Source organism: Phyllobacterium sp. CCNWLW109 (assembly GCF_037203905.1).
GTDB lineage: Bacteria > Pseudomonadota > Alphaproteobacteria > Rhizobiales > Rhizobiaceae > Phyllobacterium > Phyllobacterium ifriqiyense.
Genome location: NZ_JBBCBK010000006.1, coordinates 1 through 57,671, shown reverse-complemented (window position 1 = coordinate 57,671; position 57,671 = coordinate 1). Strand labels below are relative to the sequence as shown.

Here is a 57,671-nt window from a genome sequence, read left to right as displayed (position 1 = left end):
CCGGTGCAGTGTCCGGCATGATGGGCGCTGCAGCGCGTTTTGGATTTCGTCGCTCAACATCGCGCAACTCGGCAGCCTTTGTTGGTGACATATTGCCGATTGCCGTTGCACTGCGCATGCGCACAGTGCTGACGTTTCTTGGAGTCTGGTTTGTCACCAATATTGCGGCCGGGCTTTTATCATTGGGAGTAGAGGAATCTGCGTCGATCGCCTGGGAGGCGCATATAGGCGGATTTGTGGTCGGTTTCTTCGGAATATCGCTGTTTGACCGGCACCGCGCCTGATAAGTGCAATCAATTTTTGAATGCAAAAGATGTTTTATAATCAATAGATTGGATTGCGTTTATCAAATCGATCTGAGCCAAGTGTTCTTGTGTAAAGATAACTATGGAGGCGACATGCGCAATTGCAATGCACTTGCAATGGGTGCAACATATAAGCACGATGAGTTAGGTTGCTAAAAGCATCGGGGGAGATGCAGCAATCAAACATGTAAGGAGGATGCGCATGACAGTCAGATCGATTCTTGAACGCAAGGGCTATGACGTTTTCAGCATTACGCCTGATGTGTCGCTAGCGGATGCAATTACGGTTTTGGCTAAGCACAAAATCGGCGCACTTGTCGTTTGCGATCAGAACAAGGCTATCAAAGGTATCTTGTCCGAACGCGATGTGGTTCGCGCCATTTCGGCCGACGGTGCCGATGCTCTATGGAAGCCGATTTCAGAAACAATGACCATAAAGGTCAAGGTCTGCAACGAAAGTCATACGATTAATCAGGTCATGGAAACGATGACGCAAGGCCGTTTCCGCCATTTGCCGGTTGAAAAGGATGGCCAACTTTATGGCATCGTATCGATCGGCGACGTTGTTAAGCTGCGGATCGAGGAAGTGGAACGCGAGTCACAAGAGATTCGGAGCTATATCGCGACGGCTTAGTTCTAGATTTATCGACGTAGTGAGGTTCATTTTGCTGCAATGAAGCCGACCTAATACCGTAATGGTTCATTACGGGGATTAGGCTTGAATTGGAAAAGACGGCAAAGATAATCTTTATCCACGGGGCATCAAGCAGCGGGAAGTCTACTCTTGCGCGAGTCCTTCAGGCACAACTGCCAGAACCATTCTGGCATGTTTCTATTGATCATCTCCGTGATTCCGGGATGTTGCCTCTGGACCGTTTTCGGAACGGCGACTTCAATTGGAGGGAGAATCGCACCAAATTCTTTGACGGATTTCATCGTTCGCTCGTGGCTTATGCTTCAGCAGGCAATAATATTTTGCTTGAACATATTCTCGAGGAAGATTGGTGGGTCACCAATCTGGCCCAGCTTTTCAAACCGTTCGATGTTTTCTTCGTCGGGCTTCATTGCGATCTTGATGAACTCGTAAAAAGGGAAACATTGCGAGCAGATCGGCCGATGGGAAGCGCTGCCGATGATTATCATCGGATTCATGTTGGTCAGAGATATGATTTGGAGCTGCCTGCAGGGCAGACTACGCAGGAATACGCGAACCAAGTACTGTCAGCGTGGGCCAATCGACGGATGCCGTCTGTTTTTCAGCAGTTGCTGGAATAGAAATTGTTCAGCCTGTGGAAATTTTTAAGCAAGGCCTACGTTTAGCGCGATGCTATTGTATTGATTGACATCATTTCCGCGAGTGATGCCGATACTAGAAAACAAGCTTTTGCATGCGCTCAAGCTCGCCGAGGCGGGTCATGGTCTCTTCATATCCGCTTCGGATCGCTTCATCGGCGCGATGGAATTCAGCAAGACCGATTTTGCCAACTTTTGGCAATAATGCGATATCCGGCGGATCGCCCGCCATGCGAGCGCGTGAAATCCGGTCCTGAATGATATTGAACGATTCCATCATCACACCTGTAATGCCCAGGCGCTTGGAATAAGCAGGGCGCCGCAAGCCGGAATTTTCAATATCGCCAGTTTGCGGATGAGGTGCCTCGGCGCTATGTTTTATGACCGCTGCACGGCCAAACTGATCGTAATGCAGGTTAACCGCGACGACCAATGGCTGCTCATAGGAGCGGCAGACGGCGACAGGCACAGGGTTGACCAGAGCGCCATCTACAAGGATGCGGCCATTGCACTCGACAGGTTCAAATACGCCGGGCAGGGCGTAGGATGCGCGCATCGAGGTGATGAGGCTGCCACGCGTCAGCCAGATTTCATGACCCGTATTGATTTCTGTACACACCGCGATGAACCGCTTGGGCAGGTCTTCGATGGATAATTCTTCGAGATGGTCACGCAATCGCCGGTCCAGCTTCATACCGCCGAACAACCCATTTCCACCAAATCGCAGATCAAGCAGACTGAAAATGCCACGCTTGGTAAGGCTTCGGGCAAATTCCTCAAGCTGGTCGAGCTTGCCGCCGAGATAGCAGCCGCCAACGAGCGCTCCAATCGAAGTGCCGGCGATCATCGATATCTCTATGCCCGCTTCATCGAGAGCACGAAGCACGCCAATATGCGCCCAACCACGAGCAGCTCCGCCTCCCAGAGCAAGTGCTATGGGTGTTTTGCTTTGAACGGGCCTTTCAGGTGCTGCGATCTTCTCATCAGTGGCATTGCTGATGCCGATAGATTCCGCCGCACGTGTCCGGCGCGATGCCCATTCGAGCATGGCATGAACTCCTAGAGTCGTGGACTTTCATTCAATTTCGATTGTGGTAACCAAAAGCTGAATATTGCGTGAATAACAATTCTTAGCTGACCAATGAAACCTGACTACAAACGCAGAAAACGGCAGATGCGAGGCATTACGCCATCTAAAACTTCATGACCAGCGACGGCTTTCCGTCATGCGCAACGATGTTGCGATAAAAACATGACCTGCGGCCGGTGTGGCATGTCGGTCCGTCTCCTGCTACTCGAACCTTCAGCCAGAGGGCATCCTGATCGCAATCTGTGCCGAGCTCGACAACGCTTTGCAGATTGCCGGAGGTTTCCCCCTTCTTCCACAGTGATTGCCGCGACCGTGACCAATAGTGAGCAATGCCGGTCTCGATGGTCAATTGTAGAGCTTCGGCATTCATATGCGCGACCATGAGAAGTTCACCGTCCCTGGCATCGGTAACAACAGCGGTTATCAACCCCGCAGCGTCAAACCGCGGGGTGAAAACATTGCCTTCTTCAACGTCATGATTATGCGCTGCAGGACGAGGAAAAGACGTTTCTGCCATTTTGTCCTCAACGACCTCGGACCATGGTCATGAAACGAACCTGATCATTGACCTCGTCCTTGAACGATCCGGTAAATGTCGTCGTGGTTGTCAATGAGCCCGATTTGCGGATACCGCGCATGGCCATGCACATATGCTCGGCCTCGATCATGACGGCAACACCGCGCGGACGCAGGGAACTTTGTATCGCGCTGGCAATCTGGGCAGTCATGCTTTCCTGCGTTTGCAAGCGATGCGCGAAAATATCGACAACGCGCGCAATTTTCGAAAGTCCGACAACTTTTTCACCATCAGGCAAATAGGCGACATGGGCCTTGCCGATGATCGGAACCATGTGGTGCTCGCAGTGTGAAAAGAAAGGAATGTCCTGAATGAGGACCATATCCTCATAGCCAGCTATTTCTTCAAAGGTCCGCCCCAGCACATCAGCAGGATCGAGTGCATAGCCGGAGAAGAGTTCCTTGTATGATTTGACGACGCGTTCAGGTGTGTCGAGCAGGCCCTCGCGGTCAGGATTATCGCCAGCCCAAAGAAGCAGGGTGCGTACCGCTGCTTCTGCTTCTTCCTGAGTTGGTCGGCGAATATTATTTTGCTTTGCAGTTATAGGCTGCAAGTTTTTCACTACCGCATCCATCGCGATCTCCCGTAGTCGCCCTCAAAGGAGCGACGAGTTAAACGGCAATACACGATAATCGTTCCTCGCGGGAACGGACGGTGTATTGAAGCATGAGCGGATCAATCATCCACCCCGTAGGCATACATGCCATCGCAAAATTAATCTACGCGACTTTATGAGGGCCTGCTCGCATACTATATAGGTAGTCTGTAGGAAATTCATAGAGCATCAACGGCGAGTTGTGACGCCTTTGAGATGAACACAGTGTCAAGAAGTGGCAAATCATGATCAATGACGTTTACAATACGCGAATTCTGGAATTTGCCGGCAATATTCAACGGCTTGGCCGTTTGGACGCTCCCGATGCGTCTGCAAAGGCGCATTCCAAGCTGTGCGGTTCCACTGTCATCGTCGATCTCAAGGTCGAAAATGGCGTGGTTTCCGATTTTGCTCACGATGTGAAGGCATGCGCGCTCGGTCAGGCTTCGTCTTCAATCATGGCCCGTCATGTGATCGGCGCAACGCCCGAAGAACTTCGCGCATTACGCCTGACGATGTTGCGCATGTTGAAAGAAAATGGTCCACCCCCGGAAGGTCGCTTTGAAGATTTGAAATTTCTGGAACCTGTCCGCGATTACAAAGCCAGGCACAACTCCACAATGTTGACCTTCGATGCAGTTGTGGATTGTCTTGATCAGATCGATAGAAAAAACGCTGAAGCCGCAGCCTGACGGGATGTGCAATGATCCCGCGCATAAGCATCCGGTAAAATATTCCCGCAATTGGGGCGGTCCATGGCGCAAGACACCGGGACGCCTGATCGGAACCGGGCTGGTTCGCTTTTATCAACTCACCCTGTCTGGATTCATCGGGAATTCCTGTCGGCATTTGCCGACCTGCTCGGAATATGCCTATGAGGCAATTGCGCGTCATGGATTTTGGGCGGGCGGGTGGATGGGGTTGTTCAGGTTTGCCCGTTGTGGGCCGGGCGGCACCAGCGGGTTGGACCCGGTGCCCGTAGCGCTTGATAAGCGTTTCGTCTGGTATCGGCCTTGGCGCTACTGGCGTATCGCCGCAAAAGAAAAAGGCCGCTCATGAGCGGCCTTTTGTTTATTCACCCTTTCAGGCCGCTTCCGGCTTGCGCGGGAAGGGCGTGACATTGGCTGTGTCATCATCAAGCTTCAGACCGCCAGCCTTCAGCAGCGAGGTAAAGCGGCCATTCTGACGGGCCAGATCATCAAAGCTGCCGGATTCAACAACTTCACCCTGATCCATGAACAGTACGAGGTCAGCGTCACGGACGGTCGACAGACGGTGCGCAATGATGAACGTTGTACGGTTCTGGCAAAGCTTGTCGACCGCAACTTTAACTCGGGCCTCTGTCTCAACGTCAAGAGCACTCGTTGCCTCATCCAATACCAGGATGGGAGCATCCTTCAGGATCGCACGGGCGATAGCCACACGTTGGCGCTCACCGCCGGACAATTGCGAGCCACGTTCGCCGACAACAGTGTTATAGCCTGCAGACTTCGACAGGATGAAGTCGCTTGCATCGGCAGCTTCCGCAGCAGCAAAGACATCTTCATCAGAAGCTTTGGGGCGACCAACGCGGATATTGTCCTCAATCGTGCGGTTGAACATGCCAGCATCCTGGAACACTGTCGCAATGGCATTACGCAACGAGCGGCGGCTGATTGTCTTCGTGTCGATATCGTCGACAAGAATACGGCCTTCCTTGGGATCATAAACCCTCTGCAACAGATTGATCAGCGTTGTCTTGCCGGCACCTGTCGGTCCAACAATGGCAACAGTCTCACCAGCCTTTGCCTTGAAGCTTACGTTCTTCAAGCCCTGCGTAGAGTTCGGAAATTCAAACGAAACATTTTCGAATTCCACATCACCGGTTACATTGTCGATATCGTGCACAGTCTTCGGCTCGACTGCATAGGCAGCAGATTCTTCCATTGCATAGAAGTCTTCAAGCTTGGCACGAGCCGCGAAAATCTGGTTCACGAAGGCACTCAACTGGTCGAGACGGCCGATCAGCAAACCGGCAAAACCTGTGAACGCAACGACCTGACCTACATTCATCTCGTCACGCATGACGAAATAAGAACCAAGCAGCAAAACGATGATCATGGAGATTGTTGAGGCCATGCGGTTGATACCAGCGGCGAGAGCCCACCAGTTCAAAACCGGATACTGGGAATCCAGCAGGTTCTTTGTATAGGTCTGCAACGCCCGTGTTTCTTCTTCAACACGGTTGTAGCTTTGCAATACCGAGATGTTGCTCATGGAGTCACTGACATGGCTGAAAGCTGTGATGTGATGACGTTCCACCTGAGCCTGACCATCCTTGGTCTTGCTGGTAACGACACGGACAACCATCATATAGACCACGCCGAGCACAACGAGCACTGAGGTCAAACGCCAATCCTGGCTGAGAGCAAGCGGGAACAGCAGCACCAGGCCAACGGCAGTTGCCAGATGGGTGCGCATGAATTCGAGCCACAGGCCGAACAGAGTTTCGATTGCGCGCAGCAATGTATGCAGCGCGTTTGATGTGCCGCGCTGATGATGCCAAGCGAGCGGCATGCTGATCACGCGATTGTAGGATTCGGTAAGTACGGCGAGCTTGCGACGATGGGCCAGCCTGTCGGCTTCACGAGAAACCAGAACATTGGCACCAATATGAAACAAGCCCACAGCAGCCAACTGGCTAAGCGGGGGAATGATGGCGGTTTTTGTTGCGATAGCCTGAATCACCCGGCCAGCAAGCCATGGTTCCACGATCATGCTTGCAGCGAGTGCAATATTGGCGATGCATATAAACATGGTCGCGCGCTTTTCGGCGCCGAGATATTGGAGGGATCTCCAATAGATGTTTAATAATGACACTTTGCCACTCCGATTGCTTGGTCCGCCACTAACGCGTAGAAATGACACTGCATCAGACTCTTGTGCACCGCAATATTCAATGCTCTAAAGTCTTGATCGTTCCCTGTCGTAAGTGGGAACATTTTTCTACGGCTCGTAACGTCCCGTGATGAGTCAACTTACTGAGATCGCAAATTAATCCAGCCGAACTGAATGTAACATGAACGCAATTTTACTGGTCGCATCTGGAGGAGCCATTGGCTCGGTTCTGCGATATCTCACCGGTCTGGCAATGACACGTCTATTTGGTACCGCGTTTCCCTATGGCACGTTGGTGGTCAATGTGGTTGGCGGGCTGATCATGGGCCTGTTTATCGAACTGCTAACGCGGCGATTTGAGGGTTCGGAAGAGCTTCGCCTGTTCGTTGCGGTCGGCATACTGGGCGGTTTCACAACCTTTTCATCGTTTTCGCTCGATGTTGTTATGCTTTGGCAGCGCGGCGAGACGGCAAGCGCCGCTTTTTACGTGCTAATAAGCGTCGTATTGAGCATTTGCGCAGTGTTTTTAGGATTATGGCTCGCAAGAACCGTCGCATAGTGCTAAGCGCTGCCGCAAGACCTATGTAATTCCATAAATAATCATTCGATGCGATTTCCGCGTTTCATACGCTTGAGGACACGCCGAATTTAAAGGTCTGCGATTAAAAGGCTTGAGCTGATGGCAGCGGTAGAACAAAAAACAGTCGATACGGGTGAGGCGGAAATGCGCCTCGACCGTTGGTTCAAAGTACATTATCCGGGCCTCGGTTTCGGGCATTTGCAAAAATTGCTGCGTTCCGGCCAAATAAGAATTGATGGGTCGCGCGCCAAATCCGATACGCGGCTTCAGGCAGGACAGACGGTCCGTATCCCGCCGCTGCCCGTAGATTCCAAAGCTGAAGGCCATCTGACCGGCAAAAGCATACGCGGCCGCGATGATGGCGATGTTCTAAAGCAGATGCTGCTTTATGAAGATCCGAAAGTCTATGTTTTCAACAAACCTGCGGGTCTAGCCGTTCAGGGTGGTTCGGGCGTTAACCGCCACGTGGACGATATGCTGGAAGCATGGCGCAACAAAAGGGGTGAAAAGCCTCGGCTTGTGCACCGGCTTGACCGCGATACTTCAGGCGTTCTGGTCGTAGCCCGCACGCGCGGTGCCGCGCAGGCATTGACCGCCGCATTTCGCGAGCGTGAAACCAAGAAAACCTATTGGGCTCTGGTCAAGGGTATTCCACGCAAGCGGGAAGACAAAATCGCCACCTGGCTTGCCAAGGAAGCAACGGAAGATGGCGACCGAATGCGCGTTGTTCCTCATGGCGAGCCAGATTCCGATCATGCGATTTCCTACTACCGGGTTATTGAATCTGCAGGGCAGGTGCTGACCTGGCTTGAAATGGAGCCTTACACCGGGCGCACACACCAGCTTCGCGTTCATGCAGCCCATATTGGTTGCCCGATCATCGGTGATCCGAAATATTTCGAAGCCGATACAAACTGGTCATTTCCGGGCGGCATCCAAAATCGCCTGCATCTTCATGCAAGGCGCATTCGCATACCAAATCCATCCGGTGGTATCATTGATGTTACAGCACCTCTGCCACCACATATGGTCCAGACATGGAACCTCTTGGGTCTGGACGAAAATGATGCAGACGAAGACAATTGAGGGGGATAACCTCTCAGGCGTAGAAATGGACTTTAACAATGCGCGATGAACTTTTCAGCATGGATGCAAAACAGGAGCTTTCCGATCCGGACCCTGTTCGCCGTGCGCAAATAACCTCAAAACTGCCTCTGCCAAAGCGATTCTACAAAGAGGCCGCTGTTGCAGAGCGCGATGGCGGATTTTCAGTGGAGCTGGATGGGCGTGTGGTTAAAACCCCCGCCCGGCAAAATCTGGTTCTGCCAACACGTGCCGCAGCACAACTCATCGCTGACGAATTTACCGCGCAGGAAAAGGAAATCGATCCGGCGCAGATGCCCGCAACACGACTGGCCAACACAGCAATTGACGGTATCGTCAATGATCCGCAGGCAGTGCTGGAAGATGTTTTGCGTTTTGCCTCGTCGGATATGCTTTGCTATCGCGCCGGTTCTCCGCAACGTCTGGTCCAACGCCAGACTGAGTCCTGGGATCCGATTATCGACTGGGCGGCGGCTGTGCTTAATGCGCGTTTTATCTTGGCCGAAGGTGTGATCCATGTGGAGCAGCCACGCGAAGCGCTTGGCGCTTTTGGTGTTCACCTTGGAGCTTTTACCGATCCCTTTGCGATTGCGGCGCTCCATACGATCACAACCCTAACGGGTTCGGCCATTTTGGCGCTAGCGGTAGCCAAAGGTGAAATCTCCGGCGACGAGGCTTGGGAACTTGCCCATCTGGAGGAGGACTGGACATCAGAGCAGTGGGGCGAAGATGCCGAAGCCGCTATTCGCCGTGATATACGCAAGCGTGAAATGCAGGCCGCCGTGCAAATATTGCAAGCGGTTTCGGTATAGGCATTTTGCCCGATTTGACTCAATAAAAAACCCCGGCGTGAGCCGGGGTTTTTCGTATGCAGAGGTCGCTATCAGACCGAATAGTACATGTCATATTCGACCGGATGCGGGGTCATTTCGTAACGCATCACTTCAGCCATTTTCAGCTCGATGAAGGAGTCGATCTGATCGTCGTCAAATACGCCGCCTGCCTTGAGGAAGGAGCGATCCTTGTCGAGGCTCTGGAGCGCTTCACGCAGCGAACCGCAGACAGTCGGGATCTTTTTGAGTTCCTTTGCTGGAAGATCATAAAGATCCTTGTCCATTGGCTGACCAGGATGAATCTTGTTCTTGATGCCATCCAGACCGGCCATCAGCATGGCAGCAAAACCGAGATATGGATTTGCTGTTGGATCAGGGAAGCGGATCTCAACGCGCTTCGACTTTGGCGAAGAGCCGAATGGAATACGGCATGAAGCCGAGCGGTTGCGCGCAGAATATGCCAGCAGGACCGGAGCTTCATAACCCGGCACCAGACGCTTGTAGGAGTTGGTCGACGGGTTGGTGAAGGCATTGATTGCCTTGGCGTGCTTGATAATGCCGCCAATGAAGAACAGGCAGTTTTCTGACAGGCCCGCATATTCATTGCCAGCGAATGTCGGCTTGCCATCTTTCCAGATCGACATGTGCACGTGCATGCCCGAGCCATTATCGCCGAAGATCGGCTTTGGCATGAAGGTAGCCGTCTTGCCATAGGCATTGGCAACCTGATGAACGACATACTTGTAAATGAGCATCTTGTCGGCATTGCGTGTCAGGTGATCGAACTTGATGCCGAGTTCGTGTTGAGCCGCTGCCACTTCGTGGTGGTGCTTTTCGACGCGCACGCCCATTTCCGTCAAAACCGTAAGCATTTCCGAGCGCATGTCCTGTGCGCTGTCAATCGGAGGAACCGGGAAGTAGCCGCCCTTGACACGCGGACGGTGACCGAGGTTGCCGGTCTCATAGTCTGTGTCATCATTTGACGGCAGTTCCGTTGAATCCAGCTTGAAACCTGTATTATACGGGTCAGCCTTGTACTTCACATCGTCAAAGACGAAGAATTCCGCTTCTGGGCCAACAAAAATTGTATCGCCAACGCCTTCGGCCTTCATATAGGCTTCAGCCTTCTTGGCAGTGCCGCGCGGATCACGATTGTAGGATTCGCCAGAAACCGGATCAAGGATATCACAAAGAATAACCATGGTTGACTGAGCAAAGAACGGATCCATGTGAACCGTTTCGGTATCTGGCATCAGCACCATGTCCGATTCATTGATGGCTTTCCAACCGGCGATGGACGAGCCGTCGAACATAACGCCATCGGCGAACATATCCTCATCAACTTCAGCAACGTCCATTGTCACATGCTGCAGCTTGCCCTTGGGATCTGTGAAGCGAAGATCAAGGAACTTTACGTCGTTGTCTTTGATCTGCTTGAGAATATCATTTGCAGTCGTCATACCAATTTTCCTTATTAAGCACGATGATTGGGTACCGGATTCATCGCCGGCAACAGTTGGATCAGATGGCGTCGATACCGGATTCACCAGTACGAATGCGAACGACTTCCTCGATATTCGAAACGAAGATTTTTCCGTCGCCGATGCGCCCGGTCTGCGCAGCCTTGCGAATTGCCTCTATTGCGGCTTCGACAGATTCATCGCCGAGAACGATTTCCACTTTAACCTTGGGCAAAAAGTCGACGACATATTCCGCGCCACGATACAATTCCGTGTGACCCTTTTGACGGCCAAAGCCCTTGGCTTCGGTGACCGTGATGCCTTGAAGCCCCACTTCCTGCAGTGCTTCTTTCACCTCGTCCAGCTTGAACGGCTTGATGATGGCTTCGATTTTCTTCATCAGAGATCGATCTCCCTATATAACCGGCGGGCCTATGCCCGCTTGCCCATCATAAAAGCATGAAGCGTGCCAATTCCATCGCTTTTGAAGAATATTCTTGAAATGGCAATTTTAATGCCGCTTTGGCAGAGGGAATTTTATTTCCCGTCGATGAATTGAACCATGAATGCACAAATCAGACCGTTGCGCAGCCTAAAAATTAGGCGAATTGCAACATTATTAGGCCGGGCAGGGGCGGCGACTTACTGGATTCGCCTTGTGAGCGCTTGCGCTGCCTGCGGAGCGCGCACTTTGCCTTCGTGGATGAAGTAAACGAACACATCACGAGGATGCTTCTGCGTCTTCTCGTTGGGAGCAGCCAAGGGAAGATCATCCGGCACCCCACCTTTGGCCCATAATTGCGCTCGCTCAGCCCACTTGTCCAATGCGTCAGTTGAATAAGCCGTTTCAATATTATCATCGCCTTTTTGAAGTCGTGCATAGACAAAATCGGACGTCACATCAGCGATCTCCGGATATTCAAAATGCTCGGCATAGACGATGGCCACGTTCTTCTTGCGTGCCAAGGCAATAAAATCAGGATCGATAAAAGATGGATTGCGCACTTCAACCGCGTGCCGCAAATGCAAGCCCGCTTCCTTTCGGGGAAGGAGGTCGAGAAAAGCGCCGAAATCCTCAATATCAAACTTTTTTGTCGGCGCAAACTGCCAGATAAGCGGTCCTAAACGGTCACCAAGTTCTGCAAGTCCCGATTTGATAAATCGCTCCATGGACTCTCCAGCCTCCGCCAGCACCTTTCGATTGGTGACAAAACGATTTCCTTTAACGGAGAAAATGAAACCATCCGGCACCTGGCCAGCCCATTTGGCGAAGGTCTCCGGTTTTTGCGTGCCGTAATAGGTGCTGTTGATTTCTATCGTCTGGAGATGCTGTCCTGCATAATTAAGCTCCTTGGCCTTTGAAAGACCTTCCGGGTAGAAGGTCCCGCGCCAAGGTTCAAATATCCAGCCGCCGATGCCCGCCCGAATAGTTCCTGCAGTCATAGTTTCCTCCCTGACCGTATCCAGACCAACGCCACGACATCTCTGCAAGCAGCTATTCCGCCGCTGCTTGCACCCTATGTCCCGGACGGCGCCGCAAAAGCTCCTTCAGGAATTGACCCGTATAAGAACGCTCGACATCGACAATATCCTCAGGACGACCAACCGCTACGATTTCACCGCCGCCGTCGCCGCCTTCCGGACCAAGATCGATCACCCAATCAGCGGTCTTGATGACTTCGAGATTATGCTCGATCACGACCACCGTATTGCCTTGATCCACAAGCTCATGCAAAACTTCAAGAAGCTTGGCTACATCATGGAAATGCAAGCCTGTTGTCGGCTCATCAAGAATATAAAGCGTTCTGCCAGTTGCCTTGCGGGACAGTTCCTTGGCGAGTTTGATTCGTTGCGCCTCACCGCCGGAAAGCGTGTTTGCCTGTTGCCCGACATGAATATAACCGAGGCCGACCTTCGCCAATGTTTGCAACTTATCGCGAACGGCAGGAACGGCGGCGAAAAACTCCGCGCCCTCTTCAACAGTCATATCGAGCACATCAGCGATTGATTTGCCCTTGAACAGAACTTCCAGCGTTTCGCGATTATAGCGCTTGCCATGGCATACGTCGCACGTGACATAGACATCCGGCAGGAAGTGCATCTCAATCTTGATGACGCCATCGCCCTGACAGGCTTCACAGCGCCCGCCTTTGACGTTGAACGAAAAACGACCCGGCTGATAGCCACGCGCCTTGGCTTCAGGCAAACCCGCAAACCAGTCACGGATTGGAGTAAACGCACCCGTATAAGTTGCCGGATTGGACCGGGGTGTACGTCCGATTGGCGATTGATCGATATCGATGACTTTGTCGAGGAATTCCAGACCATCAATATGGTCGTGCTCCGCAGGATGCTCGCGGGAGCCCATGATCCGGCGTGAGGCGGCCTTGAATAATGTCTCGATAAGGAAGGTGGATTTTCCGCCACCCGACACGCCGGTTACAGCGGTGAAAGTGCCAAGCGGAATTTCTGCCGAGACATTTTTCAGATTATTGCCACGCGCGCCGACAACTTTAATCCGTTTCTTATTGACCTTGCGGCGTTCTGCCGGCACGGCCACCTCGATTTCGCCTGACAAATATTTGCCCGTCAAGGATTTCGGGCTGGCCATAATGTCCGCTGGACTGCCTTCGGCGATTATCTGACCACCGTGAATACCGGCGGCCGGACCGATATCGACGACATAATCTGCGGTCAAAATCGCATCCTCGTCGTGCTCCACAACGATAACCGTATTTCCGAGATCCCGCAGATGACGCAAAGTCTTCAGCAACTGCTCATTGTCGCGTTGATGCAGGCCAATGGATGGCTCGTCCAGAACATAGAGAACACCAGTCAGACCGGAACCGATCTGCGATGCAAGGCGGATACGCTGGCTTTCACCACCGGAAAGAGTGCCCGAATTGCGTGAAAGCGCCAGGTAGTCCAGGCCGACATCATTCAGGAAGCGCAGACGCTCGCGAATTTCCTTAAGAATGCGCGCAGCGATTTCTGTCTGTTTCTCATTGAAGCTTTTATCAATATCGCTGAACCAGGCATCCGCATGACGAATGGATTTTTCAGTAATCTGGCCGATATGCAGACCGCCAATTTTTACCGCGAGAGCCTCGGGTTTCAGGCGGTAACCCTTGCAAGCGGGGCAGGGCGTGCCAGACATGAAACGTTCGATCTCTTCGCGCGACCATGCTGAATCCGTCTCTTTCCAGCGGCGTTCCAAATTGGGAATGACACCCTCGAAAGATTTTGTTGTGCGATATGATCGCAAACCATCATCATAGGAGAAGGCAATTTCACGGCTGCCAGTGCCGTAAAGTATGGCTTCGCGCGCCTCTTCATTCAAATCACGCCAGCGATCTGCGAGCTTGAAACCGTAGGCTTCGCCCAGCGCCTGCAATGTTTGGCTGTAATAAGGAGAACTCGATTTTGCCCAAGGCGCAATTGCACCATTCTTAAGCGTCAGGGCCTCGTCAGGAATGATCATCGTCGGATCAATCGCCTTTTGAGTACCCAGGCCATCGCAGGTCGGGCAGGCACCGAAGGGATTATTGAACGAGAAAAGGCGCGGTTCAATCTCCGAAATGGTGAAGCCCGAAACAGGACAGGCGAATTTTTCCGAAAACATGATGCGTTCATGTGTTTCGTTCTTGGATTTATTGGCTGATTCACTTGAGGTTTCATCAGCAGGCAGCGGCTTATCCGCAAATTCTGCGACAGCGATACCATCTGCAAGCTTCAGGCAGGTCTCGAGGCTATCGGCAAGACGTGCGGAAATATCAGGTCGGACGACGATGCGGTCAACCACAACGTCGATATCATGCTTGTACTTCTTATCGAGTGCCGGAACATCGGCAATTTCATAAAAAATACCATCGACCTTCACGCGCTGAAAACCGCGTTTCTGCAGATCCGCAAGCTCCTTGCGATACTCCCCCTTACGCCCGCGTACTATGGGCGCAAGGATGAATAGACGGGCGCCTTCCTCGAGCGCCATGACACGATCCACCATTTGGCTGACGGTCTGGCTTTCGATAGGCAAGCCTGTTGCCGGTGAATAAGGGACACCGACACGCGCATAAAGCAGGCGCAAATAGTCGTAAATCTCGGTGACTGTACCCACAGTTGAGCGGGGGTTGCGGCTGGTTGTCTTTTGCTCAATCGAAATTGCCGGAGAAAGACCGTCAATTTGATCCACGTCTGGTTTCTGCATCATCTCCAGAAACTGCCGGGCATAGGCCGACAGGCTTTCGACATAGCGTCTTTGGCCTTCTGCATAGATCGTATCGAAGGCGAGCGAAGACTTGCCCGAACCCGAAAGGCCGGTCATGACAATCAGCTTGTCGCGCGGCAAATCAAGATCGATATTTTTCAAATTATGTTCGCGCGCGCCGCGAATGGAAATGTACTTCTGATCGCTCATGTCGGTTCGCCTTTAAGAGGGCATGCTGTTATGGGGAATTGTTCTTTAAGAGAACAGTTCCCTTTATCTAGTGCTTCATGGATAATTTACGAGGCCGGACTTTATCAACCATCCTGAATCACCATAGCCATGTTGACATTATTAGAGCAAGTGTTAGAACAAAGAAAGAACAAATAATATTGACAGCGGCCTTCGCCATATCCGGATGTATACGGCTGCGAATTGATTGTAAAAGGACGCTTTGAGCTGAGATAGTCGGCTGCATGATCAAAAAATGTCTCCTGACAAATCTGGCAGGAGAGTGATCGCAGCAGACGATGCCGATATGAGGTGTATATTGTGGATAGTGGCAATCAATTGCCCGCCACGTCCATGGCTTCTGTATGATAGGCAAAATTTAAAATTGGAATTTGTGGAGTTTTGAACATGGCAGGCAGTGTCAACAAGGTCATTTTGGTAGGAAATCTTGGCGCTGATCCAGAAGTCCGGCGGCTCGGTTCAGGCGATCCCGTCGTGAATCTACGTATTGCGACCTCGGAAAGCTGGCGCGACAAGAATAGCGGCGAACGCAAGGAAAAGACCGAGTGGCACAGCGTCGTCATTTTCAATGACAATCTCGCAAAAGTTGCCGAGCAGTACCTTAAGAAGGGTATGAAGGTTTATCTGGAAGGCGCGCTTCAGACCCGTAAATGGCAGGACCAGACGGGCAATGATCGTTATTCCACCGAAGTCGTACTGCAAAAATTCCGTGGTGAACTACAGATGCTGGATTCACGCGGAGAAGGTGCGGGAGCTGGCGGCGGTCGGTCCTTCGAGAGCAATTCCGGGCGCGGACAGATGAGCGACGATCGTGGCGGCTCCGACTTTGGCCGGTCCAATGCAGGCGGATCCTCAAGCTCGAGCGGCGGTAATTTCTCACGCGATCTCGATGATGAAATCCCGTTCTGAGTTGAGTTCAAAAGACCGGACTTGATCGTATTCTCATTATTATGCAGGCATCGGGTAGTCCAAGACTGCCCGATGTTTGTTTTTAGATGAGAAAACAACTGCTCCTAGTTTCCGGAGCGCTTCACCATTGAAATAATGATTTCATAGAGCTCATCTTTTGCCTGAGCAGGAGCGATATCCTCGTTTACTGCAGCATTTGACAAGCCTTCTGCAGCTCCGAGCATTCCCCACAGCCCAGCCGATGAAACACCTTCTGCGCCGGTAAACGCATTTAACAGATGCCTGCACTTTTCTATGAACACGGCCTCGAAGTCGTGCTTTATCTTATCAAGTTCCGGCGAGCCTTTTAATGCGGCAGTGATGCCGGGAATTTCGCGTCCCTGTGTAAGAACGCAATCAACATAAGACGAGGCGATCACTTTGGCGACGTCGGTAAGATTGGGTGCGGCACGCTCAAGCGCCGCATCCATTATAACGGTCTGACGCGCATCGAACTCTTTGAAAAGGGCCGCGAGAAGTCCTGGCCTTGTGCCGAAATGGTCATAGACAACGGGCTTTGTAACACCTGACAACTCAGCCAGGCGACCAAGCGTCAAAGCTTCCGTACCTTCGTCACGAATTAATTTCCATGAAACATCCAGTAATTGCCGCTGGCGCGCCTCGCGGGAAAGACGCTGGCGGGGAGATGTTTGAGATGAGGAGTTTTTTGAAACTGAGCTTGACATCACTATATACCAAAAGTAACTTACTAAAAGTATATAAGGTTTCGGCCGGTTCCACAATCTCTAATCATGGAGTTATCGACATGCATGCGCTCATTGTTACATCGCACCCAGAATCCAAATCACTGACCAACAGCATCGCGTTAAAGATTGGCGAAGGCCTGTCGCAGAGCGGCTCCCATACATTTGAGATCGCAGACCTTGCTGCAGAGGGTTTTGATCCGCGATTTAGCCAGGCAGATATTGCTTCCCACAAACGACGTGCCAAGACGCCGCCGGATGTAGCGGCCGAGCAAGCACGGATAGACCGGGCAGACAGCTTGGTACTCGTATTTCCGGTCTATTGGTGGTCAATGCCGGGCTTGCTCAAGGGCTGGATCGACCGTGTTTTCTCGAATGGTTGGGCATATGACGACAATTTCGAAGGGAAGCTGTCGAAAAAGCTTGGCGATCTTCAAATCCATCTCGTCGGCATAGGTGGCGCAGACGCGAGGACTTATGAGAAACATGGCTATGATATCGCTATGGAAAGACAGATCGATCACGGGATTTTCGATTATTGCGGGGCTCGTGTCATATCATCGACACGGCTGATGGAGGCAGATTCGCGAGACCCGCTTCAACATTTCAATACTGCTCGCAATATTGGTGCGTCCCTTTTCGATAAGCACATGCAGGTCAAGCCAACAGTGGCAGCCTGAAGCGGCTCACTGGGACCAATACATAACGCATTGCTGTCCGGCGTTTGACGCAATTGTCGTGGAAAGGCTGGTCTGTTAGACCAGTCGCGATAGTGCATCGGAGCCCGGTTATGACACAAGTCGAAACACCAGTTGCATCTCGTCATCGCCTCGTGATCGTCGGCGCAGGTTTTGGTGGTCTGGTCACAGTTCAAAACCTTCGCAATGTCGATATCGATGTGACGCTGATCGATCAGCGCAATCACCACCTGTTTCAGCCGCTGCTTTATCAAGTCGCAACCTCAACGCTGGCGACCTCCGAAATTGCCTGGCCGATCCGGCATCTTTTGCGCAAATTCAAGAATGTGAAGACACTGCTGGGAACAGTCGATGGGGTTGATACCGCCTCAAAAACTGTTTCGACGCTCGACGGCGAGGTGATTGCCTATGACACGCTCGTCTTGGCTACTGGTGCGCGGCACGCATATTTTGGTCACGATGACTGGGAACCCTATGCTCCTGGATTGAAGACGCTCGAAGATGCGACGATGATCCGCCGGCGTATTCTCACGGCATTCGAAAAAGCTGAACGCGAACCTGACCCGGCAAAGCGCCAGGAACTTCTCACGTTCGTAATCATAGGCGGCGGACCAACCGGAGTGGAAATTGCCGGAACCTTGGCTGACTTGTCACGTGATACATTGAAGGGTGATTTTCGCGTAATTGATCCAGCCACAGCCCGCGTGGTGCTTATCGAAGGCGGTCCGCGTGTTCTCGGCGCATTTAACGAGGATCTTTCTGCCTATGCGCAACGGGCGCTCGAGAAGCTCGGCGTTGTCGTGCATGTCGGCAATCCGGTAACCGAATGTCATGCAGACGGCGTCGAATTTGCAGGACATTCCCTGCGCGCAAAAACAATCATCTGGGCAGCAGGCGTTCAGGCGTCGCCAGCCGCCAAATGGTTGAATGCGCAGGCAGACCGGGCAGGGCGCCTTGCCGTTAATCCTGACCTGACCGCACCAGGTCACCCCGAAATTTTTGTCATTGGCGACACCGCAACGGTGGCAAATGGCGATAAGGGCACTGTTCCGGGAATAGCACCTGCGGCTAAGCAACAAGGTGCGCATGTTGCGAAAATCATCAAGGCGCGCCTTGCTGGCGATACTGCGACGAAGCCTTTCCGGTATCGACATTCAGGCGATCTGGCAACGATAGGCAAGCGGGCTGCGGTGACAGATTTCGGATTCATAAAGTTGAAGGGCTACCCCGCATGGTGGTTGTGGGGACTGGCGCACATCTATTTTTTGATAGGCGTGCGCAACCGGCTCGCCGTTGCATTAAGCTGGCTATGGATATCGTTCACCGGCGCACGCAGTGCCCGCCTGATCACTCAGCGGGAAGCTGCGGAAGAAGACAAGCCGCTATAGTGGTTGGCTCGGGCTATTTGATCAGGTCGTAATGAACGTCTTGATGCCATCTGCAACGAACTGCACTGCCAGCGCGGCAAGGATCACGCCCAGCAAGCGTGTCAGGATCGAACGTCCCGTTTCTCCCAAAAAACGATCAACACGTTCCGCAACGAAAAAGACGAGATAAGCCGAGGCAATACATACGAGAATAACGCCAATAAGGGCGATACGCGAAGCTGGAGTGGCCATCGTTCCGGCCAACAGGATCGTTGCCGATATGGCTCCGGGGCCTGCAATAAGTGGTATTGCCAAAGGAAAGGCTGCAATATTTCGAATGTGATCCTTGGTGATTGCGACGGCGGCGCTCTTTTCCTTGCGATCCTGACGTTTTTCGAAAATCATTTCAAAGGCAATCCAGAACAAGAGCAGGCCACCGGCAATGCGGAAAGCTCCGAGCGTTATGCCGAAAAGCGCCAATATTTGCGCGCCTGCAATTGCAAAAACCGTGAGTACAATGAACGCTGTAAGGCTGGCGCGCAACGCAACCTGGCCGCGTTCCTTCCTGTTCATGCCCTGAGTAAGGGCGAGGAAAAGCGGAGCAAGCCCCGGCGGATCAATCGTTACCATGAGGGTAACGAGCGCATTTAGAATTGTGTCATATAATGCCACGATTTTGCTTTTCTTTTCTGATTAATGCCATGCAAGCCCATGGCTGTCCCCGCCTTAACTTACCGGATTTGCTGTTCAGCGTCGATAAAGATGAAAATCCTTATGCAACTTTTTCACTGCATGAGAAACTCCATTTTATGTTCTTGATTTTAAAGGGTTTTCATCTGTGCATTACCGACGTGTTAATTGGCATTTGGTTTGGAAAGCCGCTATAAGATCAAAGATTGATTCTATTCGAAAGATGAGTGCCTCGTGTCTGATTTAACTCCACCTCCTGGCCCAGAAGACGACAAGACCGGACCTGGCTCCGGTATTGAAGCCATTTCCATCATCGAGGAGATGCAGCGTTCCTATCTCGATTATGCAATGAGCGTGATCGTCAGCCGTGCGCTACCTGATGTGCGCGACGGCTTGAAGCCTGTTCATCGCCGTATTCTTCATGCGATGAATGAAATGGGCCTCTCCTGGAACAGGTCTTATCGTAAGTCCGCCGGTGTTGTCGGTGAAGTGATGGGTAAATACCATCCTCATGGCGATGCTTCGATTTATGATGCGCTTGTGCGCATGGCGCAGGATTGGTCGCTGCGCGACCCGCTCGTGGATGGGCAAGGAAACTTCGGTTCCATCGATGGTGATAGCCCGGCTGCGATGCGATATACCGAATGCCGTCTTGAAAAAGTTACGGAGTCTTTGCTCTCCGATATCGACAAAGAAACTGTCGACTTCCAGGACAATTATGATGGCCGCGAGCAAGAGCCAACGGTTCTGCCGGCGCGCTTCCCCAATCTGCTCGTCAATGGCTCCGGCGGTATTGCCGTTGGCATGGCGACAAACATACCCCCGCACAATCTGACTGAAGTCATCAATGGTTGCGTTGCCTTGATCGACAATCCGGCAATCGACCTGCCGGAAATGATGGAATATATCCCCGGTCCAGATTTCCCGACTGGCGGTTTGATCCTCGGCCGCTCCGGTATCATATCGGCCTATAGCACCGGGCGTGGTTCTATCTTGATGCGCGGCAAGGTTGCCATCGAGAGCATGCGCGGCGATCGCGAAGCGATCATCATTACCGAAGTGCCTTTTCAGGTGAACAAGGCGACGATGATCGAGAAGATGGCCGATCTTGTCCGTGAAAAGCGGATTGAAGGCATCTCGGACATCCGGGATGAGTCGGATCGTGACGGCTATCGCGTTGTGGTTGAGTTGAAGCGTGACGCGGTTGCCGATGTCATCGTGAACCAGCTTTACCGCTTTACCCCACTGCAATCCTCGTTTGGTGCCAATATGGTGGCATTGAATGGCGGCAAGCCCGGGCTTTTGAACCTGCTCGATATATTGCGCGCTTTTGTCAGCTTCCGCGAGGAAGTGGTCAGCCGCCGTACTAAATTCCTGCTGCGCAAGGCTCGCGACCGTGCACACGTATTGGTTGGTCTTGCCATTGCTGTGGCGAATATTGACGAAATCATCGCGCTCATCCGGAAAGCTCCAGATCCAGCGACTGCACGCGATCAGTTGATGGAGCGTCGTTGGCCAGCCAATGATGTTGCGCCTTTGATCACATTGATCGCCGATCCTCGTCACAAGTTGAATGATGACAGCACATATAATCTGTCAGAAGAGCAGGCCCGAGCCATTCTTGATCTGCGCTTGCAGAGGCTGACAGCTCTCGGACGCGATGAAATCGCTGATGAATTGAATAAGATCGGTGTTGAAATCGCCGATTATCTTGAAATTCTCGCCTCACGTACCCGCATCATGGGCATCGTCAAGGACGAACTTATCGCCATTCGTGATGAGTTTGGAACGCCCCGTCGCTCTGTGCTGACGGAGGGCGGCGCAGATATGGATGATGAAGACCTTATCGCCCGCGAAGATATGGTGGTTACGGTAAGTCACGCCGGATATATCAAGCGCGTGCCACTCGCCACCTATCGCGCCCAGCGTCGTGGTGGCAAAGGCCGCTCCGGTGTTTCGATGAAGGACGAAGATTTTGTAACACGGCTTTTCGTCGCCAATACGCACACGCCTATGCTGTTCTTCTCGTCACGCGGCATTGTCTATAAGGAAAAGGTCTGGCGCTTGCCAATTGGCACGCCGCAATCGCGCGGCAAGGCCCTGATCAATATGCTGCCGCTCGAACAGGGCGAGCGCATTACGACGATCATGCCACTGCCCGAGGATGAAGCCAGCTGGGCAAATCTCGATGTCATGTTCGCGACGACACGCGGCACGGTTCGTCGCAACAAGTTGTCAGACTTTGTTCAGGTCAATCGCAACGGTAAAATTGCGATGAAGTTGGAAGAAGAAGGCGATGAAATTCTCAGCGTCGATACATGCAACGAGTTTGATGACGTGCTGCTGACAGCTGCTGGCGGACAGTGCATACGCTTCCCGGTAACCGATGTTCGTGTGTTTGTCGGTCGCAACTCCATTGGTGTGCGCGGTATTACCCTCGCACCGGGAGACAAGATCATTTCCATGGCAATTCTTGGCCATGTGGATGCAAGTCCGGCAGAGCGTTCGACTTACCTGAAGCAGGCGGCAGCGGAGCGCCGGGCGCAAGGTGCTGATGATGTTGAGGAAATCGCACTGGTCGGCGAAGAGGCAACTGAACTGACTAGCCTTTCGGCTGAACGCTATGCAGAACTTCGCGATCGTGAACAGACAGTGTTGACGGTCAGTGAGTTTGGATATGGCAAGCGCTCATCATCTTATGAGTTCCGCGTTTCGGGCCGCGGAGGCAAGGGGATTCGCGCCACCGATACGTCAAAGACGGATGAAATTGGTAAGCTGGTAGCTTTGTTCCCGATCGCAGCAGCGGATCAAATCTTGCTGGTTTCCGATCGCGGTCAGCTCATTCGGGTCCCCGTAAACGGCATTCGAATTGCCGGACGGTCCACAAAGGGCGTCACCATTTTCAATACTGCCGATGGTGAAAAGGTCGTTTCAGTGGAGCGTATCTCTGAAACCGAGTCCGAAGACATTGAGGACGAGGGGACGGTCGGAGAAGAAGTGGTTACACCAACGTCAGATCAGGGTGCCAACGAAGAATAATAGGCGACAACCTAGTTATCGCGTACGTGATAAACACCAAAGCGGGAGGTTCTTAACGGAGCTTCCCGCTTTTTGTTTTCTTCAACAATCATAATGATAGCGGACACTACCATTGCAATCATCATGGCAATACTCAGAAGAATAAACATTGGTCTTCCCTTCGGGATCATTACAGTTCATTTCATGGTTAACAACGCAGTAACTATGAAATGGTTTCACCATTTGGGTTCACGCATAGTTGAAAGGGGATGAATGCTTACTGATCTGCTTGTTCATTCCCTGTTCAGGGCAATTGGTTCGGGCCATTGAAACCCCTTGGCAAAACCGCTAGTAAGCGCTCATGACGATAGCAATCTATGCCGGATCATTCGATCCCATCACCAATGGCCATATGGATGTCTTGCAAGGATCGCTGAGACTTGCCGACGAAGTGTTCGTTGCCATAGGTATTCATCCGGGTAAGGCACCATTATTTTCGTTTGAAGAGCGAATGGACTTGATTAAACAGGTTGCTCTCGATGTACTGGGCAAGGATGGTGCCAGGATCAAGGTCGTAGCATTCGATGGGCTGCTTATTGATGCTGCCCGCAAACACAAGGCTTCGCTGATGGTGCGGGGCCTGCGTGACGGCACTGATCTCGACTACGAAATGCAGATGGCTGGCATGAATGGCAAGATGGCACCGGAACTGCAAACTGTGTTTCTACCCGCTGATCCATCGGTCCGCACAATTACTGCCACATTGGTCCGCCAGATTGCGTCCATGGGCGGCGACGTCCGGCACTTTGTTCCCGCGCTTGTCGCTGATGCGCTCAAGACTAAATTCAAATCCTGATCTGGAGTCTTTCATGTCCGTATTCCGCACAGCATTGCTTGTTGCTGCCGTTACGTCTCTATCTTTTGCTACTGCAAACTCGAGTTGGGCTGACGATGCCAACACAATGACGATCAAACTCAAGGATGGTGACGTCAAAGTGGAGCTTCTTCCCAATCTTGCGCCAAAACATGTTGAGCAGATCAAGGCGCTCGCCAAAGAAGGTGCTTATAATAATGTCGTGTTCCACCGTGTGATTCCAGGTTTCATGGCCCAGACCGGTGATGTTCAGTATGGCAATACCGAAAAGGGATACAACCAGGCAGCTGCCGGTACTGGCGGTTCAACCCGCCCGGATATTCCAGCGGAATTCTCCAAGGAGCCGTTTGTTCGGGGCGTGGTGGGTATGGCCCGCTCGCAAAATCCAAACTCCGCAAACTCGCAGTTTTTCATCATGTTCACCGAATATCCATCGCTCAATGGCCAGTACACGGTCGTCGGCAAGGTGACGAGCGGCATGGAAGCCGTGGACAAAATCAAGAAGGGTTCTGAGGCGGATAATGGTTCTGTCGATAACCCCGACAAGATGCTCAAGGTCACAGTTGGCCAATAATTACTAACAAGGAGATTGCCTGAAATGGCTTATAAAGACCCAGAAAATACCATCCTGCTGGAAACAACAAAGGGTAATGTTGTTATCGAACTGTATCCAGATCTTGCTCCTGGACATGTCGAGCGCATCAAGGAATTGGCACGCGAAGGCGCTTATGATGGCGTTGTATTCCACCGCGTGATCGACGGTTTCATGGCGCAAACCGGCGATGTCAAGTTCGGCAAGCAGGGCGGCAGCTCGTTCAATCCATCGCGTGCCGGTATGGGCGGTTCGGATAAGCCAGACTTGAAGGCCGAATTCTCCAACGCCAATCATGGTCGTGGCGCTTGCTCGATGGCTCGTTCCCAGAACCCGAATTCAGCCAATTCGCAATTCTTCATCTGCTTTGATGATGCTGCTTTCCTCAATCGTCAGTATACGGTTTGGGGTCAGGTCATTGAAGGCATGGACAATGTAGACAAGATCAAGCGCGGCGAGCCAGTGCAGGATCCTGACTCAATCGTTTCCATGCGCGTCGCAGCCGACGCTGAATAAGGCATTGTTTATCTATCATGCGTGTTGATCTTTTCGATTTCGACCTGCCGGAAGACAACATTGCATTGAGACCAGCAGAGCCGCGCGATTCAGCGCGGCTTTTGCTTGTGAAGAATGATGGTTCCGAATTTCAGGACAGCAGCGTGCGCAACCTTGGGGATTTTCTTCGGGAAGGCGATGCTCTGGTATTCAATGATACCAAAGTGATACCCGCTCAACTTGAAGGGTTTCGTGAACGGGAGGGTGTGAAAGCACAAATAAGCGCGACGCTGCATATGCGGGTCGGGCCTGATCGCTGGAAGGCCTTTCTGCGACCGGCAAAGCGCATCAAGCAAGGCGAGCGTATCGATTTCGGACATGGCAATAATGCCTGCCTGCTCGGTTCGTTACAGGCGACTGTCGCCGAAAAAGGTGATGCTGGCGAAGCATTGCTCGTGTTTGATTTCAGTGGCGCTGATCTTGATCAAGCCATTGCCGCGGTGGGGCACATTCCCTTGCCGCCTTATATTGCCTCCAAACGCGCGGAAGATGAGCGGGACCAGGCAGACTACCAGACTGTTTATGCCCGTGAAGAAGGCGCTGTTGCTGCCCCGACTGCCGGACTGCATTTTACCCCGGAGTTGCTGGCGGAACTGAAAACGCGCGGGATTGAAGAACATTTTGTCACTTTGCATGTTGGCGCGGGGACTTTTCTGCCGGTTAAAGCCGATGATACGGCCGATCATAAGATGCATGCAGAGATTGGCACGGTCGATGCGGCAACTGCAGAGGCATTGAATGCCGTAAGAGCGCGGGGCGGGCGTATTGTTGCTGTTGGCACGACATCATTACGCTTGCTTGAAAGTGCGACGGATGTTGACGGAACCATAAAGGCTTGGTCCGGGCCGACCGACATATTCATTACCCCCGGCTATCAGTTTCGTGCAGTGGACATGCTGATGACCAATTTTCACCTGCCGCGCTCGACCCTGTTCATGCTTGTTTCGGCATTCAGCGGGTTTGAACGCATGCATGCCGCTTATGACTATGCGATCAAAAACCGCTATCGCTTCTATTCCTATGGTGACGCAAGCCTGTTATGGCGATCGGCATCATGACAAGCGAAAACTTTGAATTCAAATTGATAGCAACTGACGGCAAAGCCCGGCGTGGTGAAATCATCATGCCGCGCGGTACCGTTCGTACACCTGCCTTCATGCCTGTTGGTACGGCGGGAACTGTCAAAGCCATGTATATGGATCAGGTGCGGGATCTCGGCGCCGATATTATTCTGGGCAATACCTATCATTTGATGCTGCGTCCGGGCGCGGAACGTGTCGCCAAACTCGGCGGGCTTCATGATTTCGCTCGTTGGCCCGGTCCCATTCTCACTGATTCCGGCGGTTTTCAGGTTATGTCGCTGGCGCAACTGCGCAAGCTTGACGAGAAGGGCGTTACCTTCCGGTCACATATAGATGGCCGCGCCTATGAAATGACACCTGAGCGCTCGATTGAAATTCAGGGATTGCTGGATTCAGATATTCAGATGCAGTTGGATGAGTGCGTTGCGCTGCCTTCCACGCCAAAAGATATTCAACGCGCCATGGAGCTTTCGTTGCGTTGGGCAGAACGATGCCAAATTGCGTTTGGTACTCAGCCGGGAAAGGCAATGTTTGGCATTGTGCAAGGTGGTGACGTACCGGATCTGCGTATTCGCTCGGCGCAAGCTCTCAAATCTATGGACTTGAAGGGCTATGCAGTTGGCGGATTGGCGGTTGGCGAACCGCAGGAAGTCATGCTCGATATGCTGGACGTGACTTGCCCCGAGCTGCCATCAGAAAAGCCCCGCTACCTGATGGGTGTTGGTACGCCTGATGACATTTTGAAGTCGGTCGCGCGCGGTATTGATATGTTCGATTGCGTAATGCCGACCAGGGCAGGGCGGCACGGGCTGGCCTTTACCCGGCGAGGTAAAGTCAATCTGCGCAATGCGCGCCACGCGGATGACCCCCGTCCGCTTGACGAAGAGTCGACGTGCCCGGCAGCACGGGATTATAGCCGCGCCTACCTTCACCATCTCGTCAAATCAGGTGAAGCGCTCGGTGGAATGTTGCTGACATGGAATAATCTTGCCTATTACCAGCAACTCATGCAGGGCGTGCGTAGTGCAATTGAAGCAACACGATTTGATGATTTTGTCGGTGAAACACAGGCTGCCTGGGCGACTGGCGACATTCCTGTTGTTTGATTAATCTGCTGATTGAAAGAGCAGTTTTAAACGATCGATTGTTGCGATCTGCTCATCATGGCTTAAACCCTCCATCTCAAAGAGTTTGAGGCTGCGCATGCCTTCAATGGTCAGAAATGCCATCAGTGCAAGCGTCGGATCGTCTGAATTTTCACGAATACGTTGAAATAGCTGCTTATTATAACGACGGATCGGATCAAGAAATGTCGGGTCATTGGCAATCGCCGCCAGAATGCCCGATGGCTCTTTTTCATTGCAGATAAATTGCGCCCTGAAAACCGCAATACAAGCAAGAATGACGCTATTCCTGCCGTGATTCCTGGCTGCTTCCTCTTTCTTCAGTGATTCGTCAAACTCAGCCATATGTTGTTCAACAAGGGCTTCCAGCAGTTTTGCCTTGGTCGGGAAAGTGTAAAGAAGCCCTCCTTTTGAAAGTCCCGCTCTGCGTGCAACCGCATCAAGCGAAAGATTAACCGGCCCGATCTCCATAGTTATTTCGGCTGCTGCCTGGAGAATTTTATCTTTCGTGGAGAGCGTGTCCGCCTTCATTCTAAAACTTTCGTTGTAGTCAACCTGCCAACTGATATTGACAATACCGTCCAGACGGTACAGTACATTACATGTGGCAATCAAGTCCACACCACGTTAATGTCATATGACAGGCTGGCAGAAATTTTGCTGGCCATTGTTTTGTTTCGGAGCGGTTTCCCCCATGATTAAGCGCTACATAGTCCCCGTGATCGTTCTGATCCTGGTCGTATTGCTCGGTGTTGGATTGGTTGGATTCAATCTGTTCCGGGATAAGGCTATCAAAGATTTCTTCGCAACCATGCAGCAGCCAGCCGCTCCCGTATCAACTTATACGGTTGAGCCTGGCGTGTGGACGCCCAATATCGAAGCAATTGGTACAGTTAGCGCCATTCAGGGTGTTGAGCTGGCCGTAGAGGTGGCTGGTATCGTCAAGGATATTCCTTTCAAAGCCAACCAGATGATCGAGAAGGGTGAAGCTCTGTTGCAACTCGATGATGCCATCGAAAAGGCGGATATCGTTGCTGCGAAGGCACAGGATGTTCTGGCTGACCAGACGCTGGAGCGCGCACGTACGCTGAATACACGCGGCGTCGGTGCGGTTTCAAGCGTAGATGAAGCCCAGTCGGCCTCCTTGGCCAAGAAGGCAGAAATCGCCAAGTTGCAGGCCGTACTTGATCAAAAGCTCATCAAAGCTCCATTCAAGGGTACGGTTGGTATCCCTCGTATCGAACTTGGTCAGTATTTGTCGCCAGGCACGGTCGTTGTTTCGTTGCAGGATCTTAACACAATGCGTGTTGATTTTACTGTGCCCGAACAGTCGCTTGCCTCGATCAACATTGATCAACCGATCAAGCTCAATCTGACAGACAATGACGAAAGCTTCGATGGCGTAATTACCGCTATTGAACCACGTATCGACCCATCGACCCGGCTTGTATCTGTACGTGCCAAGGTTGAAAACTCGTCCGGCAAGCTTCGTCCCGGCCAGTTTGCTCAGGTTCGCGTAACGCTTCCCAAGGAAGAGAACGTTGTGACCTTGCCTCAGACAGCGCTCGTTTCCAGCTTGTATGGCGACTATGTGTTTGTTGTTCGTCCTGCTCCAGAAAAGCCAGCTGAAGGCACGGCTCCTGCAGACGCCGCAAAGTCTGACGAAGCAAAACCTGCAGACGCAGCAAAGCCGGCTGAGGGCGAGAAGAAAGAAGAAAAGCTCGTCGTAGCTCAGGTCTTCGTTACGCCCGGCCGTCGCTCTGGATTGGTGGTTGAAGTCACCAAGGGCCTGAAAAAGGGCGATATAGTTGTAACCGCAGGTCAAAACCGCTTGAGCCCCGGCGCTGCGGTGAAGATCGACAACTCCGTTAACCCAGCCAATACAACCGACGCAGGACTGCCAAAGAAATGAATTTTTCCGAGATATTCATTCGCCGTCCAGTCCTCTCGACGGTTGTAGCATTGATGATCATTCTGCTTGGCGCCCAGGGTCTCGTGAACTTGTCCGTTCGCGAATACCCGAAGGTCGAGGAAACGGTTATCACCATTTCAACAGCCTATCCGGGCGCGAGCGCGGATCTGATGCAGGGCTTTATTTCGTCGCCTATCGCAAAAGCGGTAACGACGACTGAAAACATCGACTATGTGACCTCGTCCTCGTCGCCATCGTCCAGTAAAGTTACTGTACAGATGAAGCTTGGCGCTGACCCCGATGCTGCGTTGACCGAAGTTATCTCCAAGGTCAATCAGGTTCGCGGCGATCTGCCAACGGAATCCGATGATCCGATCATTACCAAGGGAACTGGTCAGGACTTCGCGACGATGTATCTCGCCGTGCAGAACCCCAATATGACCAGTGAGCAGATTACCGAATATCTCGAACGCGTTATTCAACCGCGCATGTCGACGATTCAAGGTGTTGCTGACGCCCAGATTCTTGGTGGTCAGGTATTCTCGATGCGCGTCTGGATCGATCCGATCAAGCTTGCAGCACGCGGTACAACCGCAACGGAAGTTCTGACTGCGATCAATCAGTCAAACTTCCTGTCAGCGCCGGGCAAGGTGAAGAACCTTTATGTCGCTTCACCAATTACCCTCAAGACAACATTGCAGACACCTGAAGCATTCGGCGCGATGCCGATCAAATCCGAAGGCGACAATATCGTGCGTCTGCGTGATGTTGCGCGCGTGGAATTGGGTGCGGTAAGCAAAGACACAGTTGTGACCTTCAATGGTTCCAGCGGTACATTCCTAGGCATTTTCCCGACACCGGCGGCCAATCCGATTGATATGACCGCCGCTGTTCGAGAAGAACTTCCGTCGATTCAACAGTCGCTTCCAGAAGGCATGACAATCACCATGCTTTATGATGCTACTGAGCAAATCAGCTCGTCCATCGAAGAAGTGTTGAAGACTGTTGTTGAAGCGGTGCTGATCGTTGTTGCGGTTATCTTGCTGTTCCTCGGCTCGTTCCGGTCGGTTATTATTCCGGTCGTAACTATCCCGATCTCGCTTGTCGGTGTGTGCTTTTTCCTTTTCCTGCTAGGCTATTCGATCAATCTTCTATCGCTTTTGGCGATGGTTCTTGCGATCGGGCTGGTGGTGGATGACGCGATTGTCGTTTTGGAGAATATTCATCGCCATATCGAAGAGGGGCTGAAACCAGTCGATGCCGCATTGCGCGGTATGAAGGAAATTACCGGCCCTATCATCGCTATGACTGTAACGCTTGCCGCTGTGTTCGCACCGCTAGGCTTTACGGGTGGTCTTACGGGTTCATTGTTCCGCGAATTTGCGTTTACGCTCGCAGGCTCGGTTATCATCTCCGGTGTGGCCGCTCTGACCGTATCTCCAATGATGTGCGCTCTCCTGCTTCGCGGCGGCAACCATAGCCGGTTCCAGCGGATCGTCGATGGTGCTTTTGGCTGGCTTGAAGGTGCATATGAACGGCGCGTTGCCGGGTCGCTGGGCTTCCGCCCGGTAACATTGTTCATTGTTATCGCACTTGTTGCTTTGACCGGCTTCCTCTTCACCAAGACGTCTTCTGAACTGGCTCCGGAAGAAGATTCCGGCGCTCTGTTCTCAATCGTCAACGCTCCGCAATATGCTACCTCTGCTTATACGAAGCTTTATGCCGATCAGATCGACAATCTGACCAAAGATTTGCCGGAGCTAAAAGCCCGCTTCAATATTCTTGGATTGGGAACGACAAATTCGGCATTTGCGATCTGGGTGTTCAAGGACTGGTCTGATCGTGACAAGTCGCAGAAGCAATTGCAGGAAGAGTTGCAAGGCCGTATTTCGCCTATAGCCGGCGCGGAGGCATTCATCTTCTCACCACCAACGCTTCCGGGTACAGGCGGTGGCTTGCCTATCTCGGTGGTCATTCAGTCAACGGGACCGGCTGACAAGGTCTTTGAAGTTGCCGAAGAGATCAAGAACAAGGCGCAGGCGTCTGGTCAGTTCATTATCGTCCAGAACTCGCTGTCATTCAACGCACCTCAAGTCACGATCACGATCGACCGTGACAGGGCTTCGGCCTTGGGCGTTCCCGTCAGCGAGATAGGTCAGACGCTCGGTTTGCTCGTTGGTGAGCCGAAAGTGTCGAAGTTTGATCGCGACTCCAACAGCTATGATATCTATCCGCAGGTCCCGCAGGATTTCCGGTCCAATCCGGATAAACTGGGACAGTACTTCGTCAGGAGTGCATCGGGAACAATGGTTCCTCTGTCTGCGGTTGTGAAAATCAGCGAGAATGCATCGCCAGCGGCTATCGAGCAGTTCAACCAGCTCAATTCCGCGACCATCTCGGCATTGCCACTGCCTGGCGTGACGACCGGTCAGGGCCTGCAAACGGTTATCGATACTGCACGTCCATTGATGCCGGATGGGTTCTTCATGGATTATTCAGGCCAGTCTCGTCTGGAAATCGAACAGGGAAGTACAATCCTGATCGCATTTGCTTTGGCTGTGGTGGTTATCTATCTCGTGCTTGCGGCGCAGTTCGAAAGCTTCCGTGATCCGTTCATCATCATGATGTCGGTTCCCCTGTCGATCTTTGGTGCTATCGTACCGCTGAATCTCGGGCTGGGCACGCTGAACATCTATACACAGGTTGGACTGATCACGCTCGTCGGGCTGATTACCAAGCATGGTATTTTGATGGTGGAGTTTGCCAATCAGCAACGTGAGCTTCATGGAATTTCGCGACATGACGCGATTATTCTGGCGGCAAAGACACGTCTTCGCCCGATCCTGATGACAACTGCAGCTATGGCCTTGGGCGTTATCCCATTGATCACGGCAACAGGCGCAGGTGCAGCCGCTCGTTACTCGATCGGTCTGGTGATCTTCTCCGGTATTTTGGTCGGAACGATCTTCACACTGTTTGTGGTGCCGATGTTCTACACCTTCATTTCCAGAAAGGATTTGAAGTCAGAGGCCGCCGACCCTGAGCCCACTGCGGCGGGCCACTACGGCAGAGTAAACCAATAAACAAAAAGGCCTCCGGACCAGATCGATCCGGAGGCCTTTTTTACGGTACAGTAATCAGGCGCGTTTAACGGCGCGGATGATTACAAGCAGGATAATCGCGCCAATTGCTGCAGCGATAATCTGTCCGATTATGCCCGCACCCAACGAGATGCCGAGCCTTGGAAACAAGAACCCTGCAATAAAAGCGCCGATCACGCCGACGACAAGGTCGCCGACGAGGCCAAAGCCACCGCCGCGAACCAGCATGCTGGCCAGCCAGCCAGCAATCAGTCCAACCAGTAGAAATACGAGAAGACCTTCTCCGCCCATATCAAGTTCTCCAATAACCGGTTTCACCACGATGGTTCGCAGGCCTGGATTCCTCAATCCATAATCGGCAAGAGAATCATCAAGACGAAGTTTACGCTGAGCCCGTGCTTTTGGATAACGAAACTTGATCCAGCCAAAACCGCTGCTTAGTCAACAGTTCCAACGACAGCTACACAATCACCCGGTTTGACCAAGCCTGGGAAGTGTCGAGCCGCAAGAACGCCGGTTATTCCAGCTCTTATTTCCGCGGGAGCAGCACCAGTGCGGCCAATCGGATAGATTTGAGCAATCAATTGCCCTTCCTGAACTGCTTCGCCAAGATCGACCATGGTTTCAATGAGGCCTGCATCCTCGGCAAATGAGAAGCAGTTTCCAGATGGCATGTCGAGCCAACGGGTCTCACGATGTTCAATTGCGCCGTGCAAAATGCCCGCATGCCGAAGAACATTTGCTGCGCCGCGCTTTGCTATCGCCACCGTTTCGGCGCGAGCCGTACCGCCACCACCAAGTTCAGTGGTGACAAACACCTTGCCCATTTCTTCCACGGTCGTGTCATACATTCCGACGGCATCAATCTCCAACATCCGCATGGACCATGGGGCAGAGAATGCCTTGACCGCATCAAAGCCTTTGGCCTCTTGAACCTTGTCAGGCAGAATATGAGCCGCAGCGAAAGGCACGAAATCAAGCGTCTTGCCGCCTGAATGGAAATCCAAGACCACATCCGCACGCGGGAGCAATTCCCGAGTGAAGTAGTCGGCGATCTTCTGCGTTACCGTGCCATCCGGCTTCCCGGGATAGCTTCGGTTCATATTGCCTTTATCGATGGGCGATGTCCGCGTGCCAGCCTGAAATGCCGGATAGTTCATCGCGGGCACAATGATGACGGTGCCATTGATGGTGTTGATGTCGAGTGTCCGGGCAAGATCGAACAGGGCTATCGGACCTTCATACTCGTCGCCGTGATTGCCGCCCGTTAGAAGTGCCGTCGGTCCATCTCCATTACGCAGAACCGCTATAGGGATCATTACAGATCCCCACGCAGAGTCGTCGCGGCTATAAGGCAATCTCAAGAAACCATGCTGTACACCCTGCTTGTCGAGATCAATGGTGGGCGTGACAGGTGAGGGCCGAAGTGTCTGTAACTGCATCGTAGCCTCAGTTTTTGACGATAAGCTTGCGCGGGAAGTTGGCGAGACATTCAACGCCGGTATCGGTGATCAAAATGCTCTCGGTGATCTCAAGCCCCATCGTCTCCAGCCAAAGTCCGGTCATGAAGTGAAATGTCATACCCGGTTCAAGCACCGTCTTATCGCCGGGACGCAGGCTCATGGTGCGTTCGCCCCAATCCGGTGGATAGGAAATACCGATTGGATAGCCGGTACGATTGTCTTTTACGATTCCGTATTTCTTCAAGACACCAAAGAAGCCGTTGGCAATGTCTTCGCATGTATTACCGGGTTTCGCTGCCGCAAGACCTGCCTCCATACCTTCGAGCGTGGCTTTTTCCGCATCCAGGAACTCCTGTGTCGGCTTGCCGAGAAACACTGTGCGGGAAAGTGGTACGTGATAACGGTTGTAGCAACCTGCAATCTCAAAGAATGTCCCTTCGCCAAGCTTCATTGGCTTGTCATTCCAGGTGAGGTGGGGTGCGGAAGCATCCGCACCGGAAGGAAGCAAAGGCACGATGGCGGGATAGTCGCCGCCAAACTCTGGCGTTCCACGAATTCCAGCATCGTAAATCTCTGCCACCAGATCGCATTTACGCATTCCGGGCTCGATCTTATCGACGATACGTTGATGCATCAGTTCGACAATACGCCCAGCCTTGCGCATATAATCAATTTCGGTGGGACTTTTGACTGCGCGCTGCCAGTTTACCAAAGCCGTCCCATCAACAAAGCGGGCTTTGGGCAGATGTTTTTGCAACGAGCCATAGGCGGCGGCGGAAAACCAGTAATTGTCCATCTCGACGCCGATAGTGAGCTTGTCCCAACCGCGCTCCTCAATAATTTGCGACAGGAAGTCCATGGGATGGCGTTCTGTTGACTGAACGTAGTGGTCCGCATAACCAATGATGTTGTCATGGTTCAGATAGGCTGTGCGTTTGGCGCCATTCGCATCCTGCCCGCGACCATACCAGAGAGGCTCTCCTTCAGGCGGCACAAGGACAGCCTGATGAACGTAAAACGACCAGCCATCATATCCGGTGAGCCACGCCATATTGGATGGATCGCTGCAGATCAAAAGATCGATTCCGCGTGCCTTCATTGCAGCGCGTGTCTTCTTCAATCGATCGGCAAACTCCTGCTTCGTAAACTTCAGGTTAGGTCCGGTCATTTCTATTTCCTCATGCTTGGGCAAAAGCCCCTTATCAACTTTCGAAACTGGTTCCAGCATTTGCGTGGGCTGCGCGTTCCCGTGCCAGCGTGGCGATGGCTGTGTCCTGCACGCCCGTGCCCGTCAGGTCAGCCAATGTGATTTGGGACGGTGAGGCGCGGCCTTTTGCGGAACCGGCAATGACTGCCCCGAGCTCACCATATGCAGCGTCTGGACCTACTAAGCCGGCTTTGATTGCGTGATGTAGTTCGCCCAAAATGCGTGTCTGCTTGAGACTGTCGGCAATGTAGAGATCAGCCTTGGTTATTATGTCGGGAGCCAGCTCGTTCTTATGTTCGGCGTCTGACCCCATGGCGGTGACGTGTTGCCCGGCACGTAGCCAGGCAGCTTGCAGAAGGGGATCGGAGGAGGGGGTAGTCGTGACAATAATGTCCGCAAGAGCCGCCGCATGTTCCGGATCGGCAATCGCTTTAACGGGAAAACCAAATTCTTTGCTTGCGCTATCGGCAATCTGTTCGGCCTTGGCGTAATCTCTTGCCCAGAAACATGCCTTCTCGATAGGCCGAACGAGAGTGAGCGCCTTTAACTGTAACAGTGCCTGCACACCCGCACCGAAAATCGTCGCGACGGTAGAATCGGGGCGCGACAAATGCTTGGCTGCCACTGCACCAGCAGCGGCGGTACGAATATCGGTCAAATAGCCATTATCGAGAAGCAATGCTTCTACGAGCCCGGTTTTACTGCTCAGCAAAACCATCATTCCATTGACGCTCGGCAAACCAAGTTTTGGATTGTCAAAGAAACCGGGGCTGATCTTTATTGCAAAACTATCAATGCCCGGCACATAGGCGGTTTTGACATCAACTTCGCCTCGATGTTCGGGAATATCGAGGCGCAAAATAGATGGCATGGCCACTGCTTTTGTTGCGAGTGCCTCAAAAGCGTTTTCAACGCAGGCGACAGCGTCAAGATTCAACCAGATGATTTTGCGTAGTTCTGCTTCTGTCAGAATGATCATGCGGGGCATTGTTCTGCTCTTCCACTGGACTGATCAGCGCAGATGACACTCTTGTGCTGATTCATATCGACGTTGCGCCCGGATAAAATGACAATGATTGGCCCGTCCGCGCGCACTTTGCCTGAAAGCAACGCGCCAATACCGACAGCAGCGGCACCCTCTATCACTTCGCGCTCATGTTGATAGGCATGACGCATGCCTGCTGCGATTTCCGGCTCGGTCAGTAAAATTACATCGTCAAGAAGGTCACGAGCCATTGCGAAGGTGAAACGATTATCGAGGCCGATACCACCACCGAGCGAATCCGCCAGACTAGCGCTTTCCTCAACGAGCACGGGTCTGCCTGCTTTCAAACTTGCGTGCATAGCGGCGCCATTCTGCATGGAAACACCAATGACTTTTGCATTCGGCTGCTTCGACTTGATCGCACAGGCAACGCCGGAGGCCAGCCCGCCACCTGACAGAGGAACAAAGACCGTGTGAATATTTGGAACGTCTTCGGCCATCTCCAGTCCGAGCGTGCCTTGTCCTGCAATGACATGTGCATTGTCGAAAGGCGGCACCATCACCAAACCGTCTTGAAGAACCAGGCGCTCGACTTCCTCTTGAGCGTCATCCTGCGATTTTCCGACAATATGTATCTCGGCACCAAGGCGGCGAATTTCATCAACCTTGTTCTGGGGAACGAGACGGGACATGCAGATTACGGCTCGCATGCCTTCCAGTCGCGCAGCATAGGCAAGTGCGCGACCATGATTTCCTGTTGACGCAGCAACAACGCCGCGCCGCTTTTCAGCCTCGGAAAGCTGGCTCAATGCATTGGTCGCGCCGCGTAATTTGAAGCTACCGGTTGTTTGCCGATGTTCAAGTTTCAGCCAGACGGGGACGCCCAGCTGTTGAGTAAGATACGCGGATTGAACTGTAGGTGTTCGCACGACTTTAGCCGCAATGGCATCATGCGCCTGTTCAATATCGTTTATGCTGACGAGGTTTGAAGCCATTTTCACCAGCTTGCCATGGGCTGAGCCATCAGGCTGCCGTGTTCAGGCTTAAACGAGTGATCACCGCATATACGCAGAGTTGCCCATGCGGTTGCAAGATTACTGGTCACAACTGGCTTGCCAATCGCCTGTTCGATTTCTGCCGCCACAATTGCTGCGCGAACGGCAGTACAAGATATGAACAAGGCATCCGCTTCGCTGGCGATTGTTTCGCGTGCAGCCAAGATCAATGACTTTGTGCTGATCCTTGCCATCTCCCGGTCATCATCCAGTCCAAAGCAGCTGAAATTCGCAATCTCAAAGCCCTTGTCGCTGAAATAGCTCGCCATTGGAGTGCTGGTCTCAAGCGTGTAAGGCGTAAGAATGCTGATCCTTTTCGCATCGAACGCCTCCAATGCCTTAACGGCGGCCAATGTGGGCGTAACCACAGGCACGTTCGGTTTGGCCTGCCGAATGGCATGCTCAATTTCATCATCGCCAATGACCACAGAGGCTGACGTGCAGGAATAACAGATTGCATCAAGCTCTTCGTCGGGCAGGATCATCCATGCGCCTTCGCTCATCGGACGAAGCATACGCCGCAGATTTCCAGGTGTGGTTGGATTGGCATAGGGAATGCGTGACGTATAAAGGCCAATATTGCTGCTGGCCACCATACGCTGAAAGTCCGGCTCGGTCGTGTGATCGGTGGCAAGAATGAGGAGGCCGACGCGCTTTGATAAAGGCCGATCATCAAAATCAAGATGCAAGTCCGTCTGGCGAATAGTCGGGATCGAGTCCATCTTTGTACTCCTCAATCGATCTTGCCATATCGGCGTTCCAGCCAACGCAGCCCGATTACAGAAACGACACTAATGACGAGGAAGAACGCACCAACCATCGTGATCGGTTCAATATATCTGTAATTGTAGTTGGCGATGCTGCGAGCCTGGTTCATCAACTCAAGTACCGTGATCGCTGAAAGCAGCGGGGTTTCCTTGAACATGGCGATGAAATAGTTAGCCAAAGCCGGGATCATCGGCGGCAATGCCTGCGGCATGATAATCTGGGTCCATGTCTGGAAAGGGCTAAGATTGCATGCCTTTGCCGCCTCCCATTGGCCGCGCGCCACATTATCAATGCCAGCGCGGTACACTTCAGCCGTGTATGTGCCGTAATGCAGCCCGAGCCCGATGACACCTGCGACGAGCGGCGAAAGCGTAACCCCGAGGTCCGGCAACACGTAGAAAATGAAGTAGAGCTGCACCAGCAATGGCGTGCCGCGAATGAACTCGGCAATAAAACCCATTGGCATTGATATCAGCCGGTTGCTGGAACGGCGTATAATGGCGATGACAAGCCCAACAATCGCGGCCAGAACCGACCCGAGCAGGGTGGCAATAATGGTAATTTTCACGCCTTCGATCAGCGTTGGAAGAATTTGAACGACGAAAGCCCAATCCCATTCCATTTTCGCCTCCTATGACCTGATGCCGTCTAGGCCGCGCGTCAGGTAACGCTCGAGACCACGGATTGCGAGGGAGATGATGCTGGCGATAAGAAAGTACAGCACAAGGATCGTCAGAAACGGGACGAGTGTATTGCCGGTTTGCGCACGTACGACTTGGGCCTGAAATGTCATATCCGAAAGCGATATGAGCGATACGACAGCTGACGCTTTTAAAAGCTCAATGGCATTATTACCAAATGTCGGAAGCATCAGGACGAATGCCTGCGGCAGGATGATTTTGCGCAGGCCCTGCCAGCGTGTCAGATTGAGCGCGATACAAGCCTCGTATTGCTCTTTACCAATGGACTTGACTGCTCCGCGAACCACTTCTGCGCCGTAAGCGCCTACATTCAGGCCCAGCGCAAGCACGCCCGCCTGCAACGGCGTGAGCGAAAAGCCAAAGAGCGGCAGCACAAAATAGGCCCAGAATAATTGTACGAAAATCGACGTGCCACGAAAAAATTCAATATAGGCCGTCGCAAGCCAGCGAACGGGAGCGATGCGAGATAATCTCCCAAGCCCGGCGAGAAATGCCATTACCAATGCCAGCACTGAGCCCATCAGCGTCAGCTGGATGGTGACGATTGCGCCGTCGAGGATAAGTTGCAGATAGCCGGCCCATTGGCCCATCGCTTCGCCACCTTTGTAAGAGTAAAGGAAAGAGCCGCTTCACCTTTAAGCGAAGCGGCATTGCTTGCGGCCTTATTTGGCGGCGCAAAGCTTTTCGCGATTGGTCGAGATGGCTGCCGCTGCCGAGAAACCATATGGCTCTATGATTTTGGCAAATTCGCCAGATGTCTTCATCTCGGCAAGAACCTTGTCAAACTCATCACGCAGAGCAGTGTCGCCCTTGCGGAAAGCTGCGCCATCGCAATAAACAGGAGCACCCTGTACCGGCGCAATGACTTCGATGTTCGGATCATTTGCCTTTTTGACCAGATCATTGATTGAAAGAACGGGCAGGGAATATGTATCGATGCGACCGTCCTGCAGCATTTTCAAACCGCTCTGGCCGTCCGGCACAACAATAACGCGCTCACGTGGTACGCCTGCTTCAAGAGCCAGGCGCTCTTCCGTACCGCCGCCCGGCGCGCCGATTGTAGCTTTCTCATCCTTAGCAATATCCGCATAGCTCTTGAAGCCTTTTGGATTGCCTTTTTTAACGAGGAATGCCTCGGCGTCACAAAGGATCGGTTCCGAATAGGACACTGCATTGCAGCGTTCTGGCTTCATGAAAAGACCAGCAGTAACAACATCATGACGGCCAGCCTGAAGACCGGGGATCATGGCCCCATACTCGGAAATTGAAGCAACGACATCGTTGACGCCGAGCTTTTTGAACACCGCACGAGCAACATCCGGACCGGCACCCGATACGCTGCCATCGGCCTTAACGGCCGTGAATGGCGGTTCATTTGCAATTGCAATGCGGGCAAAGCCTTGCGCTTTCAACTTGTCGAGCGCTTCGTCAGCCTTTGCCGGCATTGAAGAAACCAGAGCAGACAATGCTGCGGCTCCCAACAATGCACTGATCGTTTGTAGTTTCATCATGTTCCCAACTCCTTGGTTTTCTTTTTTGTAGGATCGCCGAGGGCCTGTTAGATGCGGTGACCTGCGGCGATGATCTTTTTCAGGAAGGCCTGTGTTCTTTCCTGCTTCGGATGTCTGAAAATTTCGTCCGGCTTGCCATCCTCGACAATTCGACCGCGATCAAAGAACAGAACGCGATCAGCAAAATCATGGGCAAAACCCATCTCGTGGGTAACGAGAAGCATTGTCATGTCTGTTTCGCGGCACAGACGCCAAAGCACGTTCAGCACTTCCTCCACGAGTTCTGGATCGAGGGCAGATGTAACTTCGTCAAACAACATGATCTTCGGTTGGAGGGCCAAAGCACGGGCAATTGCGACGCGCTGTTTTTGGCCACCGGAGAGCTGCGACGGCATGGATTTCGCCTTATCCGCAAGCCCAACCATGTCCAGCAATTCCATTGCGTGCTGCTCGGCATCTTTTTTCGCGACGCCCTTTGTCAGCATGGGCGCTAACGTCACATTATCGAGCACGCATTTGTGCGGAAACAGATTGAACAACTGAAAGACCATGCCAATCTTTTCGCGCATTTTGTGAAGATGCGCGTCATCCGCTGGTTGCAGCTTTCCGTTACGCTCCATCTGATAAAGATTGTCGCCGGCAACGCGGATCGTTCCGGAATCTATTCCCTCAAGCGTCATGAGGATGCGCAGGATCGTAGTCTTTCCCGAGCCCGATGGTCCAATGAGAGCGAGCTTTTCGCCCGGTGCTACACTGAATGACAGGTCGTTCAAAACTTTGAACGCACCAAAACTTTTACTGATGCCGTCAATCTCGATGATTGGTGCGGCTGCGGATGGTGGCATGCGTGTCTCCCTTCTGGTTGAGACAACCTCATGCGCTAACGATGGGAGACTTATGAAATCATGTCAATTGTTAAAATTAAATCATGACAATTTAACTGATCGTGATGAAAAATCAGGCAGTTTGGTCAAATAGCAAGGAGCAGATGTTCAAGGTCGCCACGAAGAAGATTGGCAACGACACCAAGTCCGGACCGCAGCTCCTGCTCAGTTGTTGAGCCGAGCGAGATCCGTACCGCCGGATGCCACGGATAATTTGAGATGCGGAAGGACGCGCCGGGTGCGATGGCAACTCCTTGCAGCCTTGCATGCGCCACAAAAGCTTCTTCAGTCCGCTCCCCAGTTAGAGGTAACCAGATGTGCAGGCTTTGCGGATGTGACAAGAAAGGAATGCCGCTTAAGACTTCGGCAGCAACGGAATGTCTGGCCCGCAGCGCCTCACGCTGCCAGTTGACCAATTCCATGGCCGTGCCGTCCGATACCCATCGGCTCGCAATTTCTGCAACGATCGGTGTGGCCATCCAGTTTGAAACAAGATGCCTATTGGCAACAGCAGCGACATAGCGATCAGGTGCCACCAAATAGCCGATCCGCAGACCAGGTATGACGATCTTGGTGAAACTGGTGAAATAGAGCGTTCGCTCTGGCGCAATTGATGCGATGGGAGGCGGACGATGCTCGACAAGCGGGCCCAGCACATCACTCTCGATGATCGCGATGTCATGCTTACGGGCAATAGCCACCAGAGCATTTCGCCGCTCCAGGCCCATCAGTGTCCCGGTCGGATTGATAACCGAGGGCTGAACGAAAACTGCTTGGATACCGGTGACCCTGCAGCATTCGTCGAGCGATTCCGGAATAATGCCCTGATCATCGATGGCAAGACCTTCAAGCGTAAGGCCAAGATAGGAGGCTAGCGGCGTCAATGTGTGATGCCCTATCCCTTCCGTCGCGACCTTCGAACCGGGTGGCGCTGCGCTCATCAAGGCGACCGCCATGGCAGCAGTCGCACCGTTTGTTACACTGATATTCCCAGGCGCCACCTCCAGTCCGCACGCGCGCAGCCATTCCATTGCGATGGTACGGTGGCGCGGGAAAACAACATTTGGCCGGAATGATAAAGCCGAACTTGGAGGCAGGGTTTCCGACAGCCACGCCAGGGCTTTTTTCATGCGCTCCAAATGCATTGGCTCGCATATGGGCTTCAAGATGGACAGATCGATAACCTCGCCAAGTCGTTCCGGCAGATAGGGAGGATCCGGCTCACGGCTGTTTTGACAGACGAATGTACCACGCCCGGTTTCACCCGAAATCAAATTGCGGCGAATCAATTCTTCATAGGCGCGACTGACAGTCTGCACCGAAAGTCGCAAATCATCGGCCATTCGTCGATGCGTTGGCAGACGGGCGCCACCTTCCAGTTTGCCATCAGCGATAGCACGTGCAATCTGTTCTGCCAGCGATAGATAGGCTGGACGGCGAAGGCTTGTTGGATCTGGTTGCCACAATGTCATGATTTATAAGTGATCGAAGTCAGTGCAATTGACAATCAAAAAATCACAACGTCATGATTATAACATGAATCCAACGGGCGTATCATGACCTCAATCAAGCTAGATCCAATCGATATACGCATCCTTGATGAAATCCAGCGGGAAGGCCGGATCACCAAGCTTGCACTGGCCGAGCGGGTGGGAATATCTCCGACACCCTGCTGGACACGCCTGCGCCGCCTGGAAAAGGCAGGTGTCATTACAGGGTATCATGCCCGTATCGCGTTGCGGCTTATCGCGCCCATTACGACCGTGCTCATGGAAGTTACTCTGGGTGCGCACAAACAAGCGGATTTCGAACGGTTTGAACGCGCAATCAAAACGCTGCCAGAAGTGGTTGCCTGTTGGTCGGTCGGAGGAGGCGTCGATTACGTTCTCAAAGTCATGACTCGCGATATCGATGCATATCAGCGACTGGTGGATGACCTTTTGCAACGCGAAATCGGCATAGACCGGTATTTTACCTATATCGTGACAAAGACCGTCAAAGATGACGCGGTATTGCCTGTGGCTGAGTTGTTGACCGACGCGGATAATAGCTAGTCAATCTCTCTTCCAGTGTTACGAAATAAAGACAATCTCTCTTAACCCGGCGTCTCATACAGGCTGTCTCTCTTCCGATTTGTGCGACCCTTGCACCGAACAATTCCGGGAGAGTTGAATGTCCGCTCACTTTGCACGACCAGATCGCCATGCCGCCCTTGATCGCCTGACCGACCGGCGCATGCTGCGCGAACTGGCCTATGTCGACGGCCATTGGACTGCAGGTGATGCAGGACAGACCTTTGAAGTTTCTGACCCTGCAACCGGTGCTGCTATAGCCTGGGTATCCAAGCTCAATGCGGATCAAACTTCGATTGCAGTTGATGCTGCCGTGAGAGCTTGGCCGGCTTGGCGGGCGCTTCTCCCTCAAGAGCGAACGGCAAGATTGCGGAAGTGGTACGAACTCATATTGGCTGCGAAGGATGATCTGGCTTTGATCATGACCCTTGAGCAGGGCAAGCCGCTCAGTGAATCGCGTGGCGAAATCGAGTATGCCGCCTCCTTTATCGAGTGGTATGCGGAAGAGGCCAAGCGCTTAAACGCCGAGAATGTAACAAGTCATCTTTCCGGCGCTGAGATGATTGTTCGCCGCGAGGCAATTGGCGTTGTCGGGATTGTTACGCCCTGGAACTTCCCATCAGCCATGCTGACGCGAAAGGCAGCAGCAGCCTTGGCCGCTGGTTGTACTGTCGTTGCGCATCCATCATCGGAAACGCCGCTTTCGGCGCTTGCTCTGGCAGAGCTTGCTGATCGTGCAGGTATTCCTGCTGGCGTTTTCAATATTGTGACAGGCGACGCTGCAACAGTGGTTGGACGCATGTGCGAAGACCCGCGCGTCCGGGCGTTAAGCTTCACCGGTTCAACAGAAATTGGCCGGCTTATCGCGGCGCAATGTGCGCCAACCATGAAAACTCTCGTGATGGAATTGGGCGGTCATGCACCGCTTATCGTGTTTGCCGATGCGGATATTGATCGCGCCGTAGACATCGCCATTGATGCAAAGTTCGCCACTTCGGGACAGGATTGTCTCGCTGCAAACCGGATTTACGTTGAGCGCCCAATACATGCGGCTTTTGCCGCAGCATTTGCCAGGCGGATTTCTAAGCTGAAGGTCGCTCCAGGATTGACTGAGGGCGTTGATATCGGTCCTCTGATGCATCAACGCGCCGTTCAAAAGGTTGAAGAGCAGGTTGAGGATGCCGTGGCACGAGGCGCGAAATGCGCTGTCGGCGGCAAGCGCCATGACGCCGGTGCACTATTTTATGAGCCCACGCTTCTTTTGAATGTACCAGAAGATGCACTGATCATGCGCGAAGAGACATTCGGCCCTGTGGCGGCTCTTGCCGTATTTGATACGGAAGAAGAGGTCGTTCAGCGCGCCAACGATACAGAATATGGTTTGGTTGCTTATGCCGTGACCAAGGATGGGGCGCGAATGCTGCGTCTTGGCCGTAGCCTCGAATATGGAATGGTCGCTATAAACCGGGTGAAAATCACCGGCGCGCCAATTCCCTTCGGGGGCATTAAACAGTCCGGGCTGGGGCGCGAAGGATCGCGGCACGGAATCGAGGCTTTCACAGAACTAAAATATCTCTGCATCGACACTCACTGATTTAGAAGAACAGGATAGTACCATGCTTGAACGCTCGAACGAATTGAACGCCTGGGATCGGGACCACTTCTTTCACCCGTCAACTCATATGGGCGCTCATGCGCGCGGTGAAACACCAACGCGTATTATCAAAAGCGGTGAGGGCGTTCATATTACCGATAGTACCGGTCGCACAAGTATCGATGCATTCGCGGGCCTTTACTGCGTCAATGTTGGCTATGGCCGAACCGAAATCGCCGACGCCATTGCAAAACAGGCTCACGAGCTCGCTTATTACCATGCCTACGTCGGGCATGGCACGGATGCATCAATAACACTTTCCAAGATGATCATTGATCGCGCGCCGGAAGGAATGAGCCGGGTCTATTTCGGGCTTTCCGGCTCTGACGCCAATGAAACCAACATCAAATTGATCTGGTACTACAACAATATTCTGGGTCGTCCTGAAAAGAAGAAAATCATTTCCCGTTGGCGTGGCTATCATGGCTCGGGAATCATGACCGGCAGCATGACAGGGCTTGAGCTTTTCCATAATGCCTTTGATCTGCCGCGTGCGCCAATTCTCCACACGGAAGCACCTTATTACTTCCGCCGCGAAGATCGTTCGATGAGCGAAGAGCAATTTTCGCAACATTGTGCCGACAAGCTGGAAGAGATGATCCTTGCAGAAGGACCGGAAACAGTCGCAGCCTTCATCGGTGAGCCAATTCTTGGGACAGGCGGCATTGTCCCGCCGCCAGCAGGTTACTGGGAAAAAATTCAGGCCGTACTCAACAAATACGACATTTTACTCGTAGCTGATGAAGTGGTTACCGGATTTGGCCGTTTGGGTACAATGTTCGGATCGGATCATTATGGCATTAAGCCCGATCTGATCACCATTGCGAAGGGGCTCACCTCAGCATATGCACCGCTCTCGGGCGTCATCGTTTCAGACAAGGTTTGGCAGGTACTGGTGAAGGGATCCGATATGCTTGGTGCAATCGGGCATGGTTGGACCTATTCAGCACATCCGATCTGCACCGCGGCTGGTATCGCCAATCTCGAACTTATCGACAAGCTCGATCTTGTGACAAATGCCGGTGAAACCGGTGCTTATTTCCGCAAGCAGTTGACTGAAGCCTTGGCAGAGAATGCCATCGTCGGTGAAGTGCGCGGTGACGGGATGCTCGCCGCCGTAGAATTTGTTGCTGACAAAGACGATAGGAAATTTTTTGACCCTGCATTGAAAGTCGGACCACGCATTGCGGCAGCTCTGGCTGAACTTGGCGTGCTTGGGCGGGCCATGCCGCAAGGCGATATTCTGGGCTTTGCACCACCATTATGTTTGACCCGGGACGAGGCTGACACGGTTGTCAATGCTGCGACCAAAGCGGTCGAGTCGATTGCAAAAACGCTCTGAGGTTCACCATGAAAGAGCAAAACATTCCGCAGACCATGGCCGCTATACAACTCATTGGCCATGGCGGGCTCGACAAGCTGATTTACAATGAGAACACGCCGGTTCCTACACCTGCGCCGGGCGAGGTTCTTATCGAAATAACCGCTTGCGGTATGAACAATACGGATGTCTGGGTGCGGGAAGGCGCCTACGGCACCGAGGAAGATGCTGGCGCCGTTTCAACCTGGCGCCGACAAGAGCCGACATTAAGGTTTCCGCGCGTTCAGGGGACTGACATAGTCGGGACGATTGTTGCTGTTGGCGATGGCGTCGACAAGGTGCGTATCGGGCAACGCGTAATGGTCGATTTTTCCATCTATAATCGCGATGATGATAGTCTTGCCGATATCGATTATATTGGTCATGGACGCGATGGCGGTTATGCCGAATATGTAACCGTGCCGGTTGAAAATGCCCATTACGTCAACACGGATTTGAGCGATATCGAACTTGCCACCTTCTGCTGTGCATATTTAACCGGCGAACAGATGCTGGAACGTGCCGGATTGCGGGCAGGAGAGCGAGTGCTTGTTACTGGCGCATCAGGTGGCGTGGGCTCCGGTATTGTTCAACTTGCAAGGGCTCGGGGTGCAATTCCCTATGCGCTTGTGGGAGCGGGCAAAGAACAGGCATTGCTCGACATTGGCGCTGAAGCAGTGATCACACGGGGCACCAATGACCTTGTGGCAGCGGTGAATGATGCGACCGGCGGAGAGCCAATTGACGTCGTAGCCGATCTTGTTGGCGGTTCAATATTCAACGATTTGCTGCGCATTCTCAGAGCTGAGGGTCGTTACACCACAGCCGGAGCAATTGCTGGACCTGTTGTGCAGCTCGATCTTCGCACCATGTATCTTAAACAACTGGCTTTGCATGGCTCATCGCAGGGCACGCGGGGAGATTTCCGCCGGATCGTGCGCTATATTGAAGAAGGCAAGATCCGGCCGCTTGTTGGCGGCGTCTATCCGCTTTCTGAGTTTCACCGCGCACAAACGGATTTCATGGCCAAATCCTTCGTCGGGAAACTGATTGTCGTGCCGGATGCCAAATTCGACAATATCCGAATTAATGGAAATCCCTAGATTTCGGCATTATGCGAACATTTCTGGGATGACGCGCCCGCGCGTCTCCCTGGACAGAATGGTTGACTTCGTCACTGCGTGATACGGGCAAAATGGCCCGCTGCTCAGAGAGACGATAAAGGTCGCCAGTCCGATCGATAAGCTTTCTGGCAACGATGTGCACCACATTATCAGCGCTTTGAACTATTCCTTCGATCTGGATCAGCCGAGATCCCATCACTTCCTTACGATAAATGTTGAGGAGCTTTTGCCAGATGACAATGTTGGAGATGCCTGTTTCATCTTCAATAGTCATAAAGACAACGCCTTTTGCAGTTCCAGGCCTTTGCCGAACAGTCACCACTCCAGCCAGTTTGACGCGCTTATTATTCGCCAGACTATTTGCAAATTGGCATGTGGAAACGCCTTCTGACGTAAACATTTCTCGCAAAAACTGCATTGGATGCCCTTTGAGCGAAAGCCTTGTCGATTCGTAATCGGCAATGACGTGCTCAGAGAGTTTCATTTGAGGAAGAACCGTTTTGACTTCCGTAGCCAACTCATTTGTTTCAGCCGCATGAAATAGGGGCAACGTCGTGTTGTCAGGGAAGCGGCGCACCGCCCATAGTGCCTCTCGCCGGTCGATACCTAGCGAACGAAATGCATCTCCATCGGCAAGCAAGACAAAAGCCCGTCTTTCAAGTTTCGTCAGACGCCTTACCTGTTCAATATCGGTATAGGCTTGCTTTCTTCTCTCACAGATCAAGTCAGCCCAAGGCTTTGAAAAACCATCGACCTGACGAAAACCGAGTCTTGTGCATAAAACACCATTTTCCTTTGATTCCAATGTGTTGTCCCAATGACTGAAATTAATATCTACAGGACGTACTTCGACATCATGCTTGCGCGCATCGCGAATAATCTGGTCTGGCGGATAAAAACCCATAGGCTGTGAGTTCAACAATGCCGCCGCGAAAGCAGCGGGATAATGATACTTAATCCAAGATGAAATATAGACCAGGATGGCAAAACTCGCAGCATGGCTTTCAGGAAAACCATACTCACCAAATCCTTTGATCTGGTTGAAGCAGTTTTGAGCGAAATCCCTTTCATAGCCTCGGCGAACCATGCCTTCCACCATCTTGTTTTCCAGTTTGTGAATAGTTCCCACATGCCGGAAAGTTGCCATGGCGCGGCGCAATTGATTGGCTTCATCGCCGGTAAAACCTGCTGCGACGATGGCAATACTCATCGCCTGCTCTTGAAAGAGAGGAACTCCAAGCGTCCGGACAAGAACCTCTTTCAATTCGTCTTTATGTCCGTGATCAGGCGAGGGTGAAGGATAAACAACAGAATCAGGATTGTTGCGCCGCTTCAAATAGGGATGAACCATATCCCCCTGAATGGGTCCCGGTCTTACTATGGCGACTTCAATAACCAGATCGTAAAATTTCCTCGGACGAAGGCGCGGCAGCATATTCATCTGTGCACGGCTTTCCACTTGGAAGACCCCAAGGGAATCTGCCTTGCAGAGCATGTCGTAGACGTCGTCATCATCCAATGGGATGTCCGCAAGTCCATAGCGTTTACCACCGTGTAGATGAATGAGATCAAAGGCCTTGCGGATACAAGTGAGCATGCCAAGCGAAAGAACATCAACTTTCATGATATTGAGTTCGTCAATATCATCCTTGTTCCATTCGATGAAAGTACGGTCTTTCATGGCGGCGGGCCCTATCGGAACGGTCAAATCAAGACGTTCCTGCGTGAGGACAAAACCACCAACATGTTGGGAAAGATGACGTGGGAAACCAAGCAGTTCCTTGGCAAGCCTTATGGTGCGGCGGATCATGACATTATCAGGATCAAGTCCAGCCTGCTTTATTTCCTGCTTTTCAACGACCGATCCCCAACTACCCCAAACCATATTAGCCAAAGCGGCAGTGACATCTTCTGTCAGGCCCAATGCTTTCCCAACATCACGGATTGCACTGCGCGGCCGATAACTGATGACGGTTGCAATAATAGCAGCATGGTCGCGCCCATATCGCTCGAAAATCCATTGCATGACTTCTTCGCGGCGCTCATGCTCGAAATCCACATCAATATCGGGCGGTTCTTTACGTTCTTTCGAAAGAAACCGGTCAAAAAGCAGGTTGCTTGTGGCGGGATCAACGGCCGTAATGCCCAGACAATAACAGACAGCAGAATTGGCCGAGGAACCGCGCCCCTGACAAAGGATATTTTGTGAGCGGGCATAGGTAACAATGTCATAAACAGTCAGGAAGTAGGGCGCATATTCCAACTCCCCGATCAGGGTCAGTTCTTTTTCCAGGATCGTAGACACATTTTTGGGAATGCCATCCGGATAGCGTTTATTGGCGCCGATCCATGTTTCATCGATCAGATGTTGCTGGGGTGTTTTGCCGGGTGGAACAGGTTCATCAGGATATTGATAGCGTAAATCATCAAGAGAAAAACTGATCGGCTTCACAAAGCGCTGCGTCTCTTCAAGTGCTTCCGGAAAAAACCGAAAGAGATACAGCATGTCGGTTGGTGATTTCAGATGCCGCTCTGCATTCTTTTCCAGTTTGCGGCCAGCTGTCTCTATCGTAACATGCTCACGGATACAGGTCAGCACATCCTGAAGTGGCCGCCGGGCAGGAGTGTGATAAAGCACATCATTAACTGCCAAAAATGGAATGTTTGCATCGGCTGCAATTCGAACCAGTTTTTCACCGTGACGCCTGTCGGCTCCCTTGCGCGGCATCACCAGACCAAGCCAAACGCAATCCGCCGCTGCAAAAGCTAGTTTTTTTAGGAAGTCCGTGAAGCTTTCGTCGGGATTTTCGGGAGGCATTACAGCTATCTGAAAATTGTCTGCCTTGAACAGAAAGTCTTCGAAAAGCAGATGGCATTCCCCTTTGGTCTTGGCACGGTGCTTTCCCACACTCAAAATCTGGCAGAGATGACCGTAAGCAGGGCGATCTCGCGGATAAACAACAAGGTCAGGCGTGCCGTCAGTGAAACTTAGCCGACAACCAATATAGAGGTCTATTGAAAGACCCTGTTCTTTTTTGATTTCTTTTCTGGCGCTATGGGCTCGCACCACGCCAGCAAGTGTATTGCAATCGGCAATACCAATACCTTTAAGCCCCAGAAGAGCTGCAGCCAGAACCAGTTCCTGGGGTTGCGACGCCCCCTTGAGGAAGGAAAAATTGCTGGTGACGGCAAGCTCAGTATAATCCATCAGGCAAAAATCCCATGCAAATACCATCGGGGGGTGGGATCGCCTCGCTCATAAAGACCCTCGCGGAATACCCAAAAACGCTTTCCCTGATTGTCTTCAACCCGGTAATAGTCGCGTGTGAGAGCACCCGCATGCTCGCGCCACCATTCTGGTGCAATACGCTCGGGTCCTTCAGCTAAAACAATCGTGTGCTGTACGCGGCGCCACGTAAAGCGCGCCGGTGCACCGTCAGGAATTCCCGATGTCGTTTCAATGCGTTCGGGTGGATTAAACAGTCTGATTGGTCTTTCGAGAGGATTTCCAGGGTAATGTTCTGGTGACCACTGAACTGATTGATCCGATCTATTCCCGGCTGCAGCTTCAAGCATGACAGCACGTTCAGGAATGTGCGTATCAATAGCAACAGGTCGCAACACACGCGAACTGCCCAATCTTATAGAAAGTCTATCGATGAGCGCATCAAATGCTTCTGTCTCTTGCCGCGTATTGTCGAGACTTTTCTGCAGCGCATGTGTTTGTTCTGTTCGAATAGCAGAGAGCCGAACAATATCAAAGCCATAGCCTGCATCCAGAGGTTCTGCCAAGCTTGATAGCCTCTCCTTGAGCAATCGCAGTAATGTTTTTGTCTCTACAAGCGGCCTTCCGGATTCAATACGAATCCGTCTCACATTTCCATCAACACGAAAAAAGCTCGCTTCGATTTCACGCGCACCTTGAACACGGGTTTGCAATTGCCTGAAAAGTTCATCGCCAAGGGATTGAAGTAAAAGCTCGACGGAATCCATAACAACCAAAGGTTCGGTCATGCGTCGCTCAACCATACAGACAGGCACAATACGGCGCGGAGAAATTGGCTGGTCTTGCCTGCCAAAAAGACTGTCCAGGCGATTGATCAGCTCTTTTCCGAAACGGGCAGCAAGGGCAGCACGGGGCAGAACCTCGACTTCGCCAACATGCAGCAGACCTGCGCGCTTCAGACCAGCAAGATGTGCTGCTTCTATCTCAAGACAGGCAAGGTGCAGTTTATATAGTCTCTTTTCTTCATCATCGCCGATGACACCGCCGGATGAATAGCGTGCAAAGGCACGGGCAGAGGCTGCATTGCTTGCGATGGCTGATTTTACTGCCACGCCCTGTTGATTGAGACGATTGTGAATATCCTTGAGCATAGTGTGCTCATCCCCAAAAAGATGAACACAACCTGTAATATCGAGGATAAGACCATCCGGATCGTCAAAAGCGACCAGAGGCGTGTATCGATCACACCAATCTGCCAGACGCTCCAAAAATGCGGAATCCTGACGAGGTGAGGCAAATGCGATATCCAGCTTTTCAAACTGCGCACGTGCATCAGCCAAAGTCATGCTTTTGTATAGACCTGCTTTTGTAGCTCTCTGATCAACCGCTACCAGCCGTAAAGTATTGGCAATCTTGTCAACAACAATGAGATACTGATCAGAACGGTCGCGCTGCGAATTTTCGCGTTTGAGACGATCCGTAGGAAGATGTGGAAACCACAGAGCCAAAAACCGGCTCGATCCGTTGGAAAACATGATTTTCACTCTCCCATTGTAATAGCCATTGGCCTGTGTTGCCCTGCCTGTTGCGAATGAGTTGGACATGAAAAACAGGGTTGCCCGGCGCGTTTGCACCAGGGGATTGTGAGGTTGCAGCACGAATTAACCACCGTGTGACGGCAGCATTTTCACCCGGAACAGCTCCCAGCCTCAGGAGAAAGGCGGGCACTTCGGCCTGTTGTGCGCTAAGCAGTAATTTTCGCGAGGCAGTCAAATCCAGACATTTGGGATGGCCCCACGGCGCAATAATAACTGCTCCCATACCGCGAATGCCAAGGCTGTCTGCTGCAGCCTTTAAAACATTATGAGGCGAGGAGCACCGAACGAAAATCACCCGCTCCGGGTCGAGACCCAAATAATGCAGGCCAGGAGCATAGGGAAAGCCATGTTCATTGCCTGTAAAATCTTCTTCAATCCAAAGAATGGGGCTTAGGTTGGCTGATGCGCGCAAGGCGAGGGCAATAACAAAACCTGTTGCGGCTCCTGCGTCCCCACTTTCCTTCGCAAAAACCTCATGCAGAGCGCCTCGCTGAAGGCCACCCCGAAATACGCCGTCTACAGCCCGGCAGCCAAGATCAAAGGCAGAGCCAGACACACCTTGCGTGCCTTGCTCATTTAAAGACGCAATATCGCGTCTTAACGCCGTTAGATCGACGATCGCCACTATAGAACCCCCGTTTGTTCATGATATGTTCCATTATCAAATTTAAGGTATCCAGTGTCAAGCGCTTCCCGATGCGAATGGTTAGAATCAGATCATCAATTGCAGATTTCAGAGTCATCCAGCCTTTCGCTGTTGAGACTCATGGGAAGGATTTCTGATCTGGCTCTGAAGCCCTTCTTCGCGATAATGGTTGTGTTATAGATTGAGGTGAAACTACGCTCAAAGTCATAGAAATGATCGCATGTCTGCCAAATCCACCGCTCCCATACCTAAATCGGAAAAGAGACATTCACTATTATTTCGCTGGATGTTGAGGCGGAATGCTCGGCAGGCGTTAAAGCTGCCACAGGTCAGAGCCCGAGAAACAGAGCTGTTTCGTGAAAGTATAAAGGGAAATTTGCCAAATTCAGGTAATGTTCTCCTGGCAGCATGCGATGATCGCTATTTCTACAATTTCGCTCTGGGGCTGATCAAATCCATCGAACGTCTAGGTCAGCCTGAGGCATTCCATCTTCTGCTTCTTCAACCTTCCGGCAAGGTCATCGAGGAAGCGGCTACCCTTTCCAAGACTCTCAAGCACGTGAGGCTGACCTATTCTATTGATCCATGCGCACTGGCGGAGGGGCTGCCACGCCGTGAAATCTATTATACCGCCGCACGCTTCCTGCTAGCGCCTTTAATTCTGGAAGCTGGTGTCGAACGCCTTCTTATGATTGATGTCGACGCCGTGATGAATCGGTCTCCCTGGCCAATAATTCCATCTGATTTCGACCATCAAAGCGGAGCATTCATATTTAGAAGGAATGAAAAACATCCGTGGCGCAAAATTCTTGCATCTGCCGTTCTTTTAAATAATTCGCCAGGTTCAATGCGATTGGCAAATGCAATTGCCGTTTCGATAGCAGTTAGCTTGGGGAAGAAACCCAAATATCATATCGACCAGATTCTACCGTTTTACGTCTGCGACTTTGCAAGCAAAACGATTCAGAATTTTTCCACTGTGGATATTCCCCCCAAACTCATGGGATATGATTACGAGCCGGAAGCCGCTTTCTGGACAGTCAAGGGTCATCAGGCGCTTGATACTTTTATAAGCGAAAGAGACAGGCTTCTTGGCCCAACGGAACAAGAAAACTAAGTCCGCCTGAAAAGTTAGGCGCGGCAGTTAAGCCCTGTGTGAGCGCCGATAGCGCGAATAATGTCATCCCAATCCTCAAGGTGAATTTCATGGCCGCCACCTGGAACACGGAGAAGTTCTGCACCTGGAACGCTTTGTGCCAGCAATTCGCCATGCTCGATCGGAAAAATCGGGTCCGCTGTGCCGTGGACAACGAGAAGAGGTTTAGCTAATTCGTCGCGCTTGTTGTCCCAGCTGTCACCACCTTTCAACATGAAATGATTGGTAGCGCTGGCGAAGTTTTTAGCACGCTTCACATCATGCTCTACGAGTTTACGGGCTTGCATCTCATTATAGGAATGCCGTGTACCTGCAATCATCTGCGTATCTTTAACAATAAAATCTATGACCTGAGCGCTATCGGTCCAATCAACACTCTCGCCTGTCGCTGCGTGCTCCATATAGGCACTACTCGTCTGCGGAAGGTTGGAGGTATCAACGCCGATGGGCGTGGTTGAGATCAAGGTCAGCGTTTTTACGCGTTCAGGATGGGCGAAAGTGGCCATTTGCGCGATCATACCACCCAGCGACATACCGACCAGATGTGCGGTTTTGATATTGTAGGCGTCGAGCACGCGAAATGCATCCTGAGCCATGTCGTCCATTGTATAATCAGGGTTTCCCGGCTCATAAGCGGTCGAAAGGCCGGTATCCCGATTATCATAACGAATGACGTAGCGTTTTTGGGCGGCGAGTTGCTTGCAAAACCCCTCCGGCCACCACAACATGGAAGCCATGGCGCCCATGATAAGCAGAACAGGCTCATGGGTTGGATCTCCAAAAGCCTGCGTGGCGATCTCAACATTGTCAGCAATGATGATCCGTTCATTCATTTCGTCATCCCCCTGCACAGCATCTGAGGTGTCAATGCCTCGAGCCTCGTCTCAAACGAACAGCAACTACATTGGTTGTGAACTTACATAACTGATCCTATAATGCAACCAGTCTTGCCAAAGAAGCAACCGCCGGCAATGACAGCAGAAACCAGAAGAGGTTCAAATGTTGGATCGTGCAGATTTCTATGACGCAGAATTAAAACGTCACACCAAACACTTGATTGCCGCTGCCAGCGTTGGAGTGAGTGACCATGTGCTTGATGTGGGTTGCGGGGCAGGACAAACCACGCGCGATGCCGCCAGCCTTGCTGTCAATGGCAAGGCGATTGGTGTGGATACGTCAAGCGATATGCTGGAAGTTGCCAGGCAACGGGCAAATGATTCTGGACTCAAAAATGTTTCATTTGAGCAGGGCGACGCCCAAAGCCACGTATTTCCCCAAGCCAGATTCGATCTTTGCATCAGCCGGTTTGGCGCTATGTTCTTCTCTGATCCGGCTGCCGCGTTTGCAAATATTGCCAGCGCCATGCGTCCCGATGCGCGACTGGCATGGATGGTATGGCAGAACCAGGATAAAAATGAATGGTCTGGCGCCATTCGGCGAACCGTAGCTCCGACCACGATGGCCTCACCGGAAACCCGGAAGGCGTTTTCCCTTGGTGAACCTGGTACCGCCAAAAAGCTTCTCAATACCGCAGGATTTGTATCCGTCGATTTTATCGACGTGCGGGAACCGGTATTCTACGGAGCATCTGTCGACAGCGCGTTTGACGCTCTCATGGAAATCTTCTCTATAAAGGATATGCTTGCTCAAACGAATGAAGCACCCGAACCTGCCTTGCAACGGCTGCGCAACCTGCTTGAGGCTCATATGACCACTGACGGGGTGCTCTTTGACTCCCGCGCCTGGATAATTACCGCTCGAAGAGAATAGGATATTTTGCGGGAATGATGGTGAGCGCGCGGGGGTTCGAACCCCGGACCTACTGATTAAAAGTCAGTTGCTCTACCGGCTGAGCTACGCGCTCCCTTGAAAGCCATAAACTGGCCTCGGGAAGTGCGGCGGAACATAGGTGCGAGATGGCAATCGGTCAACAGCTATTGTGCATAGTTTCTGTGATAAAAAGCGTTGTTTTTACAGCTTTCTTCAAATTTCCCCGGCAGAGCTACCCCGTAATGCGGTATTTGATCAGAGGAATGGCGAAAAGGTGATTGGAAATCCGAACAGATTCGGCTTAATCCGGCGCAACCTGAATGACCATGAAGGAGCGCATATGGCGCTGGATGTTTCCTATCTGACTGCCGCCGGGGCCGGGGCGCTCTCATTTCTTTCACCTTGTGTGCTGCCTCTCGTGCCGCCGTACCTGTGCTACATGGCAGGGGTGACTGTAGAAGACTTCCGAGCTGATGCTTCCACCGCCAAAATTTCACCGGTCAGGCGCGCGCTCCTTTTATCGTCCTTTTGCTTCGTCTTGGGATTCACCACAGTTTTTGTTCTACTGGGTGCAGGCGCATCGACAATTGGGGCATTCCTGCGCATGTGGCAGCAGGAAATAGCCATCCTGGCCGGAATCATCATCATCATTATGGGATTGAACTTTCTCGGTGTGTTCAGATTAGCTTTTCTATCCCGCGAGGCACGCTTTCAAAGCAAAGGAGCACCGGCCAATCCCTTTGCAGCCTATATTATGGGATTGGCATTCGCATTTGGCTGGACCCCATGCATAGGACCGGTGCTTGGTCCAATTTTGGCGCTGGCTGGAGCACGCGATACTGTCGCTGACGGGGCGCTACTGCTTGCGATCTATTCTCTTGGGCTCGGCATTCCCTTCATTATTGCCGCGCTATTTTCCGGTGTGTTCATGCGATTCCTATCCCGCTTTCGCATGCATCTTGGCAAGGTCGAAAAAATCATGGGAGGACTGCTGGTGATTACAGGAGTACTTTTCCTGACCGGAGGGCTGCAGACATTTTCATTCTGGCTGCTTGAAACATTTCCCATCCTCGGCCAACTTGGCTAAAGAAGCGCAAGTTACCAAATTGCAACCAGCATTGTGCCATGTTGCAGCCTGATAACGCTTTGGCCAAACTGAAAGTCTGAACCATGACATCACGCACTTGTCTTACGGTTATTCTCGCTGCCGGAGAGGGCACGCGGATGAAGTCCTCATTGCCGAAAGTGCTGCATGAAATAGCCGGATTACCAATTGTGGGACACGTCGCCAAGGCAGTGCAAGGTGCTGGAGGCAGCGATATAGCCTTAGTGGTGGGCCGTGGCGCCGACAAGGTTGAAACCTCCGTGCGCGCGCTCGTCAGCAATATCACCGTTCACGAGCAGGTGGAGCGCCTTGGCACGGGACATGCCGTTCTTGCCGCACAATCTGCCATAGAGGCAGGTTACGACGACATCATCGTGGTTTTTGGTGATACCCCGCTCATCGAAACATCTGCGCTGGAAATGGCTCGTGAGAAACTGGCTGGCGGTTCAGACATTGTGGTGATGGGATTTCGGCCTGAAAACCCCCATGGATATGGCCGCCTTATTGAACAGGATGGCCGCTTAATTGCGATTCGTGAAGAAAAGGACGCAAGCGAAACCGAAAAGAAAATTGGGTTTTGCAATGGCGGTCTGATGGCTTTGCGCGGTGATAGTGCCTTGGCATTGCTTCACATGATTAAGAATGAGAATGCAAAAGGTGAGTATTATCTGACCGATGTGGTGGAGATCGCCAATTCGCAAGGGAAGTCTGTTGTTGCCATTGAGATTTCTCCGGACAATGTGATCGGCATTAATACGCGCCTCGAACTGGCGGAAGCGGAAGCGATCTGGCAGAACCGCAAACGCCGCCAAATGATGCTGGCAGGCGTATCCATGCAAGCGCCGGAAACGGTATTTTTCTCTCATGATACCGTGATTGAGGCAGATGTTACGCTGGAGCCAAATATTGTTTTTGGCCCGGGTGTTTCGATTGCGTCCGGTACTGTAATCCACGCATTTTCGCATATTGAAGGTGCAAGCATTGGAGCAAACGCAAGTATTGGCCCGTTTGCCCGTCTTCGTCCGGGCGCAAATCTCGCGGCAAAAGCAAAAGTGGGCAATTTCGTTGAAGTGAAGAACGCCAAGATTGGGCAGGGCGCCAAACTAAATCATTTGAGCTACATCGGAGATGCTACCGTTGGTGCGGACGCAAATATTGGCGCAGGCACGATTACGTGTAATTATGATGGTTACAACAAATATCATACTGAAATTGGAACCAACACATTTGTAGGGTCCAACTCGTCTCTCGTTGCGCCGGTATCGATAGGTGATAATGCATATGTTGCTTCCGGCAGTGTGATTACAGAAAACGTGCCAGCAGATGCGCTGGCCTTTGGTAGAGCGCGTCAAGAAATTAAGGAAGGGCGTGCCGTCCAATTGCGGGCGCGTTATGCTGCCTTGAAGCTGTCGAAAAAGGCAGAATAGGGCAGTCCCTTTAAATCATGCAAGGGTTAGGTAATAGGCTTTCTGCGATGGCGACGCGTCATAGGCAGAAATGGTAAATTGAGGCATCGGAGTTTTATATGTGCGGAATTGTAGGAATCATCGG

53 protein-coding genes and 1 tRNA gene (1 of these 54 running past the window's edge) are annotated in these 57,671 nt (G+C 52.2%); 27 read left to right on the top strand and 27 right to left on the bottom strand.

Annotated elements, in window-relative coordinates; translation table 11 throughout:
* The 3 genes from V9K92_RS21995 to V9K92_RS21985 all read left to right on the top strand — a co-directional run.
* Nucleotides 1-284, top strand: the final stretch of a protein-coding gene (locus V9K92_RS21995) for a rhomboid family intramembrane serine protease (protein ID WP_337354976.1). The gene continues 424 nt to the left of window position 1, outside the view; the window shows 284 of its 708 coding nt (coding positions 425-708); its start codon lies beyond the left edge, outside the window; it ends in the stop codon at nt 282-284.
* 223 nt (nt 285-507) lie between these two features.
* Nucleotides 508-939: a CBS domain-containing protein gene (locus tag V9K92_RS21990; RefSeq protein WP_307284786.1), complete on the top strand. Its 432-nt coding sequence runs from the start codon at nt 508-510 to the stop codon at nt 937-939.
* A gap of 89 nt (nt 940-1,028) precedes the next feature.
* Nucleotides 1,029-1,580, top strand: coding sequence for a phosphotransferase-like protein (locus tag V9K92_RS21985; RefSeq protein ID WP_115053164.1), 552 nt, complete (start codon nt 1,029-1,031; stop codon nt 1,578-1,580).
* 94 nt (nt 1,581-1,674) lie between these two features.
* Here V9K92_RS21985 and V9K92_RS21980 read toward each other — a convergent pair whose 3' ends face one another.
* The 3 genes from V9K92_RS21980 to folE all read right to left on the bottom strand — a co-directional run bounded on the left by V9K92_RS21980 (nt 1,675) and on the right by folE (nt 3,839).
* Nucleotides 1,675-2,646: a patatin family protein gene (locus tag V9K92_RS21980; protein ID WP_115053163.1), complete on the bottom strand. Its 972-nt coding sequence runs from the start codon at nt 2,644-2,646 to the stop codon at nt 1,675-1,677.
* A 145-nt stretch (nt 2,647-2,791) separates the two neighbouring features.
* The gene (gene hisI / locus V9K92_RS21975) at nt 2,792-3,205 is read right to left on the bottom strand and encodes a phosphoribosyl-AMP cyclohydrolase (RefSeq protein ID WP_115053162.1); all 414 of its coding nucleotides are present in this window, start codon (nt 3,203-3,205) and stop codon (nt 2,792-2,794) included.
* Nucleotides 3,206-3,212: 7 nt separating this feature from the next.
* Nucleotides 3,213-3,839, bottom strand: a complete 627-nt coding sequence (gene folE, locus V9K92_RS21970) for a GTP cyclohydrolase I FolE (RefSeq protein WP_115053161.1) — start codon at nt 3,837-3,839, stop codon at nt 3,213-3,215.
* Between the two features lie 266 nt (nt 3,840-4,105).
* Between folE and V9K92_RS21965 the strand changes: the two genes are divergently transcribed.
* Complete coding sequence (locus V9K92_RS21965; protein WP_307284793.1) at nt 4,106-4,552, top strand: iron-sulfur cluster assembly scaffold protein; 447 nt, start codon at nt 4,106-4,108, stop codon at nt 4,550-4,552.
* A 4-nt stretch (nt 4,553-4,556) separates the two neighbouring features.
* On the top strand, nt 4,557-4,919 hold the full coding sequence (yidD, locus tag V9K92_RS21960; RefSeq protein ID WP_337354975.1) for a membrane protein insertion efficiency factor YidD: 363 nt from the start codon (nt 4,557-4,559) through the stop codon (nt 4,917-4,919).
* A gap of 24 nt (nt 4,920-4,943) precedes the next feature.
* Here the strand turns inward: yidD and V9K92_RS21955 are convergent, their stop codons facing one another.
* Nucleotides 4,944-6,719 (bottom strand): glucan ABC transporter ATP-binding protein/ permease, encoded by a 1,776-nt coding sequence (locus V9K92_RS21955; RefSeq protein WP_115053158.1) that lies wholly within the window; start codon nt 6,717-6,719, stop codon nt 4,944-4,946.
* Between the two features lie 199 nt (nt 6,720-6,918).
* Between V9K92_RS21955 and crcB the strand changes: the two genes are divergently transcribed.
* The 3 genes from crcB (at nt 6,919) to V9K92_RS21940 (ending at nt 9,233) form a co-directional block, all read left to right on the top strand.
* Nucleotides 6,919-7,296, top strand: coding sequence for a fluoride efflux transporter CrcB (gene crcB / locus V9K92_RS21950; protein WP_115053157.1), 378 nt, complete (start codon nt 6,919-6,921; stop codon nt 7,294-7,296).
* 120 nt (nt 7,297-7,416) lie between these two features.
* Nucleotides 7,417-8,403 carry an RluA family pseudouridine synthase gene (locus V9K92_RS21945; RefSeq protein ID WP_115053156.1) on the top strand — a complete coding sequence of 329 codons (987 nt, stop codon included), beginning with the start codon at nt 7,417-7,419 and terminating at the stop codon, nt 8,401-8,403.
* 38 nt (nt 8,404-8,441) lie between these two features.
* The gene (locus V9K92_RS21940) at nt 8,442-9,233 is read left to right on the top strand and encodes an ATP12 family chaperone protein (protein ID WP_337354974.1); all 792 of its coding nucleotides are present in this window, start codon (nt 8,442-8,444) and stop codon (nt 9,231-9,233) included.
* Nucleotides 9,234-9,304: 71 nt separating this feature from the next.
* Here the strand turns inward: V9K92_RS21940 and glnA are convergent, their stop codons facing one another.
* From glnA to uvrA, 4 genes are all read right to left on the bottom strand, one after another.
* Nucleotides 9,305-10,714 (bottom strand): type I glutamate--ammonia ligase, encoded by a 1,410-nt coding sequence (gene glnA / locus V9K92_RS21935; RefSeq protein ID WP_115053154.1) that lies wholly within the window; start codon nt 10,712-10,714, stop codon nt 9,305-9,307.
* Nucleotides 10,715-10,775: 61 nt separating this feature from the next.
* The gene (locus V9K92_RS21930) at nt 10,776-11,114 is read right to left on the bottom strand and encodes a P-II family nitrogen regulator (protein WP_008123000.1); all 339 of its coding nucleotides are present in this window, start codon (nt 11,112-11,114) and stop codon (nt 10,776-10,778) included.
* Between the two features lie 242 nt (nt 11,115-11,356).
* Complete coding sequence (locus tag V9K92_RS21925; protein ID WP_337354973.1) at nt 11,357-12,157, bottom strand: DUF72 domain-containing protein; 801 nt, start codon at nt 12,155-12,157, stop codon at nt 11,357-11,359.
* 52 nt (nt 12,158-12,209) lie between these two features.
* Nucleotides 12,210-15,131 carry an excinuclease ABC subunit UvrA gene (uvrA, locus tag V9K92_RS21920; protein ID WP_115053152.1) on the bottom strand — a complete coding sequence of 974 codons (2,922 nt, stop codon included), beginning with the start codon at nt 15,129-15,131 and terminating at the stop codon, nt 12,210-12,212.
* A 426-nt stretch (nt 15,132-15,557) separates the two neighbouring features.
* On the opposite strand from uvrA, the gene V9K92_RS21915 reads away from it, so the two are divergent.
* Nucleotides 15,558-16,079, top strand: a complete 522-nt coding sequence (locus V9K92_RS21915) for a single-stranded DNA-binding protein (RefSeq protein WP_115053151.1) — start codon at nt 15,558-15,560, stop codon at nt 16,077-16,079.
* 104 nt (nt 16,080-16,183) lie between these two features.
* Here V9K92_RS21915 and V9K92_RS21910 read toward each other — a convergent pair whose 3' ends face one another.
* Nucleotides 16,184-16,804, bottom strand: a complete 621-nt coding sequence (locus V9K92_RS21910) for a TetR/AcrR family transcriptional regulator (protein WP_115053150.1) — start codon at nt 16,802-16,804, stop codon at nt 16,184-16,186.
* A gap of 80 nt (nt 16,805-16,884) precedes the next feature.
* Between V9K92_RS21910 and V9K92_RS21905 the strand changes: the two genes are divergently transcribed.
* Entirely contained in the window at nt 16,885-17,502 is a 618-nt protein-coding gene (locus V9K92_RS21905) for an NAD(P)H-dependent oxidoreductase (RefSeq protein WP_337354972.1), read from the top strand.
* Nucleotides 17,503-17,612: 110 nt separating this feature from the next.
* A complete protein-coding gene (locus V9K92_RS21900) occupies nt 17,613-18,908 on the top strand; it encodes an NAD(P)/FAD-dependent oxidoreductase (protein ID WP_337354971.1) in 1,296 nt (431 codons plus the stop codon).
* Nucleotides 18,909-18,929: 21 nt separating this feature from the next.
* On the opposite strand, the gene V9K92_RS21895 is transcribed toward V9K92_RS21900, so the two are convergent.
* A complete protein-coding gene (locus V9K92_RS21895; RefSeq protein ID WP_115053147.1) occupies nt 18,930-19,559 on the bottom strand; it encodes a MarC family protein in 630 nt (209 codons plus the stop codon).
* A 339-nt stretch (nt 19,560-19,898) separates the two neighbouring features.
* On the opposite strand from V9K92_RS21895, the gene gyrA reads away from it, so the two are divergent.
* The 6 genes from gyrA to tgt all read left to right on the top strand — a co-directional run bounded on the left by gyrA (nt 19,899) and on the right by tgt (nt 26,804).
* Nucleotides 19,899-22,616: a DNA gyrase subunit A gene (gyrA, locus tag V9K92_RS21890; protein WP_370878866.1), complete on the top strand. Its 2,718-nt coding sequence runs from the start codon at nt 19,899-19,901 to the stop codon at nt 22,614-22,616.
* Nucleotides 22,617-22,956: 340 nt separating this feature from the next.
* Nucleotides 22,957-23,451 carry a pantetheine-phosphate adenylyltransferase gene (gene coaD, locus V9K92_RS21885; protein ID WP_115053144.1) on the top strand — a complete coding sequence of 165 codons (495 nt, stop codon included), beginning with the start codon at nt 22,957-22,959 and terminating at the stop codon, nt 23,449-23,451.
* A 13-nt stretch (nt 23,452-23,464) separates the two neighbouring features.
* Nucleotides 23,465-24,043 (top strand): peptidylprolyl isomerase, encoded by a 579-nt coding sequence (locus V9K92_RS21880; RefSeq protein ID WP_115053143.1) that lies wholly within the window; start codon nt 23,465-23,467, stop codon nt 24,041-24,043.
* Nucleotides 24,044-24,067: 24 nt separating this feature from the next.
* Nucleotides 24,068-24,577, top strand: a complete 510-nt coding sequence (locus V9K92_RS21875; RefSeq protein WP_115053142.1) for a peptidylprolyl isomerase — start codon at nt 24,068-24,070, stop codon at nt 24,575-24,577.
* Nucleotides 24,578-24,594: 17 nt separating this feature from the next.
* Nucleotides 24,595-25,674 (top strand): tRNA preQ1(34) S-adenosylmethionine ribosyltransferase-isomerase QueA, encoded by a 1,080-nt coding sequence (queA, locus tag V9K92_RS21870; RefSeq protein WP_337354970.1) that lies wholly within the window; start codon nt 24,595-24,597, stop codon nt 25,672-25,674.
* Complete coding sequence (gene tgt, locus V9K92_RS21865; RefSeq protein WP_337354969.1) at nt 25,671-26,804, top strand: tRNA guanosine(34) transglycosylase Tgt; 1,134 nt, start codon at nt 25,671-25,673, stop codon at nt 26,802-26,804. Before queA ends, tgt begins: the two co-directional genes overlap by 4 nt.
* On the opposite strand, the gene V9K92_RS21860 is transcribed toward tgt, so the two are convergent.
* Nucleotides 26,805-27,443, bottom strand: a complete 639-nt coding sequence (locus V9K92_RS21860; RefSeq protein WP_307284839.1) for a TetR/AcrR family transcriptional regulator — start codon at nt 27,441-27,443, stop codon at nt 26,805-26,807.
* A 73-nt stretch (nt 27,444-27,516) separates the two neighbouring features.
* On the opposite strand from V9K92_RS21860, the gene V9K92_RS21855 reads away from it, so the two are divergent.
* Together V9K92_RS21855 and V9K92_RS21850 are read left to right on the top strand one after the other, a co-directional pair.
* Nucleotides 27,517-28,734, top strand: a complete 1,218-nt coding sequence (locus tag V9K92_RS21855) for an efflux RND transporter periplasmic adaptor subunit (RefSeq protein WP_336440162.1) — start codon at nt 27,517-27,519, stop codon at nt 28,732-28,734.
* Nucleotides 28,731-31,817 carry an efflux RND transporter permease subunit gene (locus tag V9K92_RS21850; RefSeq protein WP_115053138.1) on the top strand — a complete coding sequence of 1,029 codons (3,087 nt, stop codon included), beginning with the start codon at nt 28,731-28,733 and terminating at the stop codon, nt 31,815-31,817. The genes V9K92_RS21855 and V9K92_RS21850 overlap by 4 nt, the downstream gene beginning before the upstream one ends.
* A gap of 54 nt (nt 31,818-31,871) precedes the next feature.
* Here V9K92_RS21850 and V9K92_RS21845 read toward each other — a convergent pair whose 3' ends face one another.
* The 11 genes from V9K92_RS21845 to ehuR form a co-directional block, all read right to left on the bottom strand.
* Nucleotides 31,872-32,126, bottom strand: coding sequence for a GlsB/YeaQ/YmgE family stress response membrane protein (locus tag V9K92_RS21845; protein WP_008123031.1), 255 nt, complete (start codon nt 32,124-32,126; stop codon nt 31,872-31,874).
* Nucleotides 32,127-32,272: 146 nt separating this feature from the next.
* Nucleotides 32,273-33,277, bottom strand: a complete 1,005-nt coding sequence (gene doeB / locus V9K92_RS21840; protein ID WP_337354968.1) for a N(2)-acetyl-L-2,4-diaminobutanoate deacetylase DoeB — start codon at nt 33,275-33,277, stop codon at nt 32,273-32,275.
* Between the two features lie 7 nt (nt 33,278-33,284).
* Nucleotides 33,285-34,466, bottom strand: a complete 1,182-nt coding sequence (doeA, locus tag V9K92_RS21835) for an ectoine hydrolase DoeA (RefSeq protein WP_337354967.1) — start codon at nt 34,464-34,466, stop codon at nt 33,285-33,287.
* A gap of 34 nt (nt 34,467-34,500) precedes the next feature.
* A complete protein-coding gene (gene eutC / locus V9K92_RS21830) occupies nt 34,501-35,493 on the bottom strand; it encodes an ectoine utilization protein EutC (RefSeq protein ID WP_337354966.1) in 993 nt (330 codons plus the stop codon).
* Nucleotides 35,481-36,485 (bottom strand): hydroxyectoine utilization dehydratase EutB, encoded by a 1,005-nt coding sequence (gene eutB, locus V9K92_RS21825; RefSeq protein ID WP_337354965.1) that lies wholly within the window; start codon nt 36,483-36,485, stop codon nt 35,481-35,483. The genes eutC and eutB overlap by 13 nt, the downstream gene beginning before the upstream one ends.
* 2 nt (nt 36,486-36,487) lie before the next feature.
* Complete coding sequence (gene eutA, locus V9K92_RS21820) at nt 36,488-37,267, bottom strand: ectoine utilization protein EutA (RefSeq protein WP_337354964.1); 780 nt, start codon at nt 37,265-37,267, stop codon at nt 36,488-36,490.
* A gap of 11 nt (nt 37,268-37,278) precedes the next feature.
* Nucleotides 37,279-37,935, bottom strand: coding sequence for an ectoine/hydroxyectoine ABC transporter permease subunit EhuD (gene ehuD / locus V9K92_RS21815; RefSeq protein WP_115053133.1), 657 nt, complete (start codon nt 37,933-37,935; stop codon nt 37,279-37,281).
* Nucleotides 37,936-37,944: 9 nt separating this feature from the next.
* Nucleotides 37,945-38,604: an ectoine/hydroxyectoine ABC transporter permease subunit EhuC gene (gene ehuC / locus V9K92_RS21810; protein WP_115053132.1), complete on the bottom strand. Its 660-nt coding sequence runs from the start codon at nt 38,602-38,604 to the stop codon at nt 37,945-37,947.
* A gap of 72 nt (nt 38,605-38,676) precedes the next feature.
* Nucleotides 38,677-39,525, bottom strand: coding sequence for an ectoine/hydroxyectoine ABC transporter substrate-binding protein EhuB (gene ehuB, locus V9K92_RS21805; protein ID WP_370878820.1), 849 nt, complete (start codon nt 39,523-39,525; stop codon nt 38,677-38,679).
* A 47-nt stretch (nt 39,526-39,572) separates the two neighbouring features.
* Entirely contained in the window at nt 39,573-40,370 is a 798-nt protein-coding gene (gene ehuA / locus V9K92_RS21800; protein WP_115053131.1) for an ectoine/hydroxyectoine ABC transporter ATP-binding protein EhuA, read from the bottom strand.
* A gap of 125 nt (nt 40,371-40,495) precedes the next feature.
* The gene (ehuR, locus tag V9K92_RS21795) at nt 40,496-41,881 is read right to left on the bottom strand and encodes a MocR-like ectoine utilization transcription factor EhuR (RefSeq protein ID WP_337354963.1); all 1,386 of its coding nucleotides are present in this window, start codon (nt 41,879-41,881) and stop codon (nt 40,496-40,498) included.
* An 84-nt stretch (nt 41,882-41,965) separates the two neighbouring features.
* Here ehuR and V9K92_RS21790 point away from each other — a divergent pair, with 84 nt between their 5' ends.
* From V9K92_RS21790 to V9K92_RS21775, 4 genes are all read left to right on the top strand, one after another.
* Nucleotides 41,966-42,463, top strand: a complete 498-nt coding sequence (locus V9K92_RS21790; protein WP_307284872.1) for an Lrp/AsnC family transcriptional regulator — start codon at nt 41,966-41,968, stop codon at nt 42,461-42,463.
* A gap of 118 nt (nt 42,464-42,581) precedes the next feature.
* On the top strand, nt 42,582-44,075 hold the full coding sequence (locus V9K92_RS21785) for an NAD-dependent succinate-semialdehyde dehydrogenase (RefSeq protein WP_337354962.1): 1,494 nt from the start codon (nt 42,582-42,584) through the stop codon (nt 44,073-44,075).
* Between the two features lie 22 nt (nt 44,076-44,097).
* Entirely contained in the window at nt 44,098-45,477 is a 1,380-nt protein-coding gene (locus tag V9K92_RS21780) for an aspartate aminotransferase family protein (RefSeq protein WP_337354961.1), read from the top strand.
* Between the two features lie 8 nt (nt 45,478-45,485).
* Nucleotides 45,486-46,598 carry an alcohol dehydrogenase family protein gene (locus V9K92_RS21775; protein ID WP_337354960.1) on the top strand — a complete coding sequence of 371 codons (1,113 nt, stop codon included), beginning with the start codon at nt 45,486-45,488 and terminating at the stop codon, nt 46,596-46,598.
* Here the strand turns inward: V9K92_RS21775 and V9K92_RS21770 are convergent.
* Genes V9K92_RS21770 through V9K92_RS21760 form a run of 3 tightly spaced genes read right to left on the bottom strand, consistent with a single transcriptional unit; the run spans nt 46,582 to nt 52,068 of the window.
* Nucleotides 46,582-49,830: an error-prone DNA polymerase gene (locus V9K92_RS21770; protein ID WP_337354994.1), complete on the bottom strand. Its 3,249-nt coding sequence runs from the start codon at nt 49,828-49,830 to the stop codon at nt 46,582-46,584. The genes V9K92_RS21775 and V9K92_RS21770 overlap by 17 nt on opposite strands.
* On the bottom strand, nt 49,827-51,380 hold the full coding sequence (locus tag V9K92_RS21765; RefSeq protein ID WP_337354959.1) for a Y-family DNA polymerase: 1,554 nt from the start codon (nt 51,378-51,380) through the stop codon (nt 49,827-49,829). The genes V9K92_RS21770 and V9K92_RS21765 overlap by 4 nt, the downstream gene beginning before the upstream one ends.
* A complete protein-coding gene (locus V9K92_RS21760) occupies nt 51,283-52,068 on the bottom strand; it encodes an ImuA family protein (protein WP_337354958.1) in 786 nt (261 codons plus the stop codon). The genes V9K92_RS21765 and V9K92_RS21760 overlap by 98 nt, the downstream gene beginning before the upstream one ends.
* Before the next feature lie 580 nt (nt 52,069-52,648).
* Between V9K92_RS21760 and V9K92_RS21755 the strand changes: the two genes are divergently transcribed.
* Complete coding sequence (locus V9K92_RS21755) at nt 52,649-53,206, top strand: hypothetical protein (protein ID WP_336440151.1); 558 nt, start codon at nt 52,649-52,651, stop codon at nt 53,204-53,206.
* A 14-nt stretch (nt 53,207-53,220) separates the two neighbouring features.
* Here V9K92_RS21755 and V9K92_RS21750 read toward each other — a convergent pair whose 3' ends face one another.
* Entirely contained in the window at nt 53,221-54,078 is an 858-nt protein-coding gene (locus V9K92_RS21750; protein ID WP_337354957.1) for an alpha/beta fold hydrolase, read from the bottom strand.
* A 166-nt stretch (nt 54,079-54,244) separates the two neighbouring features.
* Here V9K92_RS21750 and V9K92_RS21745 point away from each other — a divergent pair, with 166 nt between their 5' ends.
* Nucleotides 54,245-55,015, top strand: a complete 771-nt coding sequence (locus V9K92_RS21745) for a class I SAM-dependent methyltransferase (RefSeq protein WP_336440149.1) — start codon at nt 54,245-54,247, stop codon at nt 55,013-55,015.
* Nucleotides 55,016-55,033: 18 nt separating this feature from the next.
* Here the strand turns inward: V9K92_RS21745 and V9K92_RS21740 are convergent.
* Nucleotides 55,034-55,109 (bottom strand) — tRNA-Lys (locus V9K92_RS21740).
* 246 nt (nt 55,110-55,355) lie between these two features.
* Here V9K92_RS21740 and V9K92_RS21735 point away from each other — a divergent pair.
* Together V9K92_RS21735 and glmU are read left to right on the top strand one after the other, a co-directional pair.
* Nucleotides 55,356-56,102: a cytochrome c biogenesis CcdA family protein gene (locus V9K92_RS21735; protein WP_307284899.1), complete on the top strand. Its 747-nt coding sequence runs from the start codon at nt 55,356-55,358 to the stop codon at nt 56,100-56,102.
* An 83-nt stretch (nt 56,103-56,185) separates the two neighbouring features.
* Nucleotides 56,186-57,547, top strand: coding sequence for a bifunctional UDP-N-acetylglucosamine diphosphorylase/glucosamine-1-phosphate N-acetyltransferase GlmU (gene glmU / locus V9K92_RS21730; protein WP_337354956.1), 1,362 nt, complete (start codon nt 56,186-56,188; stop codon nt 57,545-57,547).
* Nucleotides 57,548-57,671: the final 124 nt, after the last annotated feature.

What these genes read in the sequence shown, in the direction of transcription:
- glmU (WP_337354956.1), top strand. Translation starts at nt 56,186, where the DNA reads ATGACATCACGCACTTGTCTTACGGTTATTCTCGCTGCCGGAGAGGGC.
- V9K92_RS21745 (WP_336440149.1), top strand. Translation starts at nt 54,245, where the DNA reads ATGTTGGATCGTGCAGATTTCTATGACGCAGAATTAAAACGTCACACC.
- V9K92_RS21875 (WP_115053142.1), top strand. Translation starts at nt 24,068, where the DNA reads ATGGCTTATAAAGACCCAGAAAATACCATCCTGCTGGAAACAACAAAG.
- V9K92_RS21900 (WP_337354971.1), top strand. Translation starts at nt 17,613, where the DNA reads ATGACACAAGTCGAAACACCAGTTGCATCTCGTCATCGCCTCGTGATC.
- V9K92_RS21925 (WP_337354973.1), bottom strand. Translation starts at nt 12,157, where the DNA reads ATGACTGCAGGAACTATTCGGGCGGGCATCGGCGGCTGGATATTTGAA.
- ehuR (WP_337354963.1), bottom strand. Translation starts at nt 41,881, where the DNA reads ATGACATTGTGGCAACCAGATCCAACAAGCCTTCGCCGTCCAGCCTAT.
- V9K92_RS21965 (WP_307284793.1), top strand. Translation starts at nt 4,106, where the DNA reads ATGATCAATGACGTTTACAATACGCGAATTCTGGAATTTGCCGGCAAT.
- ehuB (WP_370878820.1), bottom strand. Translation starts at nt 39,525, where the DNA reads ATGATGAAACTACAAACGATCAGTGCATTGTTGGGAGCCGCAGCATTG.
- ehuC (WP_115053132.1), bottom strand. Translation starts at nt 38,604, where the DNA reads ATGGGCCAATGGGCCGGCTATCTGCAACTTATCCTCGACGGCGCAATC.
- uvrA (WP_115053152.1), bottom strand. Translation starts at nt 15,131, where the DNA reads ATGAGCGATCAGAAGTACATTTCCATTCGCGGCGCGCGCGAACATAAT.
- gyrA (WP_370878866.1), top strand. Translation starts at nt 19,899, where the DNA reads ATGCAGCGTTCCTATCTCGATTATGCAATGAGCGTGATCGTCAGCCGT.
- doeB (WP_337354968.1), bottom strand. Translation starts at nt 33,277, where the DNA reads ATGCAGTTACAGACACTTCGGCCCTCACCTGTCACGCCCACCATTGAT.
- queA (WP_337354970.1), top strand. Translation starts at nt 24,595, where the DNA reads ATGCGTGTTGATCTTTTCGATTTCGACCTGCCGGAAGACAACATTGCA.
- V9K92_RS21750 (WP_337354957.1), bottom strand. Translation starts at nt 54,078, where the DNA reads ATGAATGAACGGATCATCATTGCTGACAATGTTGAGATCGCCACGCAG.
- V9K92_RS21780 (WP_337354961.1), top strand. Translation starts at nt 44,098, where the DNA reads ATGCTTGAACGCTCGAACGAATTGAACGCCTGGGATCGGGACCACTTC.
- V9K92_RS21910 (WP_115053150.1), bottom strand. Translation starts at nt 16,804, where the DNA reads ATGTCAAGCTCAGTTTCAAAAAACTCCTCATCTCAAACATCTCCCCGC.
- glnA (WP_115053154.1), bottom strand. Translation starts at nt 10,714, where the DNA reads ATGACGACTGCAAATGATATTCTCAAGCAGATCAAAGACAACGACGTA.
- V9K92_RS21940 (WP_337354974.1), top strand. Translation starts at nt 8,442, where the DNA reads ATGCGCGATGAACTTTTCAGCATGGATGCAAAACAGGAGCTTTCCGAT.
- coaD (WP_115053144.1), top strand. Translation starts at nt 22,957, where the DNA reads ATGACGATAGCAATCTATGCCGGATCATTCGATCCCATCACCAATGGC.
- V9K92_RS21945 (WP_115053156.1), top strand. Translation starts at nt 7,417, where the DNA reads ATGGCAGCGGTAGAACAAAAAACAGTCGATACGGGTGAGGCGGAAATG.
- V9K92_RS21845 (WP_008123031.1), bottom strand. Translation starts at nt 32,126, where the DNA reads ATGGGCGGAGAAGGTCTTCTCGTATTTCTACTGGTTGGACTGATTGCT.
- yidD (WP_337354975.1), top strand. Translation starts at nt 4,557, where the DNA reads ATGTGCAATGATCCCGCGCATAAGCATCCGGTAAAATATTCCCGCAAT.
- V9K92_RS21775 (WP_337354960.1), top strand. Translation starts at nt 45,486, where the DNA reads ATGAAAGAGCAAAACATTCCGCAGACCATGGCCGCTATACAACTCATT.
- ehuD (WP_115053133.1), bottom strand. Translation starts at nt 37,935, where the DNA reads ATGGAATGGGATTGGGCTTTCGTCGTTCAAATTCTTCCAACGCTGATC.
- ehuA (WP_115053131.1), bottom strand. Translation starts at nt 40,370, where the DNA reads ATGCCACCATCCGCAGCCGCACCAATCATCGAGATTGACGGCATCAGT.
- V9K92_RS21915 (WP_115053151.1), top strand. Translation starts at nt 15,558, where the DNA reads ATGGCAGGCAGTGTCAACAAGGTCATTTTGGTAGGAAATCTTGGCGCT.
- crcB (WP_115053157.1), top strand. Translation starts at nt 6,919, where the DNA reads ATGAACGCAATTTTACTGGTCGCATCTGGAGGAGCCATTGGCTCGGTT.
- V9K92_RS21990 (WP_307284786.1), top strand. Translation starts at nt 508, where the DNA reads ATGACAGTCAGATCGATTCTTGAACGCAAGGGCTATGACGTTTTCAGC.
- V9K92_RS21880 (WP_115053143.1), top strand. Translation starts at nt 23,465, where the DNA reads ATGTCCGTATTCCGCACAGCATTGCTTGTTGCTGCCGTTACGTCTCTA.
- V9K92_RS21855 (WP_336440162.1), top strand. Translation starts at nt 27,517, where the DNA reads ATGATTAAGCGCTACATAGTCCCCGTGATCGTTCTGATCCTGGTCGTA.
- V9K92_RS21850 (WP_115053138.1), top strand. Translation starts at nt 28,731, where the DNA reads ATGAATTTTTCCGAGATATTCATTCGCCGTCCAGTCCTCTCGACGGTT.
- V9K92_RS21905 (WP_337354972.1), top strand. Translation starts at nt 16,885, where the DNA reads ATGCATGCGCTCATTGTTACATCGCACCCAGAATCCAAATCACTGACC.
- eutA (WP_337354964.1), bottom strand. Translation starts at nt 37,267, where the DNA reads ATGGACTCGATCCCGACTATTCGCCAGACGGACTTGCATCTTGATTTT.
- eutC (WP_337354966.1), bottom strand. Translation starts at nt 35,493, where the DNA reads ATGCCCCGCATGATCATTCTGACAGAAGCAGAACTACGCAAAATCATC.
- V9K92_RS21765 (WP_337354959.1), bottom strand. Translation starts at nt 51,380, where the DNA reads ATGTTTTCCAACGGATCGAGCCGGTTTTTGGCTCTGTGGTTTCCACAT.
- V9K92_RS21930 (WP_008123000.1), bottom strand. Translation starts at nt 11,114, where the DNA reads ATGAAGAAAATCGAAGCCATCATCAAGCCGTTCAAGCTGGACGAGGTG.
- eutB (WP_337354965.1), bottom strand. Translation starts at nt 36,485, where the DNA reads ATGGCTTCAAACCTCGTCAGCATAAACGATATTGAACAGGCGCATGAT.
- V9K92_RS21790 (WP_307284872.1), top strand. Translation starts at nt 41,966, where the DNA reads ATGACCTCAATCAAGCTAGATCCAATCGATATACGCATCCTTGATGAA.
- V9K92_RS21785 (WP_337354962.1), top strand. Translation starts at nt 42,582, where the DNA reads ATGTCCGCTCACTTTGCACGACCAGATCGCCATGCCGCCCTTGATCGC.
- folE (WP_115053161.1), bottom strand. Translation starts at nt 3,839, where the DNA reads ATGGATGCGGTAGTGAAAAACTTGCAGCCTATAACTGCAAAGCAAAAT.
- doeA (WP_337354967.1), bottom strand. Translation starts at nt 34,466, where the DNA reads ATGACCGGACCTAACCTGAAGTTTACGAAGCAGGAGTTTGCCGATCGA.
- V9K92_RS21735 (WP_307284899.1), top strand. Translation starts at nt 55,356, where the DNA reads ATGGCGCTGGATGTTTCCTATCTGACTGCCGCCGGGGCCGGGGCGCTC.
- hisI (WP_115053162.1), bottom strand. Translation starts at nt 3,205, where the DNA reads ATGGCAGAAACGTCTTTTCCTCGTCCTGCAGCGCATAATCATGACGTT.
- V9K92_RS21980 (WP_115053163.1), bottom strand. Translation starts at nt 2,646, where the DNA reads ATGCTCGAATGGGCATCGCGCCGGACACGTGCGGCGGAATCTATCGGC.
- tgt (WP_337354969.1), top strand. Translation starts at nt 25,671, where the DNA reads ATGACAAGCGAAAACTTTGAATTCAAATTGATAGCAACTGACGGCAAA.